This is a genomic window from Seonamhaeicola sp. NFXS20 (assembly GCF_049132085.1).
In the GTDB taxonomy this organism is placed as follows: Bacteria; Bacteroidota; Bacteroidia; order Flavobacteriales; family Flavobacteriaceae; genus Seonamhaeicola.
Window position 1 is genome coordinate 1 of record NZ_JAFMPU010000008.1, and the last position, 57,671, is coordinate 57,671.

The 57,671-nt window shown below is 29.9% G+C and carries 53 protein-coding genes (1 of these 53 running past the window's edge); 25 read left to right on the forward strand and 28 right to left on the reverse strand.

Annotated elements, in window-relative coordinates:
- Nucleotides 1-569: 569 nt before the first annotated feature.
- Nucleotides 570-2,585 carry a right-handed parallel beta-helix repeat-containing protein gene (locus J1D01_RS11725; protein WP_421150947.1) on the forward strand — a complete coding sequence of 672 codons (2,016 nt, stop codon included), beginning with the start codon at nucleotides 570-572 and terminating at the stop codon, nucleotides 2,583-2,585.
- Nucleotides 2,586-2,854: 269 nt separating this feature from the next.
- On the opposite strand, the gene J1D01_RS11730 is transcribed toward J1D01_RS11725, so the two are convergent.
- The 18 genes from J1D01_RS11730 to J1D01_RS11815 form a co-directional block, all read right to left on the reverse strand.
- Complete coding sequence (locus tag J1D01_RS11730) at nucleotides 2,855-3,766, reverse strand: hypothetical protein (RefSeq protein ID WP_421150948.1); 912 nt, start codon at nucleotides 3,764-3,766, stop codon at nucleotides 2,855-2,857.
- A 6-nt stretch (nucleotides 3,767-3,772) separates the two neighbouring features.
- On the reverse strand, nucleotides 3,773-4,234 hold the full coding sequence (locus J1D01_RS11735; RefSeq protein ID WP_421150949.1) for a hypothetical protein: 462 nt from the start codon (nucleotides 4,232-4,234) through the stop codon (nucleotides 3,773-3,775).
- 15 nt (nucleotides 4,235-4,249) lie between these two features.
- Nucleotides 4,250-4,672, reverse strand: coding sequence for a thiol-disulfide oxidoreductase DCC family protein (locus J1D01_RS11740; protein WP_421150950.1), 423 nt, complete (start codon nucleotides 4,670-4,672; stop codon nucleotides 4,250-4,252).
- Between the two features lie 7 nt (nucleotides 4,673-4,679).
- A complete protein-coding gene (locus tag J1D01_RS11745; RefSeq protein WP_421150951.1) occupies nucleotides 4,680-5,771 on the reverse strand; it encodes a glycosyltransferase in 1,092 nt (363 codons plus the stop codon).
- Complete coding sequence (locus tag J1D01_RS11750; RefSeq protein WP_421150952.1) at nucleotides 5,768-6,661, reverse strand: glycosyltransferase family 2 protein; 894 nt, start codon at nucleotides 6,659-6,661, stop codon at nucleotides 5,768-5,770. Before J1D01_RS11750 ends, J1D01_RS11745 begins: the two co-directional genes overlap by 4 nt.
- Nucleotides 6,662-6,671: 10 nt before the next feature.
- On the reverse strand, nucleotides 6,672-7,760 hold the full coding sequence (locus tag J1D01_RS11755; protein WP_421150953.1) for an EpsG family protein: 1,089 nt from the start codon (nucleotides 7,758-7,760) through the stop codon (nucleotides 6,672-6,674).
- A 3-nt stretch (nucleotides 7,761-7,763) separates the two neighbouring features.
- Nucleotides 7,764-8,687 carry a hypothetical protein gene (locus J1D01_RS11760; protein WP_421150954.1) on the reverse strand — a complete coding sequence of 308 codons (924 nt, stop codon included), beginning with the start codon at nucleotides 8,685-8,687 and terminating at the stop codon, nucleotides 7,764-7,766.
- A gap of 6 nt (nucleotides 8,688-8,693) precedes the next feature.
- On the reverse strand, nucleotides 8,694-9,896 hold the full coding sequence (locus J1D01_RS11765) for an MBOAT family O-acyltransferase (RefSeq protein WP_421150955.1): 1,203 nt from the start codon (nucleotides 9,894-9,896) through the stop codon (nucleotides 8,694-8,696).
- A gap of 256 nt (nucleotides 9,897-10,152) precedes the next feature.
- The gene (locus J1D01_RS11770) at nucleotides 10,153-10,389 is read right to left on the reverse strand and encodes an acyl carrier protein (protein ID WP_421150956.1); all 237 of its coding nucleotides are present in this window, start codon (nucleotides 10,387-10,389) and stop codon (nucleotides 10,153-10,155) included.
- Nucleotides 10,386-12,119 (reverse strand): HAD-IIIC family phosphatase, encoded by a 1,734-nt coding sequence (locus J1D01_RS11775; RefSeq protein WP_421150957.1) that lies wholly within the window; start codon nucleotides 12,117-12,119, stop codon nucleotides 10,386-10,388. Before J1D01_RS11775 ends, J1D01_RS11770 begins: the two co-directional genes overlap by 4 nt.
- Nucleotides 12,120-12,133: 14 nt before the next feature.
- Nucleotides 12,134-12,691: a serine acetyltransferase gene (locus J1D01_RS11780; RefSeq protein WP_421150958.1), complete on the reverse strand. Its 558-nt coding sequence runs from the start codon at nucleotides 12,689-12,691 to the stop codon at nucleotides 12,134-12,136.
- Between the two features lie 4 nt (nucleotides 12,692-12,695).
- Complete coding sequence (locus J1D01_RS11785) at nucleotides 12,696-13,814, reverse strand: glycosyltransferase family 4 protein (protein WP_421150959.1); 1,119 nt, start codon at nucleotides 13,812-13,814, stop codon at nucleotides 12,696-12,698.
- Nucleotides 13,811-14,923: a glycosyltransferase family 4 protein gene (locus J1D01_RS11790; protein ID WP_421150960.1), complete on the reverse strand. Its 1,113-nt coding sequence runs from the start codon at nucleotides 14,921-14,923 to the stop codon at nucleotides 13,811-13,813. Before J1D01_RS11790 ends, J1D01_RS11785 begins: the two co-directional genes overlap by 4 nt.
- Before the next feature lie 16 nt (nucleotides 14,924-14,939).
- Nucleotides 14,940-15,905, reverse strand: coding sequence for a polysaccharide pyruvyl transferase family protein (locus tag J1D01_RS11795; RefSeq protein ID WP_421150961.1), 966 nt, complete (start codon nucleotides 15,903-15,905; stop codon nucleotides 14,940-14,942).
- 2 nt (nucleotides 15,906-15,907) lie between these two features.
- Complete coding sequence (locus tag J1D01_RS11800) at nucleotides 15,908-17,179, reverse strand: hypothetical protein (RefSeq protein WP_421150962.1); 1,272 nt, start codon at nucleotides 17,177-17,179, stop codon at nucleotides 15,908-15,910.
- On the reverse strand, nucleotides 17,179-18,705 hold the full coding sequence (locus tag J1D01_RS11805; protein WP_421150963.1) for a lipopolysaccharide biosynthesis protein: 1,527 nt from the start codon (nucleotides 18,703-18,705) through the stop codon (nucleotides 17,179-17,181). The genes J1D01_RS11800 and J1D01_RS11805 overlap by 1 nt, the downstream gene beginning before the upstream one ends.
- A 26-nt stretch (nucleotides 18,706-18,731) precedes the next feature.
- Nucleotides 18,732-20,075 (reverse strand): nucleotide sugar dehydrogenase, encoded by a 1,344-nt coding sequence (locus J1D01_RS11810; protein WP_421151056.1) that lies wholly within the window; start codon nucleotides 20,073-20,075, stop codon nucleotides 18,732-18,734.
- Nucleotides 20,076-20,089: 14 nt separating this feature from the next.
- Entirely contained in the window at nucleotides 20,090-21,088 is a 999-nt protein-coding gene (locus tag J1D01_RS11815; RefSeq protein ID WP_421150964.1) for an SDR family oxidoreductase, read from the reverse strand.
- A 628-nt stretch (nucleotides 21,089-21,716) separates the two neighbouring features.
- Here J1D01_RS11815 and J1D01_RS11820 point away from each other — a divergent pair.
- From J1D01_RS11820 to J1D01_RS11835, 4 genes are all read left to right on the forward strand, one after another.
- On the forward strand, nucleotides 21,717-22,847 hold the full coding sequence (locus J1D01_RS11820) for a DegT/DnrJ/EryC1/StrS family aminotransferase (protein WP_421150965.1): 1,131 nt from the start codon (nucleotides 21,717-21,719) through the stop codon (nucleotides 22,845-22,847).
- Nucleotides 22,844-24,796, forward strand: coding sequence for a polysaccharide biosynthesis protein (locus J1D01_RS11825; RefSeq protein ID WP_421150966.1), 1,953 nt, complete (start codon nucleotides 22,844-22,846; stop codon nucleotides 24,794-24,796). The genes J1D01_RS11820 and J1D01_RS11825 overlap by 4 nt, the downstream gene beginning before the upstream one ends.
- A 92-nt stretch (nucleotides 24,797-24,888) precedes the next feature.
- Nucleotides 24,889-25,605 carry a polysaccharide biosynthesis/export family protein gene (locus tag J1D01_RS11830; protein WP_421150967.1) on the forward strand — a complete coding sequence of 239 codons (717 nt, stop codon included), beginning with the start codon at nucleotides 24,889-24,891 and terminating at the stop codon, nucleotides 25,603-25,605.
- Nucleotides 25,606-25,618: 13 nt separating this feature from the next.
- A complete protein-coding gene (locus J1D01_RS11835) occupies nucleotides 25,619-27,988 on the forward strand; it encodes a GumC family protein (RefSeq protein ID WP_421150968.1) in 2,370 nt (789 codons plus the stop codon).
- Here the strand turns inward: J1D01_RS11835 and J1D01_RS11840 are convergent.
- A complete protein-coding gene (locus tag J1D01_RS11840; protein ID WP_421150969.1) occupies nucleotides 27,985-28,734 on the reverse strand; it encodes a tyrosine-protein phosphatase in 750 nt (249 codons plus the stop codon). The genes J1D01_RS11835 and J1D01_RS11840 overlap by 4 nt on opposite strands.
- Nucleotides 28,735-28,754: 20 nt before the next feature.
- Entirely contained in the window at nucleotides 28,755-29,822 is a 1,068-nt protein-coding gene (aroB, locus tag J1D01_RS11845; RefSeq protein WP_372935923.1) for a 3-dehydroquinate synthase, read from the reverse strand.
- Nucleotides 29,823-29,916: 94 nt separating this feature from the next.
- Between aroB and J1D01_RS11850 the strand changes: the two genes are divergently transcribed.
- Nucleotides 29,917-31,095, forward strand: coding sequence for a proline dehydrogenase family protein (locus tag J1D01_RS11850; RefSeq protein ID WP_421150970.1), 1,179 nt, complete (start codon nucleotides 29,917-29,919; stop codon nucleotides 31,093-31,095).
- A gap of 1 nt (nucleotide 31,096) precedes the next feature.
- On the opposite strand, the gene J1D01_RS11855 is transcribed toward J1D01_RS11850, so the two are convergent.
- From J1D01_RS11855 to J1D01_RS11870, 4 genes are all read right to left on the reverse strand, one after another.
- Entirely contained in the window at nucleotides 31,097-32,170 is a 1,074-nt protein-coding gene (locus J1D01_RS11855) for an SDR family NAD(P)-dependent oxidoreductase (RefSeq protein ID WP_421150971.1), read from the reverse strand.
- Nucleotides 32,171-32,266: 96 nt separating this feature from the next.
- Nucleotides 32,267-32,860: a sugar transferase gene (locus tag J1D01_RS11860; protein ID WP_372935929.1), complete on the reverse strand. Its 594-nt coding sequence runs from the start codon at nucleotides 32,858-32,860 to the stop codon at nucleotides 32,267-32,269.
- A gap of 3 nt (nucleotides 32,861-32,863) precedes the next feature.
- Complete coding sequence (locus J1D01_RS11865) at nucleotides 32,864-33,217, reverse strand: hypothetical protein (protein WP_372935931.1); 354 nt, start codon at nucleotides 33,215-33,217, stop codon at nucleotides 32,864-32,866.
- A 23-nt stretch (nucleotides 33,218-33,240) separates the two neighbouring features.
- Nucleotides 33,241-34,440 (reverse strand): alanine dehydrogenase, encoded by a 1,200-nt coding sequence (locus J1D01_RS11870; protein ID WP_372935933.1) that lies wholly within the window; start codon nucleotides 34,438-34,440, stop codon nucleotides 33,241-33,243.
- Between the two features lie 241 nt (nucleotides 34,441-34,681).
- Here J1D01_RS11870 and J1D01_RS11875 point away from each other — a divergent pair, with 241 nt between their 5' ends.
- Nucleotides 34,682-37,027 (forward strand): outer membrane beta-barrel protein, encoded by a 2,346-nt coding sequence (locus tag J1D01_RS11875; protein ID WP_421150972.1) that lies wholly within the window; start codon nucleotides 34,682-34,684, stop codon nucleotides 37,025-37,027.
- Here J1D01_RS11875 and J1D01_RS11880 read toward each other — a convergent pair.
- The 4 genes from J1D01_RS11880 to J1D01_RS11895 form a co-directional block, all read right to left on the reverse strand.
- On the reverse strand, nucleotides 37,024-37,497 hold the full coding sequence (locus tag J1D01_RS11880; RefSeq protein ID WP_372935937.1) for a hypothetical protein: 474 nt from the start codon (nucleotides 37,495-37,497) through the stop codon (nucleotides 37,024-37,026). The two genes, J1D01_RS11875 and J1D01_RS11880, sit on opposite strands and share 4 nt — an antisense overlap.
- Nucleotides 37,498-37,507: 10 nt before the next feature.
- A complete protein-coding gene (locus J1D01_RS11885; protein ID WP_372935939.1) occupies nucleotides 37,508-37,651 on the reverse strand; it encodes a hypothetical protein in 144 nt (47 codons plus the stop codon).
- Between the two features lie 165 nt (nucleotides 37,652-37,816).
- On the reverse strand, nucleotides 37,817-38,263 hold the full coding sequence (gene tsaE / locus J1D01_RS11890; protein WP_421150973.1) for a tRNA (adenosine(37)-N6)-threonylcarbamoyltransferase complex ATPase subunit type 1 TsaE: 447 nt from the start codon (nucleotides 38,261-38,263) through the stop codon (nucleotides 37,817-37,819).
- An 80-nt stretch (nucleotides 38,264-38,343) separates the two neighbouring features.
- Complete coding sequence (locus J1D01_RS11895) at nucleotides 38,344-39,897, reverse strand: PglZ domain-containing protein (protein WP_421150974.1); 1,554 nt, start codon at nucleotides 39,895-39,897, stop codon at nucleotides 38,344-38,346.
- A 68-nt stretch (nucleotides 39,898-39,965) separates the two neighbouring features.
- Here J1D01_RS11895 and J1D01_RS11900 point away from each other — a divergent pair, with 68 nt between their 5' ends.
- The 18 genes from J1D01_RS11900 to hisIE all read left to right on the forward strand — a co-directional run.
- Nucleotides 39,966-41,192, forward strand: coding sequence for an HD domain-containing protein (locus tag J1D01_RS11900; RefSeq protein ID WP_421150975.1), 1,227 nt, complete (start codon nucleotides 39,966-39,968; stop codon nucleotides 41,190-41,192).
- A gap of 116 nt (nucleotides 41,193-41,308) precedes the next feature.
- Nucleotides 41,309-42,322 (forward strand): UDP-3-O-(3-hydroxymyristoyl)glucosamine N-acyltransferase, encoded by a 1,014-nt coding sequence (gene lpxD, locus J1D01_RS11905; protein WP_372935947.1) that lies wholly within the window; start codon nucleotides 41,309-41,311, stop codon nucleotides 42,320-42,322.
- Entirely contained in the window at nucleotides 42,323-43,732 is a 1,410-nt protein-coding gene (locus J1D01_RS11910) for a bifunctional UDP-3-O-[3-hydroxymyristoyl] N-acetylglucosamine deacetylase/3-hydroxyacyl-ACP dehydratase (RefSeq protein ID WP_372935949.1), read from the forward strand.
- Between the two features lie 2 nt (nucleotides 43,733-43,734).
- On the forward strand, nucleotides 43,735-44,520 hold the full coding sequence (lpxA, locus tag J1D01_RS11915; protein WP_372935951.1) for an acyl-ACP--UDP-N-acetylglucosamine O-acyltransferase: 786 nt from the start codon (nucleotides 43,735-43,737) through the stop codon (nucleotides 44,518-44,520).
- A gap of 4 nt (nucleotides 44,521-44,524) precedes the next feature.
- Complete coding sequence (efp, locus tag J1D01_RS11920) at nucleotides 44,525-45,091, forward strand: elongation factor P (RefSeq protein ID WP_372935953.1); 567 nt, start codon at nucleotides 44,525-44,527, stop codon at nucleotides 45,089-45,091.
- A gap of 7 nt (nucleotides 45,092-45,098) precedes the next feature.
- A complete protein-coding gene (locus J1D01_RS11925) occupies nucleotides 45,099-46,034 on the forward strand; it encodes a UDP-3-O-(3-hydroxymyristoyl)glucosamine N-acyltransferase (protein WP_372935955.1) in 936 nt (311 codons plus the stop codon).
- Nucleotides 46,035-46,095: 61 nt separating this feature from the next.
- Nucleotides 46,096-46,968 carry a succinate--CoA ligase subunit alpha gene (gene sucD / locus J1D01_RS11930; RefSeq protein ID WP_372935957.1) on the forward strand — a complete coding sequence of 291 codons (873 nt, stop codon included), beginning with the start codon at nucleotides 46,096-46,098 and terminating at the stop codon, nucleotides 46,966-46,968.
- Between the two features lie 113 nt (nucleotides 46,969-47,081).
- Nucleotides 47,082-47,828, forward strand: coding sequence for a 3-oxoacyl-[acyl-carrier-protein] reductase (fabG, locus tag J1D01_RS11935; RefSeq protein ID WP_372935959.1), 747 nt, complete (start codon nucleotides 47,082-47,084; stop codon nucleotides 47,826-47,828).
- An 8-nt stretch (nucleotides 47,829-47,836) separates the two neighbouring features.
- A complete protein-coding gene (locus J1D01_RS11940) occupies nucleotides 47,837-49,873 on the forward strand; it encodes a VWA domain-containing protein (RefSeq protein WP_421150976.1) in 2,037 nt (678 codons plus the stop codon).
- A gap of 10 nt (nucleotides 49,874-49,883) precedes the next feature.
- The gene (locus tag J1D01_RS11945) at nucleotides 49,884-50,699 is read left to right on the forward strand and encodes a prohibitin family protein (RefSeq protein ID WP_421150977.1); all 816 of its coding nucleotides are present in this window, start codon (nucleotides 49,884-49,886) and stop codon (nucleotides 50,697-50,699) included.
- Between the two features lie 311 nt (nucleotides 50,700-51,010).
- Nucleotides 51,011-51,868: an ATP phosphoribosyltransferase gene (gene hisG / locus J1D01_RS11950; protein WP_372938770.1), complete on the forward strand. Its 858-nt coding sequence runs from the start codon at nucleotides 51,011-51,013 to the stop codon at nucleotides 51,866-51,868.
- Complete coding sequence (gene hisD, locus J1D01_RS11955) at nucleotides 51,868-53,151, forward strand: histidinol dehydrogenase (RefSeq protein WP_421150978.1); 1,284 nt, start codon at nucleotides 51,868-51,870, stop codon at nucleotides 53,149-53,151. The genes hisG and hisD overlap by 1 nt, the downstream gene beginning before the upstream one ends.
- The gene (hisC, locus tag J1D01_RS11960) at nucleotides 53,148-54,200 is read left to right on the forward strand and encodes a histidinol-phosphate transaminase (RefSeq protein WP_421150979.1); all 1,053 of its coding nucleotides are present in this window, start codon (nucleotides 53,148-53,150) and stop codon (nucleotides 54,198-54,200) included. The genes hisD and hisC overlap by 4 nt, the downstream gene beginning before the upstream one ends.
- A gap of 10 nt (nucleotides 54,201-54,210) precedes the next feature.
- Complete coding sequence (gene hisB / locus J1D01_RS11965) at nucleotides 54,211-55,347, forward strand: bifunctional histidinol-phosphatase/imidazoleglycerol-phosphate dehydratase HisB (protein WP_372938615.1); 1,137 nt, start codon at nucleotides 54,211-54,213, stop codon at nucleotides 55,345-55,347.
- Nucleotides 55,347-55,928 (forward strand): imidazole glycerol phosphate synthase subunit HisH, encoded by a 582-nt coding sequence (gene hisH / locus J1D01_RS11970; RefSeq protein ID WP_421150980.1) that lies wholly within the window; start codon nucleotides 55,347-55,349, stop codon nucleotides 55,926-55,928. The genes hisB and hisH overlap by 1 nt, the downstream gene beginning before the upstream one ends.
- Nucleotides 55,929-55,931: 3 nt before the next feature.
- On the forward strand, nucleotides 55,932-56,666 hold the full coding sequence (gene hisA / locus J1D01_RS11975) for a 1-(5-phosphoribosyl)-5-[(5-phosphoribosylamino)methylideneamino]imidazole-4-carboxamide isomerase (RefSeq protein WP_421150981.1): 735 nt from the start codon (nucleotides 55,932-55,934) through the stop codon (nucleotides 56,664-56,666).
- Nucleotide 56,667: 1 nt separating this feature from the next.
- Entirely contained in the window at nucleotides 56,668-57,423 is a 756-nt protein-coding gene (hisF, locus tag J1D01_RS11980) for an imidazole glycerol phosphate synthase subunit HisF (protein WP_372936410.1), read from the forward strand.
- 76 nt (nucleotides 57,424-57,499) lie between these two features.
- Nucleotides 57,500-57,671, forward strand: the 5' end (the start) of a protein-coding gene (hisIE, locus tag J1D01_RS11985; RefSeq protein ID WP_372936416.1) for a bifunctional phosphoribosyl-AMP cyclohydrolase/phosphoribosyl-ATP diphosphatase HisIE. 428 nt of this gene lie beyond the right edge of the window; the window shows 172 of its 600 coding nt (coding positions 1-172); its start codon is at nucleotides 57,500-57,502; its stop codon lies off the right edge, out of view.

Below are 57,671 nucleotides of genomic sequence, written 5' to 3' on the forward strand. Positions count from 1 at the left end.
TCTTTGACAATTTTTAAAATCAGTCGTTTGTCATAGCGTTCTTGTTGGTTTGATCGTAATACATAATTTTCCTGTTTTGATGTTTCCATACACTTGTTTTAGTGTATAGCTATTCTAGGACAAGACAAGTGAAGTTGTGAATAGTGAGTAGTGAGTGGTGAATGGTGAGTGGTGAAAAGAGGATGGAGAGTATGGTTTCTTAAAATAAACATATAATTATTTTAAATTACTAATTAATTAGACCATTTTATTTAAACATTTAATGCTGAATAAATAATGCTATTAAAAAGTTATTATCAACTTATTAACAGTGGGTTAGCTGTTGGTTCTTTTTGCATATTTTTGCATGGTAAAAAAAAAGAGGGAGTTTAACGTCTAAAAAAATCATTTCATCGTATATTAATTTTAATAGTTAATATGATAAACATTTAATCGGATAATTTTGCATTACGACGATTATTTTAAAAACCCATAATGTTTTTTGTCGAAAAAAACACACATGTTAACGATTTTATTAATGAAAACAAATAATATTGTGAAAGAAATGATTCACCCCAAATTGAACAATTATGAAAAAGATTTTTAAACCTATGATTTTGATGTTTATGTTGATGGCCGCGTTTATGTCATGTAACAATGAAGAGCTATTTATTGAAGATGTTGTAGAAGAGGTTGTTGATGACACTACCGGAGAAGATACAGAGGAGGAAGAAACAGATGATACTTCTAATGAAGATACAAGTATAGATGCTACCTTACCATGCGACTTTGACTTAAGTGATGTAACTGCAGGAGATACTGTTGTAATTAACTGTGTTATGGATTTAGATGGTGCTACCGTTAATTTACCATCTAATGTAACTATTCTTTATGAAGGTGGTGATATTGTTAATGGTACTTTGAATTTTTCTGATAATACAACCATAGATGGTAATTTATTAAACTCAACAATTACTTTAACAGGATCTTCTCCAGCATTAAAAGACCCTGTTTTTGACTTTATTCCAGAACGTTGGGGTATTGTAGAAGGAGTAGTCTCTTCTGAAGTAGCTTTAAATAATAGAGATATTTTAGAAACTTTGATGGAAGAGGTAAAAAAATATGGTGTTACTACTTTTAGTATAGATGAAATGGATGCATATTTTGAAGTAAGTTTAGTTACTAGCGGAACAACCAATCAAAATTTCTATCCATCTGTTGAAGCTATCAATGTTCCTTCAGATTTTAATTTAGTTATGAGTGAAAATACTTTTTTAAGAGTACAACCTAATAGTAGAAAGCTATATGGATTATTAGCTATTAGGGATGCTTCTAATGTAACCATTAAAGGAGGTAATTTATATGGAGACAGAGATGAACACGATTATTCTGACGGAGGTACTCATGAATGGGGGCATTTACTGTTCTTACACGGGGCTGTTAACTCAACTGTTGATGGTGTAACTATGAAAAATGCTACAGGTGATGGTATGAAACTTGAAGATATTAACTTTACATTTCAATCAAATTGGATACCTACACATGATATTACTATAGTTAACTGCATTTTTGATTCTAATAGAAGAAATAATATGTCTATTACCGCAGGATACAATATATATGTTACTAATAATGAGTTTTATAATGCAAGTGTTGATACTGATAAATCAGAAGGTGTTGCTCCTGGGTATGCATTAGATGTAGAAGCATTAAGAGGAATAGATGAAGCTACTGGAGAGTACATTTATTATGAGCGTGCTGAAGATATTTTTATCACTAATAATATTGAAAAAAACAGTAGAAAAGGAGGATTTACAGTTGCTATAGGATTTGATGTAACAATTGAAAACAACAATGTAGAAAGTGGAATTAGTTTTTCTCTAGCTAATGGTGTAAAAATAATTGGTAATACTGTTACTGCAACTACAACCGACAAACAAGATACAGGTACAGGAATAAAAGCAGGAAGAAGTAGTTCTACAGGAAGTACTATTTATAATAATTTAGTACAAGGCAATACCGTAACAGGGTTTTCAACAGGAATATCTGTTAACAACGAAGAAATAAATGTTAAAGATAATATTATCAACAATTGTAAAACTGGAATTACTTTTAAAAATTTAACAGATGGTAATATACAGAATAATACAATAAAAAGTACTAGAGATGACTCTATGGGGGTTTATAGTTATGATTCTTATGCAAATGGAGTTTATATAACAGGTAATGATATTGAGGTAGATAGAAACCCATTTAAATTAAGTAAAATTAATTATACATCAGAATATTATAATTATGTTTTAGAAATAAGTGATAATATTGTTAAAAACAATGATACCAATAGCACGCTGTTTTCTGAATGTTATGGGATAGACTTTACAAACAACACCCTTGACCACGGGATAGAGGTATTTAATTCAGAACAGTTATCTTTTGAGACGAATACAATTAGTACTGTTAATGATCATGGTTTTGATATTAGGGAGGTTAATAAAAATATTTTAATTTCTTCTAACAATATAGATGTAAGCGAAAAGAAACTATGTGTAAATATTGATAGTAATAGTTCAGGAGAAGTAACAGAAAACAATAATTCATGTCAATAAAACCTAATTATTTTAAAAACACTTAGAATAGGTAGATTGGTTGATAGAGTTATTAATATATAAAAAACCAGAGAAGTTTACTTCTCTGGTTTTTTCGTAATTATAATCTTTAATTCGAAGTTAGTAGTTATAATATTAAAAGTATTTAAAGCATTTTTATTTCAATACATACTAATAACTTTTATTAAAAAAAACAGTTGTACTAAATAGGAGACTTTCCTTTTTGTTCTAAATAAGTTATGAATTCATATCATAGAACTCTTTTTCATTTAAAACAAAGATAGTAATCTTGTAAAAGGAAAATAGTTTAAAGGCATTAGTATAAAAACTAATAAATAAAACCAAGAGAAAATACTAAGCTGGTTTTCTTTATTTAAAGATTGAATAAAACCTAATGTTGTTAAAATTATGGCAAACCCTGTAACTGTAGCAATAGGGTAGGTAGTTAATATGAATGTGACTAAAAATACATTTCTATATTTAGCTAATAAAAAGCGTTTAGGAAGACAAAAACTTATAGCAATCATACCTTCTATAAATATAGTCCAATAAGAAATAATAATTCCAAAACTACTTATTTTATCAGCTCCATTTAATATAAAAGATTCTTTAGGATTTGTAGTATTTAGTAAGGCATTAAAATTTTGTTCATTTTGTTTCAGTAATCCCATATCTATTTCTCCTATAATTGATGAAAATCCAAAAAATCTAGGATCTGATGTATTAGTGAACTCAAAAAAAGATCCATTTAAAAATTCAGGGGCTAGAAATTTACCTATTACTGCAAATAAAAAGCATAGGCCTATAATGTATTTTGATTGAGTTTTTAAAAAATCTATAGTAGTAGATTTGTTTTTAAAAAAAAGAGACAATGTTACCATTAAAATAACGTAAGCAAAAATGTGTTTATGATTTGGTACATATCCCTGTAGATCAAGGATTAAATAGAAAATTACACCAAAAACAGATAAAACACTCCATATGTATTTGTTTTCTCTTAGTTCTTTAAATAAAATAGCAGGCACAATTACTACAGGAGTAAAAATTGATAAATACCCATTATCATGCATAAACATTAAAAAAATTAACAAAAGCATTTGTAAAACCATGTTTAATACACTATCAGTATTCTTTACAGCATCAATATTATTTAAATGCTTTAAAAAATTCTTAATTTTCATATCTTATTAGTTTAATGGTGTTAGGTTAACTTTATTAGTATTGTTGTTAAAGTTAATAGCAAAAACTCTTACCTTAACAATCTCATTAGAATTTATTGGGGCTGTACAACTATCTTTTTTAGCACTCAATTCAATAGTATCTGTGTTAGAGTTGTAACACCATGAGTATTTTCGTATTTTATCTAGAATTTCATTGGTTCTAACTTGACTAGGTAATATTCGTGCAGAAACACATTCGTCTTCCAATTCAGGTATATTCCTCATATTAACAAAATATGTTTTATTGTTATAGTTAACTTCAAACCCAGCTACTCGGTAAATCATTTTGTCAATTTTGGCAAACATGCGCATACCTCCTCCCATCCAACTGTCCATGTTTTCTTTTTCAACTAGAACAATATTTCTTACAAAAAAGAATAACATAATTGAAGGGATAATTAATTTTAAGAATGTACTTTTTTTTATCATAATTCATCTAATTAGTTATAAAAATTGGTTAATTTCTTCTGGCAATGGAAGCCTACATGATTCTTTTTTCCCAAAAAAGATATATCTGTTTTTTGCTATGAATGTATACATATAGTCTCTTATAAATTTAGGAAATATTAAGCATATTGAGCCTATTAACATATAGACTTTTGATAAGTTTTTTAAAACCTGTAAAATAGCGGATGACTTATTGTACAATGAATTACCATTTAAAAAGTAAATTGTTGAATATTCATTGTCTCTTATAACGATATTTTTGTGAGCTAAAATTTCTTTAGCTTTTTGAGACTGTAATGAACAATAATAAATATCTTTATTCTTATTTCTTTTAATAGTGAAGTCTATAAAACCATTACAAAGATTACAAACACCATCGAAAAAAATTATTTTTTTATTACTATAATTTTGTGATTTCATAATAAAGTTAAAATTGTATTTTTTTATACAAGTTTATATAATTATCAACCATTATATTGATATCAAACAGTTTTGATTTTTTTAAACTACTTTCCACAACATTATGGTGGTAACTACTATTGTTAGAAAGTTTCAAAATAATTTTAGATAGTTCATTATCATCTTCTTTTTTAAACAAGACACCTGCATTTTTAACAACTTCAGTTAGTCCAGGTACATCACTAGCAACAAAAGGTTTTTCAGACGCCATTCCTTCAATACTAGAAAGCGATAAGCCTTCATAAAATGAAGATAACACCACTACATCGGCCGTTTTTAAAAGTCTTGGCACATCATTTCTAAGTCCGTAAAAATGTACTTTATCTGTAACACCTAATTCATTTGCTAACTGCTTACAAGCATCTTCTAGAGGCCCTTGACCAACCAGTATTAATTTAAAATTTTCAGGCAATTTACTAACTGCTCTAATAAGGGTTTTTTGGTCTTTTTGAGGCGTAAAACTAGATACTTGAATGATAAGTTTATCGGCATCAGAAAAATGTAAATCTTCTTTTTTATAAGGTTTAGCTAAGTTGATACTTTCTAAATTTATACCGTTATATATTTTTATAAACTTAGGCTTAAATTTTTCACCTAAATGGTTTAATAGATTCTGATCTACCGCATCTGATATGGTTATAATTTTGTTAAACTGATTGTATACAATCTTATCTAAAGTTTTAAATAAAAACAGTTTTCTACGTCTGTTAGTGGTGTTATGTTCGGTTAACACTATATTATGCTTTTTAAAACTTAATAAGTTGGCAAAACCAACCCAATACAATGCAGGAAATAGGTGTACATGAATTATATCGTAATTTTTAAAGAAAGATTTTATTTTAAAAACTAAAAAGGGGTTATATATATTATTTTCTGTGCCTAAGGAAAATATGTTAATGCTTTTATTTTCTTTCAGTTTTTTATAAAACCCCGTTTCAGCACCATCTAATAATAAAACATCTACTTTTAAGCCCTTTTCTGAAAATTTACCACAGGTGTCTACTATGAGTTTTTCAGCACCACCAGAACGTAAAGAATTTATAACTTGTAATACTTTCATTTTTTTAGCTTATTAATATAAAGCACATAAACAAAAAGACCTATACCAAAGGGAATAGACAAAAACGTAAGCAAAGGTTTTGGGCTTTTATTTAAAAATTTAAAATCTTTTAACTGAATAGAGTGCGATATATAATGGATAGCATTCTTTAATCTCACTTTAAAATAATTGGAGTGTTTTAAGGCATTTATTCGAGCGTATTGAAATCCTTTAGGGTGTCTAAAATATTGTTTAATAATGTTTCTAGAAGAACCATCTTCTAAATATTCAACAATACAGAGTACTTCATTTAAGCATCCAAATTTATATTTTTTATCAATTTGAAGATACAGAGTTCCAAGGGGAACAAAACGTTCCTTTGGAAAAATAGGGTAGGGCGGAAATTGTTTAACAATATCTGTTCTTAACACTAATTTTTTATCTCCCGTAATTTTATATTTATTATGCAAGTCTTCTAGGGTTGTAAATTTTAAATTATCAGGAATTTTTTGCCCAATAATATTACCATCTTTATAAGCATCTAAACCTATAAAGCCAGCAAGGTCTTCAGGTTTATGTTCTATAGAATTCCAGTAATTAATAATGTTTTCTACGGCATTGTTGGGCATGAAATCATCAGAATCAATACACACATTAAGTTCTGTTTTTATTAAGCGGTAAGCAGCATTATGAGCCCCATGCATGCCTTGATTGTCTTGATAATGATACTGAATATCTATTTTATTTTCTTGAATCCAGGAGTTGACTAATGTTTTGGTGTTATCTGTAGAACCATCATCAATAATTAACCAAATAAAGTCTTGGTTTGTTTGGTTTACTAAGCTATCATAACATTGATTTAAACAATAAGCTCTGTTATATGATGGCGTAAAAATAGTAAGTGTTTTCATTATAAATTTATTAAGAATAATAAACGAAATACATTAAAAATGTAAAGGAAAAGTATGCCACAAGAATTTTTGCTAGCATTAAATGATGGTTTTTAAACAAAGGTTGTTTTAAAAGAGGATAAAAAATAACTATAGCCATCATAAACCATGATAAATAAGCAAAACGATTTGAAAAGTTAGCTCTAATAACTAACACCCAAAAGCCATTGCATATTAAGTAGGTGTTTAATAATTGGTTGTAAAAATCATCTTTGAAATTCTTTTTATATATAAAATACCAGCCAGCAAATACAGCAAAAAAACTATGAAATAAGAAATCCCAACGAAAACTAGGGGCGTCTCCACCGGCACCTCCTGCAAGATATCCAGATAATCTACCATCAAACCCTAAACTTGCAAAAAGTGAAATCCAAAAACTTCCCATGGCTAATGATAAAGGAATGCAAATAAACCAGCCTTTTAAATAGAATTTAGGATTGTTATATACATAGGTTAATAGGTATGCTAAAACAGGAAGCATGATGGTTTTGTGAAACATGGCTCCCAAAATAAAAAATAATGCCATTATTACTTTATTGTCGCGGTAGGCGAGCCCCCATAAGAATAATGAAGCAGCCACCCCATTTCTTACCCCGTTAACCCCATAGGTGTAGAATGAAAAAGACACAATAAAAGCAAAAAAGCAGTAATACCAATATTCTTGGAATAATTGTTTTGATATTTTGTACAGCGGATAAATATAGAGAAAGGCACATATAGTAAAAAATGTATGGGCAGTAACAATAGTTGCCGAAATTTTCATAAAAATATCCCAACCTAAATCTCTAGTGTCTTTAATAGGTTCTCCTAAGCTAAAAGCCTTAAAGGCTTTGTAATAGTTAGCGGTATCACCAAAACCATAGCGCGATGTAATTTCTCTTTGGCCTATTAAAATAATAAAAAAGAATAATAAGAAATACCCAACAGCATTAATGTATATAATATTTTTAGTATCTGATATTTTTAACACTAAAGCATGTAAAAAAGTAAATAATACAATAAACAAGCATAAATAAATGTATACATGATAATAATTAGCTGATGGTATAATACTATTCATATATTAAATGTTACTTAGTTTTCTAATTGTGTCACATAAAAGATTTGTAAATCTTTCTCCTCCATATTTATCCAAGTGATGCCCATCATAGGTTTTAAATTTTTTAGATTTTAGCTTATTGTAGTTTAAATAGTTAATATTGTTATCTTGAGCTAACTTTTTTATAAAATTATCAAATTCAGGATAATAATTGTTTTCTAACTCTAAAATATCTTTATCAATAGGAGTTCTTACTAAATAAACAGAACCATGTTTTTTAAGATTTTTAACAAGAGTGTCTAAACTTTGTTTTCTGTATTCAGAAACACTATAATCTTTTACGAAATTCTTTAAAATTTTTACTTGGTTTTTTTTCCAATTACTAAATATTAAACTGTCTTTAGGTAAGTTGTTTTCTTCTAACCAACCGTTTTTATGGAGTTTTGATGATTTTCTAAATATTCCTCTAAAATGAAAATATTCTAAATTTTTAATTAAATACTCAAAATTAGGATCCATAGACATATAGTTCATATTATTAGGAGGAGCATCAGCTTCTTTAAACTCACCAACACTATTATTGTTTTCTTTATGAGAACTTAACATCCAGGGAGTTATTGATATTATAAACAATCCATTTTTAGATTTTTTATTTAATTTTTTCAGAATACTTTTTCTGTATAGAGGTCCTATGCGAGATTGAGCTATTGTAAAACTAAAATTGAACATAGGTAGTTGAAATTCATTATTGACAAAATAATCATCAATTATTTTAGGTTGAATTCCTTGTAAGCTTCTAGATCCTCCTATAATTAATGAAGTTGCTTTGGGAGTTGTAAACTTTTCATAAAAATAATCTATGTATGAGCCATAAAATTTCAAAAACAATGTTAAAAGAATTAAGCATGTTATAGAAAATAAGATGATATTTTTTATAAATTTTTTCATTTTTTATTAAAATTGAAAATAGATAAAGGATTGTGATTTAGCTCCAAAAATTAAAATGATAAATAATATGATGATATATATAAGCCATCTTAACAATTTATTATTAATGTTTTGAATGTCTAGTCCATAATCTTTATTTTGCTGAAACCACTCAGTAATTACCAATAATGGAATAAATATAAGTAATGTGATATCTGGGGTTTTAATATCAAAAATATTTTGGTTAATAAGTCCATTCCAAACAGCTTCATTAAAAGCAAACGCATTTTTTAAACTAGTAGATCTAAAAAATATGTACGTAAAGCAAACCATAAAAAATGTTAGTATTATTTTAGGTATATCTTTGTAAGTTGCACCTTTATTTTTTACAACTTTATTGGTAGAAATTGCGCTAAATCTTTTGTTAGAAAAAATTACAGGAATATAAAATAGGCCATGTATACCACCCCAAAAAATATAATTCCAACCAGCACCGTGCCATAAACCAGAAATTAAGAATGTTATAAAAACAGCCATAAAAATGCCATATTTTTTATAATTTCTAAACTCAACTGCTAGGGGAGTAAATAAGTAATCATTTAACCAACTAGATAGCGATATATGCCATTTTTTCCAAAAGTCTGAAATATTTGTTGAGAAGTAGGGGTAATTAAAATTTCTTTTAAATTCAAATCCAAATAATTTTGCTACACCTATGGCTATATCTGTGTATCCACTAAAATCGGCATAAATTTGAAAAGCAAAAATAACAACACCCAAAATTAAGGATGCGCTAGAATAATTTGAAAAATTTTGAAAAATATCATCTACATAAGGGGCACAATTGTCTGCTATAACAACCTTTTTTAGTAAACCCCATAAAATTTGCCGTCCACCATCAATAGCCATTTTGTAATCAAAATGACGTTTTTTAAAAAATTGCGGAAGTAAATTTGATGCCCTTTCAATAGGACCAGCAACTAACTGAGGAAAGAAGGCTACAAATGTGGCAAATGCAATAAAATCTTTTGTAGGTTCTAATTTTCTTTTACTTATGTCTAGTGAATATGACATAGTTTGAAATGTGTAAAAAGAAATTCCAACAGGAAGAATAATATTTAAAGAGTAATATTCCATTTCATAACCAATGGAATTAAATGCACTAATCCATGAGTCTATAAAGAAATTAAAATATTTAAAGAACCCTAAAATACCTAAATTAAAGCCCATTGATACCCATAACCATACTCTCTTTTTTTTCGAGTTTTCTATATTCTTAAATATTTGTATTCCGACAAAGTAATCAATTAATGTACTTAGAAGGATAAGAGATAAGAATCTCCAGTCCCACCAACCGTAAAAGACATAACTAGCTATTAACAACAGTAGGTTTTGTATTTTTAAATACTTGTTTAAAACCAACCAATACAATACAAATACAATTGGTAAAAAAATAAAAAAGTCAAAAGAATTAAATAGCATATTATTATTTCAATTTTTCTTTTATAGAAGTTATTATGTCACCAACATTTTTCCATTCTAGAATTTGAGAACTACTAAATTTTATATTGAATTTTTTTTCAATTTCAACCACTAAATAGATGTGATTTATAGAATCCCATTCATCTATATCATGTGCATTTGTTTCTTCTGTTAAATTGATATCTTCATTTTCTAAAACTTCTTGAAAAAGTAATGTTAATTCATTTAGGTAATCTTTCATAAGATAAAGTGTTTAAAGTGTTTATAAGTATTAGTGTTTAAACTATAAATGCTATCATTTTTTTCTTTTGAAAATGTGAGTTTTTCTAATAAATCTGCAACTAAACTATTTTTTGCTGTTTCTAAATATTGACCTTGTAAAGTGTTGATTTTTAATTTTAGTAAATCATCAACTATTTTGTTGAGGGCATAATATTCTACATCACGTTTTAATACACGACAACTCATAATCCAAGTGTCAATAAAAAAGGCATTGCTAGAAGTTTTTTCGAGTATTATAACAGAAATTAACCCATAATCACCAAATTTATCTTTTAACTTAACACTATAGGTTAAATAGTTTTCAGAGTTCATAAATTTTATGATATCATCTTCTGTATATCTTTTAGTACGAAGATTAAACTGATTAGATCTTTGAGTTAATTGCGCAATACGAGAAACATCTTCTGGTGTAAAATCACTAATACTACCATGCATTTCTAAAGATTTTAGGTAGTCATCCATATTTGTGACTTGTGAAATTAATTTACGTCTTTCAGCTTCTTGCTGATATTGTAATGTTCTATCATTATCATTTTTTGAATATGATACTGTTTCAAATAAATTTAAATTAGTTAAGTAAGGTAAGTAAAGCGCAGGGTCTTCAGGGAGTTCTGGCACTGTTATCTCTGGAATGCTTTGTTTTACAATTTCTCTTTCGGCAGGATTATCATCAATAAACACCATTGAGTCAAAGCCAATGTTAAGAACTTCTTGAATGTATCTAATATTATCGGCTTTATTATTCCAATTAGCAACAAAAACAGAAATATCTTCTAGTTTTAAAACCATTTCATTATGATTTATAAAAGGGTTTTTAGCTATTTCTTCGTTGTTTTTAGAACAAACAGCTAGAATTACACCTCTATTTTTTAATTCTTTTGCCCATTTTTGAATTTTTGTAAATGCTTTTCCTATACCTAAAGACCCAATTTGTATTTTTTCTAATCCGTCATCTCCTATAATTCCTCCCCAAAGTGTATTATCTAAATCAAGGATTAAACATTTTTTAAAACTACCTTTAAATGCCTTAGCGAATTTAGTTATATGATAGCTTATATGCGTATGAGTATCAATAGAGTAGTGTAAGTCTGAATTTATGTAAGAAGCCCAATCTCTATAATCATTTAAATTTTTTAAGTGTTTATTAATGTCAAATACATAGAAATTATTTTCTTTTTCAGATATTTCAATTAATCTATTATTAATTTTCCAAAGTTGATTATAGAAACTATGCGTTATTTTAGAAAATAGATTGCCATAAATTTGGTCGTCTATCAACTCATATGACATATAAATAATTTTTGAATTTATATTACCACTCTGTAATCCAGCTATTCTGGAGTTAATTAAATCAGAAATTCTACTTGAAAAATGAGAGCGCTCTTCATTAGATTTTAAGGCATAGAAATTATCTTTTAGTTTTAGTGATGATTCAAAAATTATAACTATCTCAGGATTAATTTTATATAACTTAGATGAGTTATCAATAATGGTAATATCTATTTGGTCATAGCCAGCTTCGTATATAGAAGGATTATAGCCTTCTACTAATAAATAATTTTCTAAAGCTTTACAAAAAAATGTAGTTGTATGGTTTGCTAATACTGCAATTTTTATTGGGGTTTCCCCTTTTGAAACTTGTTTAGCTATTTTTTGTAATTCTCTAAAACTCATTATATTTTGTTGCATACAAATTTGAAATTTTACTTATTAATAATTTTTGCAGGATTCCCAACAACGGTAGCATTTTCTGGAACATTTTTAACCACTACAGCACCCGCACCAATTTTGGCATTATCACCAATAACAATATCACCAATAACAATGGCTCCTGTGAAAATAGAAACATTATTGCCTATTGTGGGTTTTTTACCATTAATTTCTCCAATAGTTACTAAGTGATTTACATAAAAATTTTCTCCTATAGATTTAGCGTTTAAAATAGTACAGTAGGGGTGACCCGTTAAAATGCCTCCACCTAGTTTGGTATTGACATCTATAGTAAAGTTTTGCTCTCCTTTACAATATAATTTTAATAAATGCTTTATAGGGTTATTAATTCTAAAATAGAAAATAGTTCTATAATCTTTTGAGTGTGTCAAAAAATAAAGTAAAGCGTTAAGTTTTAAACCTTTTATACTTTTTGAAACACACCATCTATCTAAATCTTTATTAATTGTTTTTTTATTGGCGCTAAATAAATAAAGTACAACATGAGGGATTAACAAAACTCTATAAATATAAAATAGTATTGTTCTCATACTTTTATTTTATTAATTGATTGAAAATTGTTAACCATTTGTCCATGATAGCTTTTTCATTATAGTTAGCTGCATTTTCTCTAGCATGTTGCCCAAGTTTTTTTCTTAATGTTTCATTATTTATAATGTTTATAGCAGCATTGGCAAATTTTGTTTGTTTTTTTGGAGGTATTAATATACCGTTTTTATCACTTATTATGTTTCTAGGACCATGAGGGCAGTCAAAAGAAACTATAGGCAATCCACAAGCTTGAGCCTCTAATAAAACTAAAGGGAAACATTCATTATCTGAGGTCATTAAAAATACTGATGCATTTAACATTTTATCTTGTATGTTATCTGTTTTTCCTTTTAATATAATGTGTTTTGATAACTGTTTTTCATTAATTTGTTTCTGTAATGTATCAATATAATTTTTATCACCTTCACCATATATATGCAATTGCCAATTGTTATTTTTTTTATGTATTAGTTCCCATATATCTACAAGTAAATCAAACCGTTTAACTGGTGCAATTCTGCCAGCAGCAATAGCAATAGGTTTGTTTAATTGAGATACTTGTGAGGGATAAAAGGTTATGGGGTTAGGTATTACAGCAATATTGTTAGATTTGTAATATTTAGCTTCATCTTTGTTTAGTACAATAAGTTTGTTATATTTTTTTTCTACATAATCTGCAAAATATAGAAAGTATTTTTTCTTTGATTTAGCTCCTTTTTTACGATAAGGTACTTCTATAGATTTAGAAAAATGAAATTCTTTAACTTTAGGAATAGATTTGTTAATAAATGGCACAAAATACGTATCAACACTGTGGCTACAAACCACAACAACATCTGGTTTTATTTTATTTAAAGTTTGCTTTACTAAGCGTATGTGTCTTGGAATTTTTAATACATTTTTAGGGTGAAAATAAGATAAGTTTCTATGATAATTAACACCTAGATCTTTAAAAATAATATTAGAATTAAAATGATAACAAGCTTTGTTTTTATTTTGTTCTGATGTTATAATATAAACAGAGTTTTTACTATTACTTGCAAGGTAATTGGCTTTAATTGATAACACTCGCTCTATACCACCATGCCGATATACTTGATCGATTAAAAAAACTATTTTCATACGGTCTTGTGTTTTAATAGTTCTTTAAAAAGCATATCCCATTGTTTAACCACAAACTCTGGTAAATAGTTCTTTACATTTTGTCTTGCATTTTTACCTAATTTTTTTCTTAATTCATTATTTTCTATCAATGTTTTAATTTTATCACTAAGCATACTAGTATTTCCATTTGGTACTAGAAATCCATCCTCTCCATTGTTAATAATATCACTAGGACCATGTGGACAATTAAAAGAAACACATGGCACGCCATAAGCCATAGCTTCTGTAAGCACCATACCAAATCCTTCATAACGAGAAGACATGACATAAATAGATGACTCCTGGTATTTTTCTGCTATATTTTTTACTGGTTTATGAAAGTTAACTGATTTAGAAATTTTAAGTGCTTTAGCCAACGCTTCTAAATTTTCATTTTTGTTTATGGTGCCATATATATTCAGTGTCCATTCTGGATAAGATTTATGCACCATTGCCCAAGCTTTAAGTAAACGGTCATATCCTTTTTGAAAGCATTGTTTTCCTACAGCAATTACATTTTTTTTAGCTACAGAACTAGGTGTACTAGGATAAAAAGAGAGCGGGTTGGGTATTACAGTAATGTTTTTTAAATCCCATTCTTTTTTATTTCCGCTAGTAAGTACAACAAATTTATCATATTGTTTAGCCCCTATATTCATTAATTTAAATTTAAGCCAAGTGATTGCTTTTTGATAAATATTTGGTGTTTTTACTTGTAATTCTGCATTTTTAGAAACATGGCGTTCATAAATTAAAGGACATGGTTTGCCTATAATTAAAGGAAAAAGTAAGCCTTTAAGACCATCATCACAAACTAAAATAATATCTGGAGCAATTTCCTTAATTTTTTCTTGTATGCCTTTTTTATAGCTCTTTATATATGAAAAGGGATTGCCACCTACTTTTATGTTATGATATTGAATTTTTTTACTAAAATCATAAAATAGGTTGTTGGTATCTTGATTTAATGTTAAGATATGAACCTTGTAATCATAATTATCAGCCAAGTAACTAGCTTTTATAGATAGTACCCGTTCTAGCCCCCCAGGGCCATCAATACGATTTACTATGTATAATAAATGAGTCAAAATTTTGTAAGGTTAATTAAATTTGGGTTTTTATTTTTTCTTTTAGAGAATTAGCTAGTTTGTGGTGTTTTTCAAGGTTTTTAATATTTGTATTTTTGTCTATTTTTCCTTTTAAATCAAAATTTGAAGAAAATTCACCAGTTTTACTATTAATATCGATACGATTAAAGAGTTCTAAAATACCATCAAAACGACAAGAATCTACAAAGCTATCAAAACCATTAACAAAAATAACTGGAGTGCCTAATGCTAAACACGGTAAAGCACAGTGTATTCTTGATGTAATAACTAATTTAGCACGAGCATATTTTTTTAAGAGTGTTTCTGCCATTTCAAATTTTTGCTCATCACTATATACGTTAGAAGAAGGCTCTTGATTTATAAATTCTGAAGAATTTAAAAGATCTTCATCAATAAATTTTCTGAGATGCTTATTTTTCTTTGATAACTGAAAAGCAGAGCCATTTAAAATGTTACGTATTGTTGCTTTAGCATTATAAAAAATTTTCTCTGGTCTGGGGTAGCTATATAAAGGATCTACTATATATACTTTATCAGTTCTTTTAGAATCATCTACTTTATAAGAGTCTAACGTTAGTGTTAAACATCCTGTAAAATAGGCATCAATACCTTTAGCTTTTAATGTATCAGCAGTAAATTGATCTCTACAGCCAATAGGTTGATGTTTCTTTAAATAAGCAATGCCTTTATCATTTAGCATACTTGGGGCAGCAGTATTGTTCATGTGAAAAGAAACAAATATTGGGTCTATATCTTCTGAAGGAACCCAATTATGAATATTATGAGTAAACCAACCATTCATAATAAGTTTTATTTTTTCACCTTTATAATCAGCTAAACGCTCTCTATTTAAGAACATGTCTACTTTTGGTAAAAATTGTTTTGCCGCAAGACTTTGTATGTTATCGCCTACATTGAAAAAGCGTTTGTTTTCATCGTATGTTAAAAGACCGTATTTCATGGTTATTTTAGTTTTCGGTAAATTTTATAAAGTAAAGGAAACTTGTTTCTTAAAATGTGTTTCCGTTTTTTATTCTTCTTAACTTTTTCTGCATTCTTGTTTACAATCAAATCTAAATTTAATTGTGCAAAACGTTGGATAGCATTTTGCTCTTTTTCTTTATCATTTAATACAAAAAAAGAATCTGTTTTTTTTGCCATATCTTGTATGCATGTCCATTGGTATTTAATGCCTTTGGTCATAACACAGTCATTTCCGAAATTTTTAAAAATTAAATCATAAAAATTATCTGGCAGATTAAAGCCATAATCGTTAGGATTAGCATTTGCTAAAATTAGACTTAAAGCAGTTCTTTGGCATTTATGGCATTTGTTACAGTTGTATCCCGTTCGTTCATCAGCATAACAAACACGTAATTTAAAGTTGAAACCTGTTTTGTTTACAAAATCAACAACGTTTTGAGCTTTTTCAGTTCGTTTAAACTCATAACCATCATGAGTTACTATTGTGTTAGCCCATTTCATGTTTTCGTCAATATATGGAGATGATCCCCAACTGTAATTTATTTCATTAGTAGCAGATGCAGCTATATTTATGTCTGTAATTTTATGTTTATAGCTTAATGGCGCTAATACACCAATTAAAGCCATACCGTGTTGTACCATGCCCCACCAACCTAAATGGTCTACTAATAAGTCTACTTTGTAGGTGTAAAACTCTCGTAAATTAGATTCAATATAAAATAACCTATCATGGTTTAATATTTTTTCTTCTGAATTAAATTTTTTAAACTCTTCCCATCTTAATTTATCATCTATAGCTACATCTGCTCCATGAATTGAGATTAAAAAAGGGTTTTTATTGTAGTGTCTAGTCAGTGAGTCAAAAGAATCTAAGCCTCCACTAAATAAGAGAGATGTTTCCTTGCCTTTAATAGTGTTTTTTATTGTTTTTTTTACCAGTAACTCTCCTTTTATATCATTTTTAGGATGATATTTTATAAATTGTTCTTTTAAAATTTTGAGTGAGTTAAAAAAGGTTTCATCAATTTCATCTATAGATACGTCAAAACCCACAAACCATGCTATGGGCATTATATTTGCTAAAAATGGTATAACAGCAATGCTTTTTGGGGTCTTACTTATGTCTTGGTCGTATAATGCATAATATTGATTTGATAAATGAAAATACGATTTGTATTTGTCTTCAACAGTATAATCGAAAGCTATTTTCTTACCTTTATCAAGGTATTCTATTTTGTTTAATTTTAGCATTATAACTTTATTTTTTTTAGGATTGGCTGAATGGAATTTTTAAAAAGTTCTTTTTCATACTTAATGAATCCAAAATTATATATTAAAACAGCATAAATGATAGAATAAGAAACAGCTTTAATAATAAAGTTAATCCAGCCGTTACCAGGTAAGTAATTTATAAAATAACCTAAACACACAATAACAAGTATTGTGATGATTGTTTTATGGGAGAGTTCTTTAAAAAATCTTAAAATATTTAATCCTATAATTTTATGGTAATAAAAATTCATTACGTTTTGAACAATAAACCATCCTGAAACCGTTCCACAAATCATACCTAAAGCACCTAGGTCTTTAGCTAGATAAGCTCCTAAAATGGCTCCTATTACTAAAAATGATAGATACAAAATAGCTTTAAATGATAATTTATTTCTTGCTTCTAAAATTGAGTTGCCGAAACCTTGAACTAGAGGAAGGGTGTAAGCTATCATGATTAATAGAGCAATAAGCCAAACTTCAAAACTACCATCTTCACCAAGCTCTTTTCCTACCCATAAATACACAAATTGATTTCCAAATAGTAAAAAAGCTCCGAAAATATACATAAGAATAACAAATGATATCCGTCCAATTTTAATCATCATGTTTGTTAATTCTTTACTGGTTGCATTTGCAACAGTCATTTTTGTAGCTCGTGGTAAAAACACACTTGAAATTGCTGTGGAAAAAGAACCATAATAAGTTCCTAAGGTGATACCAATACCATAAATTGTAAGAATTTCAGGTGTAGCTATACGCCCTAAAATCCAATGACCTGCTTTCCACTGAAGCATGCTTACTAGACCAAACACAAAAATCCATACAGAATAGCTAAATATTTGCTTTACATATTTGAGTTTAAATTCATGCAGTTTGAATTTAACCTTCAGCTTGAAAAACACATAGTAAATTCCAACAATAATAATTAATATGTTAAACACGGTATCTACAATTACTAAGGCTATAGCTTTGCCACCAAGAGATAGTACCGCAACAATTGTTATTGTTCTAAGTATATAACGAATAATATTTACTGTTTTAGGAAAAACAAATTTTTCATATCCAAAACAAATACCTCTAAGAGTTCCTCCTGGCAAATTAATTACCAGATTGAATATCAATAAAATAAAAATAGTTTTGGCTATTTCTATTTCTTCAGTATTCATTTTTGTAAAGTAGTTGTCTATATGACCGTAGAAAGCTACACCTATAATTATAACAAGTACCGAGATAATACTATAAATAATCATGGTAGTAGCTAGGAAATTTTCTTCTCCCTTACGATCTTTTTCTGCTTTATATTTGGCTACAAAACGGACAACCGTATTGTTAAGTCCCAAATCTAATAAAGAAATAGTTCCTATAAGGGCACCAATAGTTGTATAAATACCATATTCGGATTTACCAATATGGTTTAGTATGAAAGGCGTTATAAATAAACCAACCGCATTTGTTAAAAATATGGTTATATAGTTTAATGCCGCTCCTTTTTTTAATTGGCTCAAAATGATTTGGGTTTAAGGTTGTTTGATTATAATCTACCACTAACGGGTTCATTTATAACTCCTTTAACATCATATAAAATGCCATTAGTGTTTAGCAATGATTTTAAATTTATTTGTAGAAACTCTTTATGTGCTACTGTTAATACAATGGCATCGTATTTGGTTTGTCCTTCGACAGGCTCAGGATGACTATCGACAGGCTCAGGATGACTATTGAGAGGCTCAGCGTGACTGAGTTTTTGAATGGTTGTTAAGCCATATTCATGTTTTACTTCTTCTGGGTTTGCCCAAGGGTCATACACCGTAACATTGGCTCCATAGCTTTTTAGTTCTTCAATAACATCTACCGCTTTGGTGTTTCTTACATCTGGACAATTCTCTTTAAAAGTAATTCCTAAAGCTAATATATTGCTTCCTTTTACTTTTAAATCGTTTTGGAGCATGAGTTTAATAATTTCTGAGGCTACATATTGTCCCATACCATCATTAACACGTCTTCCTGCTAAAATTATTTCGGGATGATAACCAACTTCTTGCGCTTTTTGGGCCAAATAATACGGATCTACACCAATACAGTGTCCACCAACTAGTCCTGGCTTAAAGGGTAAGAAATTCCATTTGGTTCCGGCAGCAGCCAAAACATCGTGGGTGTCAATATCTAAACGATTAAAAATTTTAGCTAATTCATTAACAAAAGCAATATTAATATCGCGTTGTGAGTTTTCAATCACTTTTGCTGCTTCGGCTACTTTAATTGTAGGCGCTAAGTGTGTACCTGCGGTAATAACGCTAGCATAAAGTGCGTCTACTTTTTTGCCAATTTCAGGTGTAGAACCAGCAGTGACTTTAAGAATTTTATCTACGGTATGTAATTTATCTCCCGGATTAATTCTTTCAGGTGAATATCCTGCATAAAAATCTGTATTGAATTTAAGTCCGCTTTCTTTTTCTAAAACAGGTACACATTCATCTTCAGTAACACCAGGGTAAACTGTTGATTCGTATATAACGATATCACCTTTTTTAAGCACTTTACCTACGGTTTCACTTGATTTGTATAGTGGTGTTAAGTCTGGTCTGTTGTTTTTATCTATTGGAGTAGGTACTGTAATAACATAGTAATTACAATCTTTAATAGATTCAATATTTGTTGAACAAAATAATCCAATGTTATTATCTGTATTTTGAGTTAGAACAGATTTTAATTCGTTTTCATCAACTTCTAATGTTGAATCATGACCACTCATTAATTCTTCAACTCTAGATTGATTGATGTCATATCCTACAACAGCATATTTAGTAGCAAAAAGTCTAGCAAGTGGTAAACCAACATATCCTAAACCAATAACAGCTATTTTTATATCATTAATTTGATTCATTTTTTTTATTTTAAATTTTCCCAATACCAAGTAACGGCTTCTTTTAAGCCTTCGCTAACACTGTATTTAGGATTGTAGTTTAGAAGTTTTTTAGCTTTGTCTATAGAGGCTAAAGAATGTGGAATATCTCCAGCTCTGTTGTCTCTGTGTTTTACTTCAACATTTTTAATTTCTGGATCAAACTCTGATAAATATTCTTTAAGTAAGTTTGTGAGTTCTAGTAGTGTGGTTCTTTCGCCGTAGGCTACGTTATACACTTGATTTAAACTATCTTCATTTTCTGTAGTAATGGCTTTTAAGTTCATTTGTACTACATTATCTATATAGGTAAAATCTCTTGAGTAAGAGCCATCACCATTAATATATGGTGATTCATGCTTTACTAATTGCTGAACAAATTTAGGGATTACAGCAGCGTAAGCACCATTAGGGTCTTGTCTGCGTCCAAATACATTAAAGTATCTCAATCCTATAGTATCTAGATTGTATGTGCTATGAAAAATATCGGCATATAATTCATTAACATATTTTGTAATGGCGTAAGGCGAAAGCGGTTTGCCAATAACGTCTTCTGTTTTAGGTAAAGCTTCATGGTCTCCGTATGTAGAAGAACTAGCAGCATAAACAAAGCGTTTAACACCAGCATCTCTAGCAGCTACTAACATGTTTAAAAACCCAGAAACATTCACATCATTAGTTGTTATAGGGTCATTAATTGATCTTGGCACAGAACCTAAAGCGGCTTGATGTAACACATAATCTGTGTTTTCACAAGCTTTTTTACAATCGGCTAAATTTCTAATATCACCTTCAATTAATTTGAAGTTTTTTAATTTAATAAAAGGGGTAATGTTTTCTCGCTTTCCCGTAGAGAAATTATCTAAACAAACAACATTAATATTATTATTTAGTAATGTTTCACATAAATTGGAGCCAATAAAACCTGCGCCTCCTGTAACAAGCAGTTGTTTTCCTTTTAAGATTTTAAGTTGATGATCGGTCATTGTAAACTTGGGGTTACTTTGTTTGCAACAAATATGTAAAAAAATAATTTAAAACAATTAACTAATTATATTAAGGTCATGTTTTTTCCGATGAAAGTAAAAAAAGTGTTAAAATAGTCGATGAATAAGAACATATTATTAATTATTAGCTAAATACAATTTAATAGAAAAGGTGTAACAAATACTTTTTAAAGGTTTTCAACCTTTTTTGTAGTGTAAATCGATAATCTGCACAGATTTACTTTTAAATAAAGCTATAAATGTATTTAACCGAATATAATTACTCTTTTGGCGAAATATGTAAAAACTAAGCTTTTTGCTTTAAAACAATTACTAAATTTACACCGAATTACAAAATTGAATTGATTAATAGCAAGTTGATTTTATTTGTATTAAAAAAAGTTTTAAAAAAAATACATAGCACAAATTCTCTCTTAATTAGTTGTTGAATGTCAACTCTAATTAATTTTTTAAGAGCTACTTTAATACAAATTTATTTTAAGCAATTATGAAAATTAATTTTGTTTTTATGTTGAGAGGGAAATCCATGAAATTTATTTTAAAATTTTGAATAGGATGAAAATTCTATTAATGGGATTGTATGCTCTTAATTTAACTAAAATAACAAATGTTGACTAAGACAAAAATATATTTATCATCACCACACATGGGGGGGACAGAACAAAAGTTTGTTAAAGAAGCTTTTGATACCAACTGGATTGCTCCATTAGGCCCTAATGTTAATGGTTTTGAAAGTGATATAGAAAATTACTTAGGAAACAGTAAGCATGTAGCTGTTCTTAGTTCTGGTACGGCTGCTATTCATTTAGCATTACAATTATTGGATGTTTCATCAGGAGATGAAGTTTTATGTCAAAGTTTTACTTTTTCAGCTTCAGCTAACCCTATCATTTATCAAGGAGCAACTCCTGTGTTTATTGATAGTGAAGCGGATACTTGGAATATGTCTCCGGAGTTATTAGAAATAGCCATTAAAGATAGAATAGAAAAAAACAAAACACCTAAAGCAATTATAGCTGTTCATTTATATGGTATGCCATATAAGGCTAAAGAAATAAATGCTATAGCGCAAAAGTATGACATACCTGTTATAGAAGATAGTGCCGAGGCTTTGGGTAGTACCTATTATAATGAACCTTGTGGAACGTTATCAGATATTGCCATTTTATCATTTAACGGTAATAAAATAATTACCACTTCAGGAGGCGGTGCATTAATTACTAAAAATGCTGAATTAAAAAACAAAGCCGTTTTCTTATCTACACAAGCTAGAGATAATGCACCTCATTATCAACATTCTACTATAGGTTATAATTATAGAATGAGTAATGTTGTTGCAGGAATTGGTCGAGGACAAATGGAAGTTCTTGATGATAGAGTAGAGGCAAGAAGAAAGAATTACGAGTTTTATAAACAACATTTATCTAAATATAATTCTATAACATTTTTAGATGAACCTACAGGTTTTTATTCTAATAGATGGTTAACATGTATTAAAACTAGCAGTTATGAAATGCGAGAGCAAATACGATTAGCTTTATTAGAAGAAGATATAGAATCTAGACCCCTTTGGAAACCCATGCACATGCAGCCCGTTTTTAAAGATTATTTACATTTTACCAATGGTATATCTGAAGACCTTTTTGAAAAAGGACTTTGTTTACCTAGTGGATCTAACTTAACCCAAAATGATTTAGACCGTATTCTAAATATAGTATTAAAATCCCCACACCTATGATAAGAAACTACTTTACCAGTTTATCTCAAAGATACGCCTCAAAATGGCTTGTATTTTTTATTGATTTATCTATTGTAATAACAACTCTTTTAGTTACCTATTTAATAAGGTTTAATTTTACATTAAATTTTGATACTAAGCAATTTTTGCTTCAAGTACCATTTATGGCTCTAGTTTCAGCTATCAGTTTCCTGCTAGTAAGCTCTCATAAAAGTGTTATTAGACATACAGGGTTTACAGATGTTGTAAATGTATTTAAAGCTGTTACGTTAATAGCTACTATAGCTTCTGTTGCCATTATTATTAATAGAATTGCATTATTTGTTCCTAGCTTTACAATACCATTATCTATTATTGTTATCCATTCTTTATTAAGCTTTGTGGCCCTAGCAGGTAGTAGATTGGTGTTTAAAATAGCCTATAACCACTTAAAGTGTAAGCTAAAAACATCTAAAAATATTTTAATTTATGGAGCTGGAGATTCTGGAATTGTAACCTATAATGCCTTATTAAACGGAACCGATAAAAACTTTAACATCATTAACTTTATTGATGACGACATTAAGAAACGCGGTAAGGTTATTAATGGTATTAATATTATTTCATTAAAAAAAGTAACAGAGAAATTTATTAAAAGTAATAATATAGATGAAATCATTGTAGCATCTCAAAGTATAGACCCAAAAAGACTTATTAGCTTGGTTGGTTGTTTAACTGATTTAGATGTTCAAGTTAAAAAAGTACCGCCTATTGAAAAGTGGATTGACGGTGAGTTTAGCGCAAACCAAATTAAACAAGTTCAAATAGAAGACTTATTAGGACGCCCCTCAATTCAAATACATAACCCAAATCTTTTAAATGAATTTAAGGGAGAAACCGTTATAGTTACTGGTGCTGCAGGATCTATAGGCAGCGAGTTAGTTAATCAGTTATCTAATTTTGATGTTAAACATTTAATACTTGTAGACCAAGCAGAATCGGCTTTATATGATGTACAACAAGACTTAAGGCGTGCTGGTAAACATAATTTTACTGCCATAGTTGCTGATATTAGAGATGGTTTAAGAATAGATTCTATCTTCCAATATCATAAACCGACTATAGTTTTTCATGCAGCAGCGTACAAACATGTACCGTTAATGGAAAAATCGCCTTATGAAGCTATTAAAATTAATGTAAACGGTACTAAGTTATTAGCAGATACGGCATCAAGATATAATGTTAAGAAATTTGTTTTTGTATCAACCGATAAAGCTGTAAATCCAACAAGTGTTATGGGTGCCACAAAAAGAATGGCCGAAATGTATATTACTTGCTTGCAAAAAGAAAGTAAAACTAAATTCATAACTACTAGATTTGGAAATGTTTTAGGCTCTAACGGTTCTGTGATTCCTTTATTTAAAAAGCAAATAGAAGAAGGCGGTCCATTAACTTTAACTCATAAAGATATAACTAGGTATTTTATGACCATTCCAGAAGCTTCACAATTAGTTTTAGAAGCTGGAACTATGGGTAAAGGAGGCGAAATATTCATTTTTGACATGGGCGAATCTGTGAAGATTTATGATTTAGCTAAAAATATGATTAAATTATCTGGCTTGAGATATCCTGAGGATATTGATATAAAAATTACAGGTTTAAGACCAGGAGAAAAGCTTTATGAAGAATTATTAGCTAATGGTGAAAATACGCTGTCTACTTATCATAAAAAAATTATGATTAGTAAAACTAGAGAGCTTGAGCATGATAAAGTTAAAAGTGATATAGAAGAACTTTGTATTATGAATCGTTTTCAAAATAATAATATTGTATTGAAAATGAAGCAATTAATACCAGAATATAAATCTAATAATTCAGACTACGAACGCTTTGATAAAAGAGTTCAGATTTATAAGAAAGTTAAAGGGATTTCACAAAAATCAGATAATAAAGCTTACAGCGGCCTTTAAATAATAATTAAATTTTAGTACTTTACCCCAAATTTTTTAAAATGAATATGTCTTTTTTAAAGCCTAGTACATTATTTGTTATATTTTTTTTAATGTTAACATCGTGTTATACCAAAAAAGATATAGTATACTTCCAAAATGCTAAAAATTTTGAAACTATTGTAGACACTGATACCTTTAGAGCAAAGCTAAAAATTGGTGATGTATTAAGTATAAATGTATCTACATTAAATTTAGAAGTTACAAAACCCTACAATTTAATGGAAGCTACAGGAGGAGAAGAAGGTGGTAAATTAATAGACTATTTAATAGATTCTGACGGAAATATAGATTATCCTGTTTTAGGTAAAGTTAAGCTTGTAGGTTTAACAGTAGAAGAAGCTAAGCAACTATTAAAAAAGAAGTTTGAAGAAGGGGGCTTATTAAAAGATCCTGTAGTTATTATTAGAATAAAAAACTACCGTGTTGCTATAATGGGGTGGGTTAACAGACCAGGTGTTTATCCTATTGGTAGTGAACGTCTTTCTATATTAGAAGCTATTGCCATGGCAGGTGACCTAAATATATACGGTAAAAGAAAAGATGTTTTGGTAATAAGAGATTTTAATGGTACCAAAACTTACACAGAAATAGACCTTACCAGTAAAGAAGTGTTTAACTCTCCTGTATTTTATTTAACTCAGAATGATATTGTTTATGTTAAGCCCAATAGAGGTGCCATAAGTGCAGCTAATGGAGACGCTAGAATTGGTATAATTTCATCTTTGGCTAGCATTGCCATAAGTTTAACTTTAATTTTCACAAGATAATTTTAAGTCAAAAATGGATAATCATAGTCAAAATACTAGTCCTTTTCAAAACTTTGATATTAAGAAAGCACTTTCACTATACCTTAAGCAGTGGAAATGGTTTGTATTATGTATTGCTATATCCTTAAGTGTTGCTTATTTCACAATAAAATCTACTGTACCAAAATTTAAAGCAGTATCTAAAATAATGGTCCTAGAGGATTCCGATAACGAATCAGGTAAAGCAGCTATTAAAGATTTGACAATTTTTTCTGGTTCTCAAGAATCAGGAATGGAAGATGAATTGCAGATTATTAAATCTAGAAGCTTTTTGAGAAATATTGTAACTAAACTTAATTTGAATGTTCAATTTTTTTCTAAGGGTAGGGTTAAAGAATATGAAATTTACAAAAACACTCCAATTAAAATTAATTTTATAGAGTCAGATTCGTTAATTCATAAAACAAGTTATAATTGTTTTATAGAGCCTTTATCTACTACAGAATTTAATTTTTGGGTAAATGAAGATGATGCGCCTAAAAAATTAACTTTTGGTGAAAAAATTGATACACATTTTGGAGGAATAATATTTACCCCTAAAGAAAATAAAATTAAAGGTTATATTAATCAGACTATTAGGATTAAGATTACTCCTGTAGAAAACAAGATACAGTATTTAAAACGAAATATTAATGTTTATTTATCTAATGAGTCTTCTAAGATTGTAAATATATCAATGGAAGATCCTATAGAGGGAAAAGCAATTGACATTGTAAGTTCTCTTGTTTATGAATATAATTCATCTACAATAGATAAAAAAAGAAAACAAGCCATTAATACTGCTAATTTTATTAACGAACGAGTTAAATCTATTTCATCGGATTTAGAAAGTGTTGATGATAGTATTGTTGGTTATAAATCAAGAAATAAAATAGCCGATATTTCATCTACAGCAACTCAAGCGTTAACCTCTAGTGTACAAAATGAACAACTTATACAAGATGTAACTACCCAAATTAATATGCTAGAGTATATGGATGGATCTTTAGGAGATAATCCTTATGAAAGTATCCCTTCTAATCTTGGGGGAGGTGACCCAGCAATAATGGCATTAGCATCAAGGTATAATGATTTATTAGCCCAAAGAGGAAATTATTTAAAAAGTGCAGGCGAAAATAATGCTGTTGTGGTAGAGCTTGACAATACACTTGCTCAAATAAGAAGTAGCTTAAAACAAAGTATTAACAACACCAAACAAACTTTAGGAATTCAACTAAGAGGATTGAAAAATTCATCTAGAAAAATTAATTCTAAATTATACTCAGCTCCTGATCAAGAAAGAGTTATAAGATCAATTGAAAGAACACAATCTATAAAAGAGGCTATCTATATATTCTTGCTTGAAAAAAGAGAGGAAGCTACTATATCTATTTCTTCAATTTCTCCCGCAATTAAAATAGTAGAAGAGCCTTATAGTTTAGGTAGTACAATATCACCAACTCCTATGGTAGCCTATTTAGGAGCGTTATTCATTGGACTTTTTATTCCATTTGGGGTTATTTATGTGAAAGATTTATTAGATACTAAAATCCACAATAAAGAGGATTTACAAAATGAAATTAAAAATATTACTGTTTTAGGTGAAATTCCTAATTTTGGTAAGAAAGAGAATGGATTAATTAAAAGAAATGACAGATCTATAATGTCTGAATCTTTTAGAATTATAAGAACTAATTTTGATTATGTTAAAAGAGGAAGAAATGTACAAAATTATGATAATGTTGTATTTGTAACTTCAACAATTAATAGTGAGGGTAAGTCTTTTGTTAGTTTAAATACCGCTTTAACATTAGCAAATACAGGAAAAAGAGTATTGTTAATTGGTGCAGATATTAGAAACCCACAAATATATTCCGCTATAGAAAACAAGGTAGGCAAAAATCAATCTAAAGTAGGTTTAACAGAGTATTTATTTGATAAATCAATCATATTAGGTGAAACCATTAATTCATACGATATTAATGAGATTCCAATAGATATTATGCTTTCTGGTAAAGTACCACCAAACCCTGCAGAACTATTAATGAGTGATAGAATGAAAGCGTTGTTTGATGATGCTTCTGAACAATATGATTATGTAATTGTTGATACAGCTCCATCAATGTTAGTAACAGATACCTTGTTATTTAGTCAATATGCGGGGCATACTATTTATGTAACTAGAGCAGGGTATACCGAAAAACGTATTCTTAATTTTGCTAAAGAATTGCATGAAGACAATAAGCTTAAAGGAATGATGCTTGTTGTTAATGATGTGAAACAATCTAACTTTGGTTATGGAGCAAAATACGGTTATTATGGCGCCCCTAAAAAGAAAGGGCTTTTTGGGAAATTTAAGGCTTAAGTTACTGAAAATACGTTATTAGTATTTTCTACTATGGGTTTTAAATTATCATAAACTTTATTGCTAACGGCTAATTTTGAAAGTTTTATGATGTGGTTTTTATTGTGAACGTCTGTTCCTACAAAATCAAATAAGTTTTTTTCTAATAAGTATTTTGCGGTATTTTCTGCGCCACTTCCGTAGTGACCACTTAATGATAATAAGTTAAGCTGAAAAAAACAACCAAGTTGTTTTAATCTTAAGTAGTAATCTAATTTATTATGATAAAAAGAATATCTCTCGGGGTGAGCTAAAACTGGTAAATACTCTTGGTTTTTAATATTAAAAATAATGTCTTCTAAATTAATAGGCGCTTGATAATAAGACATTTCTACTAAAATATAGTTTTTCTTTAAAGTGTATAACTCTTTGTTTTTAAGAAGTTCTTCAAAGTTGTGATCTAACATATACTCAGCCGCAGGATTAATAGCAATATCTGAAAGTAATTTTGTAGTATTTAAAGATTCTAGCAAAATCTCATAAGAGTTACCTATGCTTTCATCTGTATTGGGGTAGTAATCTTGCATTACATGGGGCGTGGGTATAAATTGTTTAATCCCTAATTTTTTAAGCCCTTTTATTAATTCAATAGATTCATGAACTGTTTTTGCTCCATCATCTATTCCTGGTAGTATATGGTTATGAATATCTACAAAATTGTTAAGTAAATCTTTTACAAATATTTTTTTTGAAAAAAAATGAAACATATAAATTATACCATACTTAATTAATCTGCATAATAATTAAATGCTTCAATTATTATTTTTTCATCTACAATACAATCAATTTTAGGTTTTCCTATAGATTCTAATAACACAAAATTTATATTTCCGTGGTTATTTTTCTTGTCGTATTTAAGTAATTCAATAATAGAAGCATATTCGTTTTTGTCAATTGAAACTTTTCCGTAATAACTTAAAAACAAGGCTTTAATTTCATTAGTTTTTTCTTTAGAAAACCCTGTTAGAGTTGATGAGATATAAAGAGCCAAAATCATGCCAATAATTATAGCTTCGCCATGTAATAGACTTTTTTTGTTAGGATTGCTTAAAAAATAAGATTCAATAGCATGCCCTAGTGTATGACCAAAATTTAAGGTTTTACGTAATCCATCTTCAAAAGGATCTTCTTCAACAACGTTCTTTTTTATAATTACAGACTGATAAATTAATTCATCTAAATCAGCCAAATTAAGTGCTGCTAAATCTTGAAATTTATTCCAATAAATTTCATCACTAATTAAACCATGCTTTAACATTTCTGCTAAACCAGAGCGCATTTGATTAGCAGGAAGGGTGTTTAAAAAATAAGAATCTATAAGTACTAAATCGGGATTGCTTATAACACCTATTTGGTTTTTTAAATGCCCTAAATCTACTCCTGTTTTACCTCCAACCGAGGCATCTACCATAGAAAGTAGTGTAGTAGGAATATTTATATAAGCAATACCTCTTTTAAAAGTACAAGCCACAAAACCACCTAAATCTGTAATAACACCACCACCTATGTTTATCATTAAACTTTTTCTATCGGCATCCAAATCAGAAAGTGTATTCCAAACGCCTACACAGGTGTCAATAGTTTTATTTTCTTCGCCAGATTCAATTTCAATTATTTCAATTTCAGTATTGGTTTCAAACTTTTCTAAAAAATAAGGTAAGCAAAATTGGTGTGTGTTTTCATCAACAAGAATAAAAATTTTTGAATAATTATTCTTTTCAACATGTTTATTTATAGCTGTATAGCAATTATTATTAAAATGAATTGTACAATCTTTATAAGTAATAGAATCCATGAAAATCAACTTTTTTTAAGGCTGTGAAATTAAGGAGATTTTATATAAAATGATAACTTCTGGTTAATTATATTTGCTGTAAATTTTATTGATAATGCAAAAAACCGAAAGAATTTTTGATAATACCGAAATAGCTTTTTCTTTAAAAAACGATTCAGAATTAGAAAGAGCTTACTTTTTATTTAAAATGATATCTATTGAGCCTTTGGTTAAAATTGGTACAGCAGCCACCAATTTTGCAATTAAAGCTAAATTACCTATAGAAGGGTTAATTCGTTCTACCGTATTTGACCATTTTTGTGGAGGCGTTAATGAAGATGATTGCCTACCCGTAATAGATAAAATGTTTAGCAAAGGAGTAAGTTCTGTATTAGATTATTCTGTTGAGGGTAAAGATATTGAAGATGAATTTGATACGGCGGTTAAAAAAGTTCTTAAAATCATTGATTTTGCAAAAAATATTGATGCGATTCCTATAGCTGTTTTTAAGCCAACGGGATTTGGTAGATTAAGCTTATATGAAAAGGTTGGGGCTGGCGAGAATTTATCTGAAAAAGAACAGTTAGAATGGGCTAAAGTAGTAGAACGGTATGATACGGTGTGTAGTAAAGCTAAAGAAAACGATGTTGCCGTTTTAATTGATGCCGAAGAAAGTTGGATGCAAGATGCTGCAGATGATTTGGTTACCAAAATGATGAAAAAATACAATACAGAAAAACCTATAGTATTTAACACACTTCAAATGTATAGGCATGATAGGTTAGATTTTTTAAAGAAAGAACACAAAAGGGCTATTAAAGAAAATTATTTTCTTGGTTATAAACTTGTTAGAGGAGCCTATATGGAAAAGGAAAACGAAAGATCAGAGGATTTAGGTTATAAATCGCCTATTTGTGAAAGTAAATTAGCTACTGATGAGAATTTTAATAGTGGCTTACAATACATAATTGATAACTTAGAACGCATTTCGGTTTTTGCAGGGACTCATAACGAAGAAAGCTCTTATTTATTAATGGAACTAATGGATAAAAAGGGCTTAAAAAACAATGATTCTAGAATTTGGTTTGGACAATTATATGGCATGAGTGATCATATTAGTTTTAATTTAGCAAATAAAGGATATAATGTTGCTAAATATATGCCTTTTGGCCCCGTAAAAGATGTTATGCCTTATTTAATACGAAGAGCTGAAGAAAACACATCGGTTGCAGGACAAACCGGAAGAGAATTAGCGCTTTTAAGTAAAGAAAAACAAAGACGAAAAACCTTGTAACTTAAATAAAGCTTAGTAAAATTGATTTGATTTTATCTTTATAAAAATATGGTGTTATGGTTTCTAATTTAGAAAAGTTAAGACTAGAGGAGGCAGTAAAACCATCATTTTTAACCAAAAATATTTCTTTATTTTTTGTTGGTAATAAGGCTTCATTTTCTGATATAATTTCTTCATTTAGTTTTTCACCTGGGCGTAAACTGGTAATTACTACATCTATTTTTACGTTTTTAGAAGCATATAGCACTTTTAACCTATTAGCTAAATCTATAATTTTTATTGGTTTTCCCATATTGAAAGTAAACACATGATAATCTGTATAATCAAAATTAGCAACATCAAGGATAAGCTTGCAAGCTTTATGTTTTGATATAAAAAACCTTGAGATTTCTTTATGGGTAACCGTTATGGGTAAACCTAATTCAATTTGCCTTTTAAATAAAAGTAGTACAGAACCATTAGAACCAAATATATTTCCAAATCGTGTAGAGCAGAAAAGCGTATCACTCTTTTTAGATAATTGATTTATATAATTTTCTGCAACCTTTTTAGAAATTCCCATAATACTTACGGGGTTAACTGCTTTGTCAGTAGATATAAAAATAAATTTCTTTACTTTAAAACTGTTAGAAATATCTGCAAGTAGTTTGGTTCCAAATATGTTTAATTTCACAGCTTCATATGGATTATTTTCCATTAAAGGCACATGTTTGTAAGCTGCTGTATGCAAGATTATAGTTGGTTTATGCTTTTTAAACACGTTTGTTATAGCTTCTTTTTCTAGAATATTTAAAAGAATGAATTCAACATTTTCTGTGTTTTCAAATTCTACTTCTTTAATTAGATTGTATAAAGGAGATTCGGCTACATCAATTAAAATAAGTTTTTTGAATTTGCTCTTTATTAGTTGTTTTGAAAGTTCACTTCCTATTGATCCTGCAGCTCCTGTAATTAATATGGTTTCTTTAGAAAAATCGTGTTGAACAATTTTAGATGTTTTTTTACCCAACACATCTGTAAATAAATTAGAATCAATTAATAATTCTTCTAAATATAGGTTAGACGGCTTATTCATGGGGTTTTTCTTTTCGTTAAAAACGATATTTTAATAGGCTAAAATAAGCTACAAAGTATAAATAAATACGCTTTGAACCAAACACTAAAATATAAACTACTTAGCAATTACTTTAATAATAGTTAAAGCAATCAGCTTTATATCAAACCAAAAATTTTGCTTTTCTATATACATTTTATTATACCTTAGTTTATCTGGAATTATTGTATGTATAAAAAAGTGTTCTGGATCATCGGCAGCTTTTAATAACTCAACTTCATTTCTATATTTTAAAGAAGCAAGTCCGGTTATACCTGGTCTTACACAGAAGATTTTCATATCATCTTCACTGTAAAAATTCACATAGTGTCTCAGTTCTGGTCTAGGACCAACAAAACTCATGTCACCTTTTAAAATATTTATTAATTGAGGGAATTCATCAATTTTATAACGCCTTAAAAAATAACCTATTTTAGTAACTCTAGTATCTTTATTACCTATGGTTAGTAGCCCTTTTTTTTCTGATGAAACGCGCATGGTTCTAAACTTATAAATATTGAAATCTTTATTGTTTTTACCAACACGACCTTGAATGAATAGCACAGGACCTTTAGAATCTAACTTTATTAAAATTGAAGTTAATAGAAGAATAGGAAAGAGGGCAATTAAGCCTATTATTGAAAAAACCACATCAAACCCTCTTTTAAGCATAGTTTATGGGGTTTCTTTAAAATTGATTATAGTAGCAATACTATCGCAATTTTCAATAGTTAATTCTACAATATAATCATTGTGTTTTCCTTCAATTATATAAATACCACAGGGTGTTTTTCTTGGGGTGCTTTTAGAAAAATTAACATCACCACTTGATAAAACATGTTTTATAGCTGCAGAATCTTTTACAAATGCATGGTTGTAAAGAATCTGTTTTGAGTTTATGTTTTTTAAAACCCTTGCTTCGGGGCCATAATCACATGAGACATCTTTTCCATTTAAGAAGAAAGTTAAAATAACAAGGCCTATAGATAATCCTCCTAGGTAGTAACCTAAACGTTGTATAAATTTCATTTAAATAATTTGAGAAAAATTGATTAAAAAATGAGCAAATTAGCATCGCTATAACTCAAACCAAACCATTCGCCTACAGATTTACTAGTTAAAATTCCGTGGTAAAAATACAATCCATTTCTTAAACCTTTATCAAATCTTAAAGAATTTTCAATACCACCATCTTCAGCTATTTGCATTAAATAAGGTGTGAAAATATTACTAATTGAAATAGAGGCAGTTCTAGAATATCTAGCAGGTATATTAGGAACGCAATAATGAATAACACCGTGTTTTACAAATGTGGGCTGTTTATGAGATGTTACTTCGCTAGTTTCAAAACAACCACCCATGTCTATACTAACATCTATAATTATGGCGCCTTTTTTCATAGACTGAACTAATGATTCTGACACCACAATAGGTGCTCTATTTTTACCACGTACAGCACCAATAGCTACATCACAGCGTTTTAAAGCTTTGGTTAAGTTTTTTGGTTGAATGGTAGATGTAAAGAAAGGTCTGCCTAAATTGGTTTGAATACACCTTAATTTGGTAATAGAGTTATCAAAAACTTTAATGTTAGCCCCTAAGCCCATAGAGCATCTTGCAGCAAATTCACCCACAGTTCCAGCGCCTAAAATAACTACTTCTAAAGGTGGTACACCACTTATGTTCCCAAACATTAATCCGTTACCATCTTTAGTGTCTGAGAGTAATTCTGAAGCAATTAATACAGAGGCAGTTCCTGCAATTTCACTTAATGATCTCACAGCTGGATACGTACCATCAGCATCACGAATAAACTCAAATGCTAATGCCGTAATACGCTTTGAAGCTAAGGCCTCAAAATATTTTTTAGTTTGTGTTTTTAATTGTAATGCCGAAATTAATATAGTTTGCGGGTTTATAAGTTTTATTTGCTCTAGAGTAGGGGGTTCTACTTTTAATATCATAGGGCAAGCAAAAACTTTAGCTGTGTCTTTGGTAATTTCTGCTCCAGCTTCACTATAATCTTTATCGCTAAAACTAGCGCCTTCACCAGCTCCAGATTCAAGCAATACCTTGTGCCCATTATTTACCAATGCAAAAACGGCATCGGGAGTTAAACAAATACGTTGCTCTTGAAATGCTGTTTCTTTAGGAATACCAATGAAAAGCTCGCCTTTTTTCTTAAAAATCTCAAGAGTTTCTTCTTGAGGTATAAGTTGCTGCTTTGTAAATGGAGAAAGTGGTTTAGACATGGTTTGTTGGTTAATAAAAACAAATTACAAATAATTTTTTTAAAGTAATTAAATTCTAAAAAATAATTAAAATTAACACAAAAAAGTTAGAATTTATCATAAAATAATTTGAATAACAAAACTGTGGTTTTTCCGCAATATTTTTTTGTTTAATTGTTTTATTTTTGTTTATATGTTCAAAAAATTATTAACGCTCTCAATTCTATTATTTTCATTAACGTGCCTCTCTCAAGATTTAGTTTTGCAAGGGCAACTTGTTGATGAAAATAATTCTCCAATAGCTTTTGCTAATATAGTTTTACTTGAAAATAATTTAGTTGTTAATGGAGCTATATCTAATGACAATGGATTCTTTAAAATGGAGCAATTAAAAGCTTCAACTTACACCCTTAAAGCTAGTTTTTTAGGGTATCAAACTGTTGAAATTCAGTTTAATTTAACATCAGATACCCAGCTCCAAAATATTATTCTTAAAGAAAATTTAGAAACCTTAGATGATGTTACAATAATAGCTAAAAAACCTACTGTAAACAGAATGGTAGATAGGTTGGTTTTTAATGTTGAAAATTCTACACTATCTAATAACAATGTACTAGATGTTTTAAAACACACCCCTGGTGTTTTAGTTTACAATGGAGATATTACTATAAAAAATGCAACTCCCACAATATATATAAATGATAGAAAAGTGCATTTATCGACAACAGAAGTGATGCAATTGCTAGAAGGTACTTCGGCAGGTAATTTAAAATCTGTAGAAGTTATAACAAATCCTCCTGCTAAATATGAAGCAGAAGGAGGTGCTGTTATAAATATTATTACAACTAAAAATATAGCTGCTGGATATAACGGAAGTGTTTTTGGAAGTTTTAAACAAGGTTCTGAATACCCAAAATATTCTTATGGTACTAGTCATTTTTTTAAAACTAAAAAGCTAAGTGCTTATATTAATTTTAGTGACAACCCAAAAAAAGAATTTAGACATAATCAGGAATACATAACTTTTTTTGATGACATTGAAGAAACTGCTACAAGTTGGGAAACAGATTTAGTACGTACTAGAAAAACTTCTAACAAATCAATTAACACCAATATAGATTACACTATTAATGCTAATAATAGCATCGGGTTTTCAACTAACATGCTTATAGCTCCTAGAGAACGCACCAAGAATTATATTAATTCTGCAACAAAGGTCTTTAATACAAATAATGAACTAGATTCTTTATTTATAACAGAAGGCAGGCTTGTAGATGAAACTTTTAATCTGGCTTTTACACTAGATTATAAACATCAATTTAAAAGAGCAGGAGAGGAACTGTCTGTAAGCTTACATCGTACCTATTATGACTTCTCTAGTTTTCAAAATGTAGATACAGATTATTTATACCCAGATTATAGTTTAATTAGAGATAATAGGTTTCAAACATTTTCTAGTCAAGTTGTAGATTTAAATACAGGACAGTTGGATTATGTTTTACCAATCAATGAATCATCGGTATTTGAGGCAGGAGGAAAAGTATCAATAATTAGTTCAGAGAGTATTGTTACTCAATACAGATTTAATAATGATGTAAAAGAAGAAGATTTAGATAATTCTGATACATTTTTATATGATGAAAACAATTATGCTGCTTATGTAAGTTATTCAAAAGATTGGGACTCATGGAGCTTAAAAACAGGATTTCGATTAGAATACACCGATATTATTGAAAATTCGCTTACAACAAGTCAGGAATATAACAACAATTATTTAAAATTGTTTCCAACAATACATGTTTTAAATAATATTAATGAAAATAATGAGGTTTATTTTAACTACAAAAAACGTATTTATCGCCCAAGATACAGTCAGTTAAACCCTTTTAAATATTATTTAAATGATAATGCCTATATAATTGGAGACCCTTTTTTAAAGCCCCAAATAGATGATGTGTTTACTTTAGGATATACATTTTATAAAGATTTTACTCTTGAAGCTTACTATCGTATAGAAAATGATCCAACACAAGAAATTGTCTTTCAGGATAATGAAAACAATATCCTAAAGTATAGTCAAACCAACATTGACAAGAGTATTTCTTATGGATTAGATTTTACTACTTATACGCAAATTGCAAAGAAATGGAATGTCTATTTGTTAACATCTGTATTTTATTATGAGAATCAATTTTTTGCATTAGAAAGCAATAATGAGTTAGTAACATTAGATAAATGGAGTTTCTATGGTCAGTTAATTAATTATTTCACTTTTTTAAAAGACAATAGTTTAACTGCTGATGTTTCGTACTTATTTATTTCTCCATTTGCTAGTGGTGCATCTATAACAAGTGAAAGATCTGGATTGAATATAAATTTAAAAAAAACCTTTTGGAATAACAGAGCATCTTTAAGTGTTGGTGTAACTGATATTTTTAATAACCAGAATTTTGACCAAAAAACGAAATATTTGAATCAAAATATTATCATGAATTCCAATATGGAAAACAGATTATTAACCTTTGGTTTTAATTATAAATTTGGAAACTTTAAGTTACAAACCAATAAAAAAGATATTGATTTAATTGAAAGAGATAGGTTAAACTAAAAATAATCTTTCAATTTACTCCAGAAGTTTTTTGGTGTCATTTTAAACTCTTCTTCCAGTTCTTCTAATGTTTTATTGGCATCATTTATTTTATTGAAAATTTTTGCCCTAATTAAATAGATAGAAGGTATTATTACTGCCATTATGGGTATTAAGTATATTAATTGATTTGAATCTACATAATTCAAATCAGAGGCAACAGTACCAAATATTTGATAAACATACATTGCAATTGGAACTAACAACACATGGTACCACCAATGTCTACAGGTAAAGAACCAAATAAATAAAAGAAAAAGAGGAATTATTTTACCTGTTAAAGTCCAAGCTAAAACAGAAATATTTTCGTAATAGTTACTTTTATAGGTACCAAAAAAAGTGTCCCAAGATTCAACATCTGGAACACTTTCATATAAGTAAAATAAATAAGGTGTAATTGCTATTAGTGTAGCAACGATGCTACCACCCACGAGTCCTTTTTTATCCGTGAATTGGAATTTTGATTTTTGATTTCTCGATTTTAGCGGTTTGTTGTCCATCTACTTTGTATGTTGTTACAGCACTAGCTAAAAACATCATACCTCCGAAAATTGCCATTGCAATTAAGTACTTTTTAGTTTTCATTTTTTTAGGGATTTAAATTAATTAATAACCCAAATTTAACTAAAGACTATTTTGAAGAATTGTCGCAAATGTTAAAAAAATGTTAAAAACTTTGTTTTGTAAAATTTGCGCTGTGGTTTTCCCGTAAATCTTCTAAAATAGGAGGTTTTGTGTTTGTTTTAAAATCTAGTTTTGCATACTTACATTTAAATTAGGTTCTAAATTTAGTTTTAATGTTCTAGAATTATCTTCGTTTAATTCAATTTCTATTCTATTATATTGTTCAATTTCTATGTCTTCAATTAGCTCTGGCCATTCAACAATTACCCACTCATTAGAATACAAATAATCTTCAATGCCAAAACTGAAAGCTTCTTCTAAATTATTAATTCTATATAAATCAAAATGATAAATTAAATTATCTTTAGCTTCATATTCATTAACAATAGAAAATGTTGGGCTGCTAACTTCGTCATTACTTCCTAAACATTCTACTAAAGATTTCACAAGCGTTGTTTTTCCAACTCCCATATCTCCATAAAGGAATATGGTTTTACTTGTTGCATAGTTAATAATTTCCTTAGCAACATTGTTTATATTTTCTAATGTATATATTAAATTCAAAGTAAACATCTTTGTTACAATAATAAGTATATATTTTTTAATTTCCTAACTAAAAATGCATTTCGTCGATATTTTATGCGTTACATAGATTATTTAGGACTAAAAACTATAAATGGTATTACCATTTCTTCTAAAGAAACGCCTCCATGCTGGTAGGTGTTTTTATAGTAACTAACATAATGATTGTAATTATTAGGATATGCGAAAAATAAATCGCTTTTTGCAAAAATAAAAGAACTACTCATTGTTATTGAAGGTAAGTGAATTTCTTTTGGATTTTTAATTTCTAATACATCTTTAGAATCGTAAGTTAAGCTGCGTCCTGTTTTATATCTTAAGTTTAAACTGGTATCTCTATCGCCAATAACTTTTGATGGGTTTTTAACGTTTATGGTACCATGATCTGTTGTTAAAATTAATTTAAACCCTAACTGTTGTGCTCGCTGTATCATTTCTAACAACGGAGAATTTTTAAACCAACTTAATGTTAAAGATCTGTAAGCTTTGTCATTTGAAGCTAATTCTTTAACAACTTCCATTTCGGTTTTAGAGTGCGAGAGCATATCAACAAAATTATAAACAACTACTGTTAAATCGTTGTTTTTTAACGAGTTGAAATTATCGGCTAACTTTTTTCCATTTTTTAAATTTGTGATTTTGTAATACTCATATTCTATATTATTTAACCCTAAGCGTTTCATTTGTGACTCTAAAAAATCGTCCTCATGTAAATTTTTGCCACCTTCATCTGTATCATTTTTCCAATATTGTGGATATAATTTCTCCATATCACTAGGCATTAAACCAGAAAAAATGGCGTTTCTAGCGTATTGAGTTGCAGAAGGTAAAATGCTAAAAAAGGCTTCTTCTTTTTCTTTTTTATAATAGTTTTTTAAAATTGGCTCAAAAGATTTCCATTGGTCATAACGCAAATTATCTATTACCACTAACAGTGTGGGTTGTTTTTTGTTAATTTCTGGAACAATACGCTCTTTAAAAAGCGTGTGAGACATAATAGGTGCATCTGTGTGTGGTTTAAACCAGTCTGGGTAATTTTTTTCTATAAATTTACCAAATTGAATATTGGCCTCTGTTTTTTGAGATTCTAAGATTTCAAACATGCCAGTATCTTCAATGTCTTCTAGCTGAATTTCCCAATAAATTAGTTTTTGATACAAATCTACCCATTCTTCATAGGTGTTTACCATAGCCATATCCATGGCAATTTTTCTAAATTCTTGTTGGTAATTAGAGGTGGTTTTTTCAGACACTAACCTAGAATGATCTAAATTCTTTTTTAAGCTTAGTAATATTTGGTTAGGGTTTACAGGCTTTATTAAATAATCTGCAATTTTATTACCAATGGCCTCTTCCATTATATATTCTTCCTCACTTTTGGTAATCATTACAACGGGTAAAGTGTCTTGTTTTTCTTTAATTTCGTTTAGTGTTTCAAGACCAGTTAATCCGGGCATGTTTTCATCTAAAAAAACAATATCAAAAGAAGCTTCGTCTAAAACATCAATAGCTTCTGAGCCGCTTCGGCAAGTAGTAACTTTATAATTACGCTGTTCTAAAAATAATATATGAGGTTTAAGTAAGTCAATTTCATCATCAACCCAAAGTATTTGTATCGTATTCATTAAAGTGTTTATATTAATTGTTATTGTAATAATTATATTTGTGGTTAAATAACCACAATTTTTAAAGTTTGAATAAACTTAAAATATTAAACGACCCAATTTACGGATTTATTACAATTCCAAATTCGCTCATTTTTGATTTAATTCAGCATAGATATTTTCAAAGACTCAGGCGAATTACCCAAATGGGCATGTCTTATTTAGTATATCCTGGTGCGCACCACACAAGATTTCATCATGCTATAGGTTGCGTACATTTAATGCAACAAGCTGTTAATATGCTTCGTTTTAAAGGAGTTACTATTTCTGATGAAGAAGAAAATGCATTGTATATTGCCATTTTACTGCATGATATTGGGCATGGTCCGTTCTCTCACGCTATGGAACATAGTATAGTTAATAATGTGTCTCATGAGAAAATTTCATTGCTTTTTATGGAGCGTCTTAATAAGGAATTTAACTCAAATTTAACGCTAGCCATAAAAATATTTAAAGGTGAATACCATCGAAACTTCCTTTGTCAATTAATCTCTGGCCAATTTGATATTGATAGAGCCGATTATTTAAAACGCGATAGTTTTTACACAGGTGTAGCAGAAGGTAATATAAATAGTGAGCGTTTAATTACTATGTTAAATGTAGTTGATGATGAACTGGTGGTTGAAGAAAAAGGTATTTATAGTGTTGAAAAATTTATTGTTGCCAGACGCTTAATGTATTGGCAAGTATATTTGCACAAAACCGGTTTAGCAGCAGAACAATTATTAATAAGAGTATTACAAAGAGCAAAAGAATTAAATAACCAAGGGCGCAATTTATACGCAAGTACTGCGTTAACTTATTTTTTAAAGAATAAAATTACTATTGAAAACTTTACCAATGAAACTTTAGATGTGTTTTCTGAGTTAGACGATTACGATATTATATCTGCAATGAAGCATTGGCAACATGATGAAGATTTTGTTTTAAGCAAGCTTAGTAAAATGATTATAAACAGGAATTTATTAAAGATAAAAGTAAAAAAGAAAAAAATAAAAGAAAGTAAATTAGATGCTCACCTAACAGAATTTATGCAAGCACATAATATTAGTAAAGAAGAAGCTAAATACTTTGTGTTTACTGGTAGCATTTCTAATCAAGCTTATCAATTAAAGCACAATCAAATTAATATACTATTTAAATCTGGCAAAATAGCAGACATAGTTAAAGCCTCAGATCATCTTAACTTAAAAACACTGTCTAAGCCCGTAACAAAATATTATATATGTTACCCAAAAGAACAAGCTCACACTTAGGTAACTAATTTTAGCTTCATTTTAATTTAAAAAACAATAAGAGTAGGTGATAACAAACTTTAGGACATTTTTCCTATTTTTGCGCTACTAAACTAAAAATAACAAACAAATTTAGTGTGAAATTTACAGCACAACAAATAGCAGGGATACTTGAAGGCGATGTAGAAGGTAACCCAGAAGCAGAAGTATCTAAGCTATCCAAAATAGAAGAAGGAACAGAAGGGTCTCTTACCTTTTTGGCTAATCCTAAATACACATCGCATATTTATACTACTAAAGCATCTGTTGCAATAGTTAATAAAACTTTTATTCCAGAAAGTAAGATTAACACAACCTTAATTAAGGTAGATGATGCCTATAAAGCGTTTTCAAAACTACTTGAGTATTATAACGAAGTAAAAAATAATAAATTAGGTATAGAAGAACCTCATTTTATTGCATCTACCGCTAATTATGGTGAAAATATTTATATAGGAGCATTTTCATATATAGGTGAAAACGTTAAAATTGGTAACAATGTAAAAATATTTCCCAATGCTTTTATAGGTGATAATGTAACAATTGGCGATAATTCCGTTATTTTTTCTGGAGCTAAATTATATTCTGAAACCGTTATAGGGAATAACTGTGTTATTAATGCAGGTGTTATTATTGGGGCAGATGGATTTGGTTTCGCTCCAAACGAAAAAGGAGAATACAACAAAGTACCACAAATTGGAAATGTAATTATTGAAGATTTTGTTGATATAGGTGCAGCCACAACTATTGATAGAGCAACTCTTGGTTCAACAATAATACGTAGAGGTGTTAAATTAGATAACCAAATTCAAATAGCTCACAATGTTGAAATTGGAAAAAACACCGTGATTGCGGCACAAACAGGTGTAGCAGGTTCAACCAAAATAGGAGAAAATTGCCAAATAGGAGGTCAGGTTGGTATTGTGGGGCATATTACTATAGGAGATAATGTAAAAATTCAAGCGCAATCTGGAATAGGGAAAAATGTAAAAGATAATGAAGTGCTTCAAGGTTCTCCTGCTTTACAATATTCAGATTACAATAAATCTTACGTTCATTTTAAAAACCTACCAAAAATTGTTAAAATAATTAATGATTTAGAAAAGAAATAAATGGGAATAATTAATACTGAAATTAAACAAAAAACAATAGGAAAAGAAATTTCTTTAACTGGTGTAGGGCTACATACTGGTAAAGATGTTACTTTAACATTTACACCTGCTCCTGCTAATTTTGGTCTAGCTTTTAAACGCATAGATTTAGAAGGTGAACCCGTAATTGAAGCAGATGCTAATTATGTAACCAATACGCAACGAGGCACATGTTTAGAGAAAAACGGAGTAACTATTCAAACGTCAGAGCATGTTCTGGCTGCCTTAGTGGGTATGGATGTTGATAATGTAGTAATAGAGTTAAATGCCTCAGAACCTCCCATTATGGATGGGTCTTCCAAGTTTTTTGTTGAAGCCATTGAAGAGGCTGGAGTAGTAGAACTTGAAGATGCGTTTAGAGAAGAATTTGAAGTTACAGATATTGTTTCATACACTGACGAAGAAACTGGTAGTGAAATTTTGGTAATGCCTTCAGATGAATACAAAATTACCACTATGGTAGATTTTGGAACTAAAGTATTAGGTACCCAAAACGCTACATTAAATAAAATTTCCGATTTTAAAAAGCATATTGCTAATTCGCGCACATTCAGTTTTTTACATGAAATTGAAATGCTTTTAGAGCATGGTCTTATTAAAGGAGGCGATTTAAACAATGCCATTGTTTATGTAGATAAACCATTATCAGCAGAAACAATGGATAAATTAAGAGTAGCTTTCAAAAAAGACAATATAGCTGTTAAACCTAATGGCATATTAGATAACCTTACATTACATTATCCAAACGAGGCAGCAAGACACAAACTACTTGATGTTTTAGGAGATTTAGCACTAGTAAAAACACGCATAAAAGGTAAAATAATTGCCAATAAACCTGGGCATTTTGTAAATACCCAGTTTGCTAAAAAGCTATCTAAAATCATAAAGAATGAACGCCGAAATAATGTGCCAAATATTGATTTGAATCAACCTCCCTTAATGGATGTTACACAAATTATGGCCATGTTACCGCATAGGCAACCATTCTTATTAATAGATAAAGTATTTGAGCTTAGTGATCATCATGTTACTGCAACAAAAAATGTAACAATGAATGAAGAGTTCTTTAAAGGTCACTTTCCAGGTGCGCCAGTAATGCCAGGAGTTTTAATTGTTGAGGCTATGGCGCAAACAGGTGGTATTTTAGTTTTAAATACCGTTCCAGACCCAGAAAACTATTTAACATTTTTCATGAAAATGGACAATGTTAAGTTTAAACAAAAAGTAGTTCCTGGAGACACCCTAATATTTAAATGTACATTAATCACCCCAATACGTCGTGGTATTTGTCACATGCAAGGCTATGCCTATTCAAACGGTAAACTTTGTGCAGAAGCAGAACTAATGGCTCAAATAACTAAAGTTAAATAATTATGAACCAACCTCTTGCATATGTGCATCCCGGTGCAAAAATTGCTAAAAATGTAGTAATAGAACCTTTTACAACAATAGATAATAACGTTATTATTGGAGAAGGCACCTGGATAGGAAGTAACGTTACCATCATGGAAGGCGCCCGTATTGGAAAGAATTGTAATATTTTTCCAGGATCTGTTATATCTGCTAACCCCCAAGATTTAAAATACCAAGGAGAAGATACCACCGTTGAAATTGGAGACAATGTTACCATAAGAGAATGTGTAACTATTAATAGGGGTACTGCAGACAAAATGAAAACTGTAATAGGTAACAATTGCCTAATTATGGCTTATTGTCATATTGCTCACGACTGTGTAGTAGGTAACAATTGCATTTTTTCTAATAACAGTACACTAGCAGGACATATCACTATAGGAGATTACGTAGTGTTAGCAGGAATGACTGCGGTGCATCAATTTGTATCTGTAGGTAATCATGCTTTTGTAACTGGCGGTTCTTTAGTTAGAAAAGATGTGCCTCCTTTTGTAAAAGCAGCACGTGAACCACTTTCTTATGTTGGTATTAATTCTGTTGGGTTAAGAAGACGTGGTTTTCAAGCAGAAAAAATTAGAGAAATTCAGAATATATATAGAATTTTATATCAAAAAAATTACAATAATACTCAGGCGGCTGAAATTATTGAAGCTGAAATGGAAGCAACACCAGAGCGTGATGAAATTCTTCAGTTTATAAAAAATTCTCACCGCGGTATTATGAAAGGATATTTTAAATCAAATTAATTATATGGCTACTACAAGTGATATTAGAAACGGATTATGTATTAGATATAATCACGATATTTATAAAATAATTGAATTTTTACACGTTAAACCAGGTAAAGGACCAGCGTTTGTAAGAACCAAACTTAAAAGTGTTACTACAGGAAAAGTAATTGATAATACATTTTCTGCAGGTCATAAATTAGATGACGTTCGTGTAGAAACTCATAAATTTCAGTATTTATATAATGAAGGGGAAACCTATCATTTTATGAATACCGAAGATTATTCTCAAATTGAACTTCAAAAAACTACCTTAGATAGTCCAGATTTAATGAAAGAAGGCGAAGTTGTAACAGTACTCATTAATTCAGAAGATGGTATGCCGCTTTCAGTAGAAATGCCAGCTAATGTTATTTTAGAAGTAACACATACAGAACCAGGTGTAAAAGGTAATACTGCAACCAATGCTACTAAACCAGCAACCGTTGAAACTGGAGCAATAGTTAATGTGCCTTTGTTTATTAATGAAGGAGATAAAATTAAGGTTGAAACCGAAAAGGGAACTTATAAAGAACGTATAAAAGAATAATAAAACCTTGAAATTCCCACAACCGCAAACACTAAAAAATATTTCGCAATTAATTGATTGTGAATTTGTTGGTGATGATGATTTCCTCATAACAGGCATGAATGAAATTCATGTGGTAGAACCAGGAGATATTGTTTTTGTAGATCACCCAAAGTATTATGATAAAGCTTTAAACTCTGCAGCAACTATTATTTTAATTAATAAAAAAGTAGATTGTCCCAAAGGAAAGGCTTTACTAATTAGTGATGATCCTTTTAGAGACTTCAATAAATTATCCAATCATTTTAAACCTTTTCAATCGGCTAATTCACAAATATCAAATTCAGCTATTATTGGAGAAGGCACTGTAATACAACCTAATTGTTTTATTGGCAACAATGTACAAATTGGTAAAAATTGTATTATTCACTCTAATGTTAGTATTTATGATGAAGCCATTATAGGAGATAATGTTACTATACATGCTGGCACAGTATTAGGCGCTAATGCTTTTTATTATAAAAAGAGAGCTGAAGGCTATGATAGACTATTATCCTGCGGAAGGGTGGTTATAGAAAATAATGTAGATTTAGGAGCTGCTTGTACTGTTGATAGAGGTGTAACGGGAGATACCACAATAAAGGAAGGGACTAAGATAGATAACTTAGTTCAAATTGGTCATGATACGGTTATTGGAAAAAAATGCTTAATAGCTTCGCAAGTTGGTATTGCTGGTTGTGTTGTTGTTGAAGACGAAGTAACCATTTGGGGGCAAGTTGGAATTACCAGTGGAATTACTATTGGAGCCAAAGCTGTAATTTCTGCAAAATCTGGAGTTAGCAAATCCTTAGAAGGAGGTAAAAATTACTTTGGTATTCCTGCCGATGATATTAGAAGTAAATATAAAGAAATAGCATCTATAAAAAAGATACCCGAAATTTTAGATATTTTAAAAAACCAGTAAAAAATTGCAGCAAAAAAATTACATTTGTTTTTCATTTTTTTACACAATAAAATAAACACGTATGAGCGTTTTAGTAAATAAAGATTCAAAAATAATAGTTCAAGGCTTTACAGGTAGTGAAGGAACTTTTCATGCAACCCAAATGATTGAGTACGGTACCAATATAGTTGGTGGAGTAACTCCTGGAAAAGGAGGACAAAAACACTTAGATAAGCCTGTATTTAATACAGTTGAAGAAGCTGTTAAAGAAGTTGGTGCAGATACAACTATCATTTTTGTGCCACCAGCATTTGCTGCTGATGCTATTATGGAAGCTGCAGATGCCGGAATAAAAGTTATTATTACAATTACAGAAGGTATACCTGTTGCAGATATGATTAAAGCTTCAGATTACATTAAAGATAAAGATTGTAGATTAATTGGCCCTAACTGCCCAGGGGTAATCACTCCAGGTGAAGCTAAAGTAGGTATTATGCCAGGGTTTGTATTTAAAAAAGGTAAAGTAGGAATTGTTTCAAAATCAGGAACATTAACTTATGAAGCAGCAGACCAAGTTGTAAAACAAGGTTTAGGTATTACTACTGCTATTGGTATTGGAGGAGATCCAATTATTGGAACAACTACTAAAGAGGCTGTTGAATTATTAATAAATGATCCAGAAACAGAAGCAGTTGTTATGATTGGTGAAATTGGAGGTCAGTTAGAAGCAGATGCTGCAAATTGGTACAAAGAAAGTGGTAGTAAAAAACCTGTAGTTGGTTTTATTGCTGGCGAAACAGCTCCTGCTGGACGTACTATGGGGCATGCTGGAGCCATTGTTGGTGGTAGTGATGACACAGCTCAAGCTAAAAAGAAAATTATGAGAGCATGCGGAATTCATGTGGTAGATTCTCCTGCTGAAATAGGGAAAAAAGTAGCTGAAGTTGTTGCTTAAAAAACTATAAGATACATTTTGAAAACCTCGCAATATTTTTGTGGGGTTTTTTATTTTGAAACAACTTGTAATTAGTATATTTGAATATCAACTAATACAACAAATTAATTTAAATGAAACTATTAGAAGGAAAAACAGCAATTATCACAGGGGCGAGCAGAGGTATAGGAAAAGGAATAGCTCAAGTATTTGCGCAACAAGGTGCTAATGTGGCTTTTACATACAGTTCATCTGTTGATGCAGCTAAAGCTTTAGAAGATGAATTAAATAAATTAGGCATTAAAGCCAAAGGATATCAAAGTAATGCTGCTAATTTTGAAGAAGCTCAAAAACTAGCCCAAGAGGTTGTTAATGAATTTGGAAGTATTGACGTTTTAGTTAATAACGCTGGAATTACAAAAGACAATTTGTTAATGCGTATTAGCGAGGAAGATTTTGATAAAGTCATAGAAGTCAATCTTAAATCTGTATTTAATATGACCAAAGCTGTTCAACGCACCATGTTAAAACAACGCAAAGGTTCAATTATTAATATGAGTTCTGTGGTTGGAGTAAAAGGAAACGCAGGGCAAACCAATTATGCAGCCTCTAAAGCTGGTATTATTGGTTTTTCAAAATCTGTAGCATTAGAATTAGGTTCTAGAAATATCAGAAGTAACGTGATTGCTCCTGGTTTTATTGAAACAGAAATGACAGCTAAATTAGATGAAGAAGTTGTAAAAGGATGGCGTGCCGGCATTCCTTTAAAACGCGGGGGTACTCCTGAAGATGTAGCTAATGCTTGTGTGTTTTTAGCTAGTGATTTATCGGCTTATGTAACAGGACAAACTTTAAATGTTGACGGCGGAATGTTAACTTAACATATTAAATGTCAACAGAAACTTTAATTTATATAATACTATCTGGAATATTAGCGCTATTTATAGCGCTTTTTCAGTATGGATATAAATCAAAAATAAAAAGTTCTAAACTAAATTGGCTTTTTACTTTTTTAAGGTTTTTAACTGTTTTTGCGTTTTTGTTACTTATAGTTAATCCTAAATTTGAACAAATAAAAATAGTTTCTGAAAAACCAAATTTAGTTATTGCTGTTGATAATTCTAGCTCTATAAACTATTTAAACAGAGCAGAAGATGCCAATGTATTGTTTAATAGTTTAAAAAATAACAAAGAATTAAATGCTAAGTTTAATGTTACACCGTATTTATTTGGAAACACACTTAAATCTTTAGATTCATTAACTTTTAATGAGGGTGAAACTAATATAAATAATGTTTTTGGAGAATTAGAACAAATTTACAAAACAACAGTGTCTCCAACAGTTTTGATAACTGATGGAAACCAAACCTTTGGAAACGACTATCAGTTTGCATACGATGCTTACAAGCAGCCTATTTATCCAGTTATTTTAGGAGATACCATTACTTATACCGATTTAAAAATTCAGCAACTTAACGTTAATAAATATGCGTATTTAAAAAACAGATTTCCTGTTGAAGCTATTTTAGTATATAACGGAAATGAAAATGTAAATACTAAATTAGAAGTAGTAAAAGGTAATACTACGGTGTATTCTCAACCTATTAGTTTTACTAAAACCAATAATTCTAAAATTATCAATTTTACTTTACCAGCAAATTCTATAGGGATTAATAGTTATAAACTAAATTTAATTCCTTTAGATAATGAAAAAAACAAAGTAAATAACGCTAAAAATTTTGCTGTTGAAGTCATAGACCAAAAAACTAAAATAGCTATTGTAACAGATGTAATTCATCCAGATATTGGAGCGTTTAAAAAAAGTATTGAGAGTAATGAGCAACGTTCTGTTTCTGTTTTAAAACCCAATAAAATTTTAAAACAACTTAATGATTTTCAATTAGTAATAGTTTATCAGCCAAATAATAACTTCAAGAAATTATTTGGTGAATTAAACAAGCTAAATAAGAATAGATTTGTAGTTATAGGTGCAAAAACAGACTTAAATTTTTTAAATTCAACTAACACAAATTATTCACATGAAATTGTTCTACAAACTGAAGAATATCAAGCCAATTTTAATTCAAATTTCAGTCCTTTTCAAGTAGATGACATAAATTTTGAATCTTTCCCTCCGTTAAATGCGCTCTACGGTTCTATTAAATTTAATGTACCATTTCAAACTATCTTAAATAAAAGAATAGGAAATGTATCAATACAACAGCCTTTGTTGGCTGCTTTTGAAGTTAACAAACAACGAGAAGTTGTTTTGCTAGGAGAGGACATTTGGAAATGGCGAGCTCAAAGCTATTTAAATTCTAAATCATTTAATGAGTTTGATAATTTTATAGGCAAGCTTATTCAATATTTAGCTTCTAACAAACAAAGAAACAGGCTTAATGTAGATTATGAGTCATTTTATATAGGTAATAGTAATATTGTTATCAACGCTCAATTTTTCGATAAAAATTATGTTTTTGATGACAGGGAAACTTTAACCATATTGGTTGAAGATAAATTGTTGGAGAGAAAATTTGAATTTCCTTTTGTGCTAAAAAACAATAACTATCAAGTAGGTTTAAGTAATTTAAAACCATCTGAATACAACTTTACCGTTAGGGCTAAAAACGAAAATATTAGCAAATCGGGGAGTTTTACTATTTTAGAATACAACGTAGAGCAACAATTCTTGAATGCTAATGTAACAAAACTACAACAGTTAGCTACTAATAGCAGTGGAAAGAGTTATTTTATTGATAAAACCAATGATTTAATTAACGACTTAATGAGTGATAATCGTTACGTTTCCATTCAAAAAAGCAAGAAAAATATCATATCTTTGATAGATTGGAAATTTCTATTGGCAATTATAGCTTTAAGCTTATCTGCTGAGTGGTTTCTAAGAAAATATAACGGACTAATTTAAATAAAACATAATGGAAAAATTACCTAAAGTAGCACTGCCATTTATAATTGGTGGTATAATATTAATAATTGTATTAGCAAAATCAGCTGTAACTATAGGGTCTGGTGAGGCTGGTGTACTTTATAAAACCTTTGGGGGAGGTGTAGTAACAGACAAAGCCCCTTTAGGAGAAGGCTTTCATATTGTGGCTCCTTGGAACAAAGTGTTTATCTATGAGGCACGCCAACAAGAATTAACAGAACGCATGAAGGTTTTGTCATCAAATGGGTTAGATATTCAATTAGAAGCTTCGGCTTGGTACAAACCAGAATTAGAAAATTTAGGAAAATTACACCAAGAAAAAGGCGCAAATTATTTAGAACGGGTGCTAAAGCCAGCTATTAGATCTGCTACTAGAAGTGTGGTTGGTAGATATACTCCAGAACAAATTTATTCATCAAAAAGAGACGCTATTCAACAAGAAATTTTTGATGAAACTAAAAAGATTGTAGATGATCAATATATTGATTTGGTTGAAATTTTAGTGCGAGATGTAACCTTACCAACAGCAATAAAAGATGCTATTGAGCGCAAATTAGGTCAAGAACAACAATCTTTAGAGTATGAGTTTAGATTAATTACAGCTCAAAAAGAAGCTGAAAAACAACGTATTGAAGCTCAAGGTAAAGCCGATGCTAATAGAATTTTAAGCGCATCACTAACCGATAAAATTTTACAAGACAAAGGTATTGAAGCTACCATGAAACTATCAGAATCTCCAAACAGTAAAGTTATTGTAATTGGTTCTGGTGATAGTGGGTTGCCAATTATTTTAGGAAACCAATAAGTTAAACATTTCAGTTTTTAGAATAAAATTTTAAACAATAATCAACAATTTTATGCTATAAATGATTAATAGTTAATTGTTGTAAAAATTGGAACTATAATTTGGATTTTTAAAGTATAATTATAGATATTTGCAGAAACAAAGAAAACATGACTTTTATTCAAACACATCATCATTTTCATATTTGCTCTCAAGCGAAGTGAAAATGTATTGAATAAAATGAAAATATATTTAAACCCGTTTGAGACAATCAAGCGGGTTTTTCATTTCTAAAATCAACTAGATTGTTTCAAACTCATAACCAAAACAAAATGAGTAAATTAAGAATTGCAGTACAAAAATCGGGTCGATTAAATGAAGACTCAATGAGAATTTTAAAAGACATTGGTATATCTATCGATAACGGAAAAGACCAATTAAAAGCTTCAGCTAAAAATTTTCCAGTAGAGGTGTTTTACCTTAGAAATGGCGATATTCCTCAATACTTAAAAGATGGCGTTGTAGATGTTGCTATTATTGGCGAAAATGTTTTAATAGAAAAAGGCGAAGGTATCGAGATTGCCGAAAAACTAGGGTTTTCAACCTGTCGTGTATGTATTGCTGTACCAAAAGCAAACACATACAATAGCATAAAAGATTTAGAAGGTAAGCGCATTGCAACATCGTATCCAAATACCGTACAAATGTTTTTAGACAAACACGGTGTTAATGCTAAATTGCACATTATTAATGGTTCGGTAGAAATTGCACCAAATATTGGGCTTGCAGATGCTATTTGCGATATAGTTTCTAGCGGAAGCACCTTGTTTAAAAACAATTTAAAAGAGGTAGATACCATTTTAAAATCGGAAGCGGTTTTAGCAGTATCACCTACACTTAACGAAGAACGAAAAGCTATTTTAGAAACCATAAAGTTTAGAATACAATCTGTTTTAAAAGGTAGACAATCAAAATACATCCTTTTAAATGCACCTAATGACAGAATTCAAGATATTATTAATGTGCTGCCTGGTATGAAAAGTCCAACTGTGTTACCATTGGCAGAAGAAGGATGGAGCTCAGTACACTCTGTTATTAGTAAAAATGAATTTTGGGATGTTATAGACGACCTGAAGGCTAAAGGAGCTCAAGGAATACTGGTTTGTCCAATTGAAAAAATGGTGCTATAATGCAAGTAATTAACAATCCAGATAAAACCACTTGGAACGATGTTTTAAAACGTCCTACACAAACTGTTGATGATATTGAAGGTATTGTTAGTGAAGTTTTTACTGATGTTCAACAGCGAGGAGATTTAGCTATAAAACAATATACAGAGCGTTTTGATAAAGTAGTATTAGATACTAATTTAGTGTCGAATCAAGAAATTGATGAAGCGGTTAATTCCATACCAGATGCCTTAAAAAAGGCCATAAAAAGTGCCAAAAATAATATTGAAGCGTTTCATAGTGCACAAAAAACGCAAAAAGTAAAAGTAGAAACTACCAATGGCGTGCAATGTTGGCAAGAAAAACGCCCAATTGAAAGTGTAGGTTTATATATTCCTGGAGGAACAGCGCCACTATTTTCTACCGTTTTAATGCTAGCCGCACCTGCTCAAATTGCAGGTTGTAATGAGATTGTATTATGCTCGCCACCCAACAAAGAAGGAAAATTAGCGCCAGAAATATTATATGCCGCTAAACTTTGTGGTGTTACTAAAATATTTAAAGTAGGAGGCATTCAAGCTATTGCAGCCTTAGCGTTTGGAACAGAAACTATTCCGCAGGTATATAAAATTTTCGGACCCGGAAACCAGTTTGTAACTGTGGCAAAACAATTAGCTACAAAATATGGTGTAGCAATAGATATGCCTGCTGGCCCAAGTGAATTATTAGTGGTTGCTGATGAAACTGCTAATGCAAGTTATATTGCTTCAGATTTATTAAGTCAAGCTGAACACGGAGTTGATAGTCAGGTAATTTTAGTGTCTACTTCAAAAGATTTAATTTCCAAAGTTTCAAAAGAAGTTGAAGTGCAATTAAACGTACTGCCAAGAAAGGATATTGCAGAAAAAGCTATTGCCAATTCTAAATCTATTTTTGTTGATACTGATGAATTAGCTTTAGAGTTAATCAATCAATACGGGCCAGAGCATTTTATTATCTGTTCAAAAAATGAAGATTTTTATGTGAATGGTATTAGAAATGCAGGATCGGTTTTTATAGGAGATTATACACCAGAAAGCGCAGGCGATTATGCATCAGGAACCAACCATACCTTGCCAACAAACGGATTTAGTAAAGCTTATTCTGGGGTGAATTTAGATAGTTTTATGAAGAGTATGACCTTTCAAAAAATATCAAAAGAAGGGATTTTAAATATTGGTGAAACCATAGAATTAATGGCAGAAGCCGAAGGTTTACAAGCACATAAAAATGCCGTAAGTATCAGATTGAAAGATTTAAAATGAAAATTTTTAATATCCAAAATATAATTAGAGCAAACGTTAAAGCTATGAAAGCTTATAGCTCTGCGCGTGACGAATATGTTTCCGATGGTTCTAAAATGATTTTTTTAGATGCCAACGAAAACCCATTCGAAAATGGTGTAAATCGTTATCCAGATCCGTTACAGCGTGCATTAAAGTCTGTTATATCAGAGCAAAAAAACATTCCCGAAAATCAGATTTTACTTGGTAACGGAAGCGATGAAGTGTTAGATTTAATATTCAGAGCATTTTGTGAACCAAAGCAAGATAACATCATTACCTTACCGCCAACTTATGGCATGTATACCGTTTTATCTAATTTAAATGAAGTTGAAGAACGCAAAATTCAGCTAAACGAAGATTTTCAACCAAATGTAGATGTTATTTTAGAAGCCATTGATGAAAACTCAAAAATGCTTTTCATTTGTTCGCCTAATAATCCAACGGGAAATTTAATTGCTTCAGAAAAAATAAAAACATTACTTGAAAAATTTAATGGTTTAGTAGTTATTGATGAAGCTTATATCGATTTTTCAAATCAAAACAGTTGGATTTCAGAGTTAAGCAATTATCCAAATTTAATAGTTACGCAAACACTATCTAAAGCTTATGGTTTAGCGGGAATTCGTTTAGGTCTGTGTTTCGCTTCCGCGGAAATTATTGCAGTTCTAAACAAAATTAAACCTCCGTATAATGTTAATGAGTTAACGCAAAAACGTGCGTTAGAAAGAATTTCTAATGTAGAAGTAGTAAATGAAGAGGTGGAATCTGTTTTAAAAGAGCGAGACATATTAATTAAAGCGTTAAAAAATATCAGTTTTGTAGAAACCATTTTTCCTACCGAAGCTAATTTTGTTTTGGCTAGGGTGGATGATGCTACTAAACGTTATAATCAGTTAATTGAAAAAGGTATCGTTATTAGAAACCGAACCACACAACCACTTTGCGAAAACACATTACGGTTTACGGTTGGAACAGATGAAGAGAATAAGAAATTAATTTCTGCTTTAAAGCAGTTAGCAAATAGCTAATAGCATAATTATGAAAAAAGTACTATTTATAGACAGAGATGGCACGTTGGTTCTAGAACCACCAGTAGATTATCAATTAGATAGTTTAGAAAAGCTGGAGTTTTACCCAAAAGTATTTCAATATATGGCTAAAATTGCAGCAGAACTAGATTTTGAACTTGTAATGGTTACAAATCAAGATGGTTTAGGAACCGATTCGTTTCCAGAAGACACCTTTTGGCCAGCGCAAAACAAAATTATTGAAGCCTTTAAAAAAGAAGGAGTAGAGTTTGCCGCAGTTCATATAGATAAAACCTTTCCGCATGAAAATGCACCTACGCGGAAACCAAGAACAGGTTTGTTAACTAAGTATTTTTCTGATGAATACGATTTAGAAAACTCTTTTGTGTTAGGTGATAGGATAACCGATATGGAATTAGCTAAAAATCTTGGTGCTAAAGGTATTTATTTAGCGGAAAATCCAGAGTTAGGAGCTGATGAAATAGAAACTTCTAAACAAGAAATTTTAGATTGTATTGCTTTAACTAGTACCGATTGGAAAGAAATTTACGAGTTTTTAAAGCTTAAAGATAGAGTTGAAGAAATTACGCGTAATACTAATGAAACTCAGATTTATATAAAATTAAATCTTGATGGGTCTGGGAAAAATGATATCGATACAGGCTTGTCGTTTTTTGATCATATGTTAGACCAAATTGGTCGCCATGGTGCTATGGATTTAACCATAAAAGTTAATGGCGATTTAGAAGTAGACGAGCATCACACTATTGAAGATACCATGATTGCTTTAGGTGAATTATTCAATAAAGCCTTAGGGAATAAATTAGGTATAGAGCGTTACGGATTTTGTTTACCAATGGACGATTGTTTAGCTCAAGTTGCTGTAGATTTTGGCGGAAGAAATTGGTTAGAATGGGATGCCGAATTTAAACGCGAAAAAATAGGCGATATGCCAACCGAAATGTTTTATCATTTATTTAAGTCGTTTACCGATGGTGCAAAATGCAATTTAAACATTAAAGCCGAAGGTGTAAATGAGCATCATAAAATAGAAGGTATTTTTAAAGCCTTTGCTAAAGCTATGAAAATGGCTGTAAAACGAGATGCAAATAAAATGTTTTTACCAAGTACAAAAGGAATGCTATAATGAAACTAGTAATAATAGACTACGGCGCTGGAAATATAAAAAGTATTCAATTTGCTTTTAACCGATTAGGATATGAAGCTGTATTGTCTAAAAATCCTGAAGAAATAAAAGCCGCTGATAAAGTGATTTTTCCGGGAGTAGGAGAAGCAAGTTCTGCCATGAAAATGCTTAAAGAAAGTGGTTTAGATAAATTAATTCCTAACCTTAAGCAACCCGTTTTAGGAATTTGTTTAGGTATGCAACTCATGTGTTTACACACTGAAGAGGGTAATACCAAAGGTCTGGGTATATTTCAAACAAATGTGAAACGATTTTCTAATAACGTAAAAGTCCCTCAAATGGGATGGAACGTTATTAAAAATTTGAAGTCCGATTTATTTGAAGGTGTCAAAGAAAACGAATACATGTATTTGGTACACAGTTATTATGCAGAACATTGTAATGAAACCATTGCTGCAACAGATTATGAAATTAATTACGCTTCGGCATTACAACATAAAAATTTTTACGGCACACAATTTCACCCAGAAAAAAGTGGAAATGAAGGCGCTAAAATATTAAAGAACTTTTTAGATTTATAAAAGATGAGAATAATACCAGCCATAGACATTATTGAAGGAAAATGTGTTCGATTATCCAAAGGAGATTACAGCACCAAAAAAGTGTATAACGAGAATCCTTTAGAAGTTGCTAAAATGTTTGAAGATGCGGGTATAAAATATTTGCATTTAGTAGATTTAGATGGAGCTAAAGCAAAACATATAGTAAATTACAAGGTATTGGAAACTATTGCTTCTAAAACCAATCTTAAAATTGATTTTGGAGGTGGATTAAAAACAAATGAAGATTTACATATAGCCTTTAATTCTGGAGCTCGCCAAATTACTGGAGGTAGTATTGCGGTTAAAGACCAAGAGACTTTTACAGGTTGGATAAATAAATACGGAAGCGAAAAAATAATACTTGGAGCCGATAGTAATGATGGTAAAATAGCTATTAGTGGTTGGTTAGAAGATAGTTCAGAGGATGTCATTCCATTTATAAAAGCCTATCAAAAAAAGAGTATTAGTTACGTAATTTGCACCGATATTGCTAAAGATGGCATGCTAGAAGGGCCATCGTTCAATTTGTATAAAAAAATTTTAGCAGAATGTAGCAATACCAGTAATCGTCAGTCAATAAAATTAATAGCCTCTGGAGGTATTTCAAAATTTGATGAACTCCCAAAACTAGCAGAAATAGGTTGTGAAGGCGTTATTATAGGGAAAGCTATTTACGAAAATAAAATTAGTTTAAAACAGTTGGAAAAACTTGTGTAACATGCTAACAAAAAGAATTATACCTTGTTTAGATATTAAAAACGGACGCACCGTTAAAGGCGTTAATTTTGTTGATTTACGTGATGCCGGAGACCCTGTAGAACTAGCAAAACAATATGCAGATTATGGTGCAGATGAATTGGTGTTTTTAGATATAACAGCTACATTAGAAGCCCGAGCTACAACATTAGAAATGGTGTTACATGTTGCAGAACAAGTTAATATTCCATTTACAGTTGGTGGTGGTATTTCATCTGTAGAACATGTAGATGCTTTATTGAAAAATGGAGCCGATAAAGTATCTATCAACTCTTCAGCAGTAAAACGTCCCGAATTAGTGAATGAATTAGCCGATAAATTTGGAAGTCAGTGTGTTGTAGTTGCAATAGACGCGAAGGAAATTGATGGCAACTGGAAAGTGCATTTGGCAGGAGGTACCATTCCAACAGATATAGATTTGTTTGAATGGGCTAAAGAAGTAGAAACACGTGGCGCAGGTGAAATATTATTCACATCTATGAATCATGATGGTACCAAAAACGGATTTGCAAATAAGGCGTTAGCTAAATTATCGGGTATGTTAAATATTCCTATCATTGCCTCTGGAGGTGCAGGTAATGTGCAACATTTTATAGATACTTTTACCATAGGAAAATCAGATGCTGCATTGGCTGCTAGTGTGTTTCACTTTAATGAAATTCCTATTCCTGAATTAAAAAAAGAATTAAAAAATAATAATATTGAAGTACGATTATAAGTCATTACTAGTAAGTATGACGAAGTAATCTGTTTAATAATTGCCACATCGCTATGCGATTTGCAATGACAATAAAATTAAAATGGAAATAAAATACGATACAAACGGACTAGTACCAGCAATTATTCAAGATGCAACCACAAAAAAAGTGTTAATGTTGGGTTACATGAACGAAGAAGCTTATCAAAAAACAATAAAAACTAAAAAGGTTACTTTTTTTAGCCGTAGCAAACAGCGTTTATGGACCA

Bases quoted from the DNA above. Each gene is read 5' to 3' on its own strand.
- J1D01_RS11760 (WP_421150954.1), bottom strand. From the start codon at position 8,687: ATGAAAAAATTTATAAAAAATATCATCTTATTTTCTATAACATGCTTA.
- hisF (WP_372936410.1), top strand. From the start codon at position 56,668: ATGCTAACAAAAAGAATTATACCTTGTTTAGATATTAAAAACGGACGC.
- J1D01_RS11835 (WP_421150968.1), top strand. From the start codon at position 25,619: ATGGATAATCATAGTCAAAATACTAGTCCTTTTCAAAACTTTGATATT.
- J1D01_RS11725 (WP_421150947.1), top strand. From the start codon at position 570: ATGAAAAAGATTTTTAAACCTATGATTTTGATGTTTATGTTGATGGCC.
- J1D01_RS11785 (WP_421150959.1), bottom strand. From the start codon at position 13,814: ATGAAAATAGTTTTTTTAATCGATCAAGTATATCGGCATGGTGGTATA.
- J1D01_RS11755 (WP_421150953.1), bottom strand. From the start codon at position 7,760: ATGAATAGTATTATACCATCAGCTAATTATTATCATGTATACATTTAT.
- J1D01_RS11910 (WP_372935949.1), top strand. From the start codon at position 42,323: ATGGGAATAATTAATACTGAAATTAAACAAAAAACAATAGGAAAAGAA.
- J1D01_RS11840 (WP_421150969.1), bottom strand. From the start codon at position 28,734: ATGTTTCATTTTTTTTCAAAAAAAATATTTGTAAAAGATTTACTTAAC.
- J1D01_RS11780 (WP_421150958.1), bottom strand. From the start codon at position 12,691: ATGAGAACAATACTATTTTATATTTATAGAGTTTTGTTAATCCCTCAT.
- J1D01_RS11825 (WP_421150966.1), top strand. From the start codon at position 22,844: ATGATAAGAAACTACTTTACCAGTTTATCTCAAAGATACGCCTCAAAA.
- J1D01_RS11870 (WP_372935933.1), bottom strand. From the start codon at position 34,440: ATGTCTAAACCACTTTCTCCATTTACAAAGCAGCAACTTATACCTCAA.
- hisG (WP_372938770.1), top strand. From the start codon at position 51,011: ATGAGTAAATTAAGAATTGCAGTACAAAAATCGGGTCGATTAAATGAA.
- J1D01_RS11740 (WP_421150950.1), bottom strand. From the start codon at position 4,672: ATGAAATCACAAAATTATAGTAATAAAAAAATAATTTTTTTCGATGGT.
- J1D01_RS11885 (WP_372935939.1), bottom strand. From the start codon at position 37,651: ATGAAAACTAAAAAGTACTTAATTGCAATGGCAATTTTCGGAGGTATG.
- hisD (WP_421150978.1), top strand. From the start codon at position 51,868: ATGCAAGTAATTAACAATCCAGATAAAACCACTTGGAACGATGTTTTA.
- J1D01_RS11730 (WP_421150948.1), bottom strand. From the start codon at position 3,766: ATGAAAATTAAGAATTTTTTAAAGCATTTAAATAATATTGATGCTGTA.
- tsaE (WP_421150973.1), bottom strand. From the start codon at position 38,263: ATGTTTACTTTGAATTTAATATATACATTAGAAAATATAAACAATGTT.
- J1D01_RS11735 (WP_421150949.1), bottom strand. From the start codon at position 4,234: ATGATAAAAAAAAGTACATTCTTAAAATTAATTATCCCTTCAATTATG.
- J1D01_RS11940 (WP_421150976.1), top strand. From the start codon at position 47,837: ATGTCAACAGAAACTTTAATTTATATAATACTATCTGGAATATTAGCG.
- J1D01_RS11765 (WP_421150955.1), bottom strand. From the start codon at position 9,896: ATGGGCTTTAATTTAGGTATTTTAGGGTTCTTTAAATATTTTAATTTC.
- J1D01_RS11795 (WP_421150961.1), bottom strand. From the start codon at position 15,905: ATGAAATACGGTCTTTTAACATACGATGAAAACAAACGCTTTTTCAAT.
- J1D01_RS11895 (WP_421150974.1), bottom strand. From the start codon at position 39,897: ATGAATACGATACAAATACTTTGGGTTGATGATGAAATTGACTTACTT.
- efp (WP_372935953.1), top strand. From the start codon at position 44,525: ATGGCTACTACAAGTGATATTAGAAACGGATTATGTATTAGATATAAT.
- lpxA (WP_372935951.1), top strand. From the start codon at position 43,735: ATGAACCAACCTCTTGCATATGTGCATCCCGGTGCAAAAATTGCTAAA.
- hisH (WP_421150980.1), top strand. From the start codon at position 55,347: ATGAAACTAGTAATAATAGACTACGGCGCTGGAAATATAAAAAGTATT.
- J1D01_RS11745 (WP_421150951.1), bottom strand. From the start codon at position 5,771: ATGAAAGTATTACAAGTTATAAATTCTTTACGTTCTGGTGGTGCTGAA.
- hisB (WP_372938615.1), top strand. From the start codon at position 54,211: ATGAAAAAAGTACTATTTATAGACAGAGATGGCACGTTGGTTCTAGAA.
- sucD (WP_372935957.1), top strand. From the start codon at position 46,096: ATGAGCGTTTTAGTAAATAAAGATTCAAAAATAATAGTTCAAGGCTTT.
- J1D01_RS11850 (WP_421150970.1), top strand. From the start codon at position 29,917: ATGCAAAAAACCGAAAGAATTTTTGATAATACCGAAATAGCTTTTTCT.
- J1D01_RS11945 (WP_421150977.1), top strand. From the start codon at position 49,884: ATGGAAAAATTACCTAAAGTAGCACTGCCATTTATAATTGGTGGTATA.
- aroB (WP_372935923.1), bottom strand. From the start codon at position 29,822: ATGGATTCTATTACTTATAAAGATTGTACAATTCATTTTAATAATAAT.
- hisC (WP_421150979.1), top strand. From the start codon at position 53,148: ATGAAAATTTTTAATATCCAAAATATAATTAGAGCAAACGTTAAAGCT.
- J1D01_RS11855 (WP_421150971.1), bottom strand. From the start codon at position 32,170: ATGAATAAGCCGTCTAACCTATATTTAGAAGAATTATTAATTGATTCT.
- J1D01_RS11830 (WP_421150967.1), top strand. From the start codon at position 24,889: ATGTTAACATCGTGTTATACCAAAAAAGATATAGTATACTTCCAAAAT.
- J1D01_RS11770 (WP_421150956.1), bottom strand. From the start codon at position 10,389: ATGAAAGATTACCTAAATGAATTAACATTACTTTTTCAAGAAGTTTTA.
- J1D01_RS11820 (WP_421150965.1), top strand. From the start codon at position 21,717: ATGTTGACTAAGACAAAAATATATTTATCATCACCACACATGGGGGGG.
- J1D01_RS11865 (WP_372935931.1), bottom strand. From the start codon at position 33,217: ATGAAATTTATACAACGTTTAGGTTACTACCTAGGAGGATTATCTATA.
- fabG (WP_372935959.1), top strand. From the start codon at position 47,082: ATGAAACTATTAGAAGGAAAAACAGCAATTATCACAGGGGCGAGCAGA.
- J1D01_RS11815 (WP_421150964.1), bottom strand. From the start codon at position 21,088: ATGACCGATCATCAACTTAAAATCTTAAAAGGAAAACAACTGCTTGTT.
- J1D01_RS11750 (WP_421150952.1), bottom strand. From the start codon at position 6,661: ATGAAAACACTTACTATTTTTACGCCATCATATAACAGAGCTTATTGT.
- J1D01_RS11800 (WP_421150962.1), bottom strand. From the start codon at position 17,179: ATGCTAAAATTAAACAAAATAGAATACCTTGATAAAGGTAAGAAAATA.
- J1D01_RS11775 (WP_421150957.1), bottom strand. From the start codon at position 12,119: ATGCAACAAAATATAATGAGTTTTAGAGAATTACAAAAAATAGCTAAA.
- hisA (WP_421150981.1), top strand. From the start codon at position 55,932: ATGAGAATAATACCAGCCATAGACATTATTGAAGGAAAATGTGTTCGA.
- J1D01_RS11860 (WP_372935929.1), bottom strand. From the start codon at position 32,860: ATGCTTAAAAGAGGGTTTGATGTGGTTTTTTCAATAATAGGCTTAATT.